We start from the raw sequence: 54,731 nt of genomic DNA, 5'->3' as shown, positions 1-54,731 counted from the left end.
TGGCGACGAGTTCGCCGTCTTTGTTCCGAACCTTGCCAATGCCGATGCGCTGGCCGGTCTTTCGGAACGCCTCGTGAAACGGTTCCGCAGCCCGTTTGCCGTGGGCAGGCATATCGTCAATGCACGTCTGAGCGTGGGTGCTGCCCTTGCGCCGCATGCAGGGTCGGATCGCCTCAGCCTGTTGCAGGCCGTGGACGAAGCGCTGTACGAGGCGAAGGCATCCGGCCGCGACAGGTTCGTCCTCAGGTCCTCCTGACGGCTCGCAAAGGAAACGTCCTGCGCCGCACTATCGGCGGCTTGCCTTTCTGATCCCCTGTTCCCGCATCTTCTTTTCGACCTGCCGCAAGGCGATCGACAGGCCGATCGTCAGGATCAGGTAGATATAGGCGACGATCGAATAGGTCTCGAAAAACCGGAACGAGCCGGACGCATAGATCTTGCCGGCCTGGCTGATATCGGCGACGCCGAGAACCGAGACGAGGGAACTGTCCTTCACCATGGCAACGAAGTCGTTCGAGAGCGGCGGGAAGATCACCCGTATCGCTTGCGGAAAGATGACGAGGCGAAAGCGCTGACCCCGCGTCAACCCGAGCGCCATGGCCGCTTCGACCTGGCCGCGATCGATGGACTGGAAACCGGCGCGAAAGATCTCGGCGATAAAGGCCGAATAGCCGATCGTCAGCGCAATGATCGCACGCCACATCAAAGAGAGATCACGGACCTGCATCGGCTCGAGAAAGCCGCCGTCGACCAGCGGCGCGATCAGGACATTGTAAAAACCGACGATCGCCGGTGCGCCGGCAAAGGCAATGTAGAATAAAAGCACCAGGATCGGGATGCCGCGCACGACTTCCACATAGAAGCGCGCCGCTTGCCGGAGGGCCAGGCGATCGGAAAGGCCCGCAAGGGCGATGGCCAGCCCCAGAGCGGTGGCAAGCACGAAGGCCGTGACCGTCACGAACACCGTCACCCAGATGCCGCGCGAGACGGTGGCGAAAACCTGGGCATAGAGATCGTTGACGACGATCACGGCTGCGAGCGCGAGGCCTATGACGACGACGGCTGCGAGCCACCACGGACGATCACCATCGCCGCCCGATGTCGGCAGGGTCTGAAAGGTCATCAGGTTTCGACCCTGTCCGCGGTGCCTGCCATCCTGATGGTCACTGGCCCATCTTGTAGTCGAGGAACCACTTTTTGTTCAGGGCATCCAGCGTGCCGTCGGCTTTCAGCGCGGCGATCGCGGCGTTGACGGGGGCGGCCAGATCCGATCCCTTCTTGAAGATGAAGCCGAAATCTTCGGCTCCGAGCGGGCCGCCGATCACCTTCAACCCGCCGTTCGACGCGTCGACATAGCCCTTGGCCGCGACGCTGTCGGTCAGCACGAGATCGACGTCTCCACCTTTCAGAGCCTGCACGGTTGCGCCAAAGGTTTCGAACAGCTTGATGCGTGGGTTCTGCTCGTTGCCGTCGAGGATGCTGTAGACTGACGTGTAGAAGGGCGATGTGCCTGGCTGGGCGCCGATCAGTGCGCCGTCTACGGCCGCAAAGGCCTTTTCATCGGCAAAGCGGGTTTCGTCGCCCCGCACCAGCATGAACTGTTCCGAGCGCAGGTAGGGATCGGAGAAATCGACCTGCGCCTTGCGCTCATCCTTGATGGTGATGCCGGTCATGCCGATGTCGTACTGGCCATCGGACACGGCCTGAATCATCGCGTCCCAGCTGACATTCTGGTACTCGACCTTGAAGTTCAGCCGCTTGGCGATCTCATTCATCGCATCATACTCCCAGCCGATCGCCTGGCCCGTCTTCGGATCGACGAACTGCAGGGGCGGGTAGGCGTTTTCGGTGACGACGACCACGGAACGGGCCTTCAGGTCCGGCAGGTTTTGCGCAAAAGCAGTGACCGGTGCCAGGCTTGCAACTGCGAGGGCGGCAATGACAAAACGTCTTTTCAGCATGGGGCGATCCTCAAGAGAAATATCTCAGCCAAATCTCACCAATTTCTGCGGGAAGACAAGCACAACCATTCCCTCAGACGAAGATCGCCGGGTTTGCCTTTGCAGACGCAACTGCGGTGGGGTCGATATCAATGCCCGAGGACAATCGCAGGCAATAAAAAAGGCGGCCAACCGGCCGCCTTTTCGCATCCCATGAAGGGAAATCTTATTCAGCAGATGCTGCTTCTGCAGCCTTTGCTTCTTCCGCAGCCTTCGCTTCAGCGGCTTCTGCTGCTGCCTTGTCGGCGGCGAGAGCCTGTGCTGCTGCGATCTTTTCAGCTTCGATGCGTGCCTTTTCTTCGACAACTGCAGCGCGCTCGGCTTCGTTCAGCTTGCGTGCACGCGTGCCGGTGTTCTCGACGATACGAGCCGACTTGCCGCGACGATCGCGCAGGTAGTACAGCTTGGCGCGACGGACGCGACCGCGGCGAACGATTTCGACGCCTTCGACGAGCGGCGAGTAGACCGGGAATACGCGCTCGACGCCTTCGCCGTAGGAGATCTTGCGAACGGTGAAGCTTTCGTTGATGCCACCGCCGGAACGGGCGATGCAAACGCCTTCATAGGCCTGTACGCGGGTACGGGTGCCTTCCGTCACGCGGACGTTGACGCGGACGGTGTCGCCCGGGGAAAATTCTGGAAGCGAGCGCTTGGCTTCGATCTTGGCGACCTGTTCGGCCTCAAGCTGCTGGATGATGTTCATGTGTCAAACCTCAGGTTTTTCTGAAACAGCCAGAGCGCTCTTAGGATCCGTTGGTCAAAGCCTCTGGATCTGCCTTGCGGCAGAGCGTTTCGCCATTCTTTGTTGCTGGCAGACGGGACAGTTTTCCCATTTCCGTTCGCGCCATTACACGAAAGGCATGCGCTTGTCATCGGGCATGCCGCAATTTTGTGGCGATCGGTGGCGTTTTCGCCGCTTGCTGCCTCTCTATAGCAGGTCTAAAGGCTGACCGAAAAGAATTCGGGAGGATTCATGTCGATCACCATGGTGGTGCTGTTGGCCGCTGCCGGCTTTTTCTCGGGCGCCGCCAACGCGATTGCCGGCGGCGGGACGTTTCTCGTCTTCGGCGCCTTGACGCTTGCCGGCGTGCCGCCGATCTCGGCCAATGCAACATCGTCGATCGTGCAGTTTCCGGGCTATGTCACCTCGACGCTTGCCTATCGCCGCGAGATTGCCAGCCACTGGCGAAGTGCTTTGGCGCTCGCAATCGTCTCCGTCATCGGCTCGATTTTGGGAGCGCTGATCCTGCTGGCGCTCGACAATGACGCGTTTCGCCAGGTCGTGCCGTGGCTCCTGGGCGCCGCGACCGCCGTGTTTGCGGCAGGCCCATGGCTTAAGCCGAAAGCCTCGTCCGAGCGCCCTGCCAACTCGCCGCTTTCGGTCATCGGTCAGTTCCTGACATCGATCTATGGTGGGTTCTTCGGGGCCGGAATGGGGATCATGATGCTGGCGGTGCTGGGTATGACGACCGGCGGCAGCTATCACCATCTCAACGCGCTGAAGAACATGCTGGCGGCGCTGATTGCCGGCGTCGCGATCGTCGTCTTTGTCGGCGGCGGCGTGATTGCCTGGCCGGAAACGATCATCATGATGCCGGCCGGCGCGCTTGGCGGCTATTGCGGCGTGTGGCTCGCACGGCGCGTTCCGCAGGCAGTGCTGCGCTGGTGCGTGGTGGCGGTCGGCGCAGGCCTCACCGTCTACTATTTCGTCACCGGCTAGCTCTCGTTCAGCAGGTCCGGGCGGCGTTCCCGAGTAAGCCGCAGCGACTGTTCGAGCCGCCATTTCTTGATCGCGGCATGGTTGCCGGAGGTCAGAATAGCGGGGATTTCCCGGTCTTCGAAGACCTGTGGGCGGGTATAATGCGGATGTTCGAGCAGGCCGTGCTCGAAGCTTTCGTGGGTGCCGGACAGGGCATTGCCCATCACGCCCGGCAGAATGCGCACGACGCTATCGAGCAGGGTCAGGGCTGCCGGCTCGCCGCCCGAAAGGATATAGTCGCCGATCGACACTTCCTCGAGCTGGCGTGCATCGATCACCCGCTGGTCGACGCCTTCGAAACGTCCGCAGACGATCACCACGCCCTCGCCATCGCCAAGCTCGCGAACGCGCTTCTGGCTGAGCGGCTTTCCGCGCGGGCTCATCAGCAGGCGGGGGCGGCTGTCATCTGCGAGGGAATCGATCGCCTTGCCGAGAATATCCGCCCGCAGCACCATGCCGGCGCCGCCGCCGGCCGGCGTGTCGTCCACGGTGCGGTGCTTGTCCTCGGCGAAATCACGGATCTGCATCGCCTCAAGCGACCACTGCCCGCGTTCCATCGCTTTTCCGGAGAGGGAAAAGCCGAGATGGCCGGGAAACATTTCCGGATAGAGGGTGAGCACCGTGGCGCGAAACGGCATCGCGGTCACTTGTCCTTACGCGGAAAATTCGAGTTCGCGCCGTCTTCGTCCGGGTTTTCGATGAGGCCTGCGGCTTCGGGATCAATCAGGATCTTGCCGCCTTCGAGATCGATCTCCAGAACGGCTGCCTCGGTAAACGGAATGAGCGACGGACGACGGCCGGGGCCTTTCAGCTCCAGAAGGTCGCCCGCGCCGAAATCGAACACGGCGCTGACCGTGCCAAAGCTCTTGCCGTCCTTGTCGACCGCTTCCAGGCCCTCTAGGTCGGCGTAGTAGAATTCGTCGTCGTCCAGTTCCTCGTCCGGCAGGTTGTCACGGTCGACGAACAGCTCGATGCCGTTCAGCGCTTCTGCATCCTCGCGGCTGTTGATGCCGCGGAAGCGGACGATGACGACTGTTTTCGCTTCGCGGATATCGAGGATCTCGAAGACGCGGCCGTCGGCGGTGTAAAGGTTGCCGTAGTCGCCGAGCGCCGTCGGGTCCTCGGTAAAGGATTTCACCCGCACCTCGCCCCGCAGGCCCTGGGCAGCGCCGATCGTTGCCATCAGAACTGGGTTTTCGAGCTTGGTCATGCGGGAAGGCTCCGGTTTCTTCGCGCCCATTTAAGCGCAACACAGTGAAATGAAAACAGTCTCGGCGGAATGAAAACAGCAAAACGGGCGGTGCGTTGCCGCACCACCCGTCGAAGCAAAAGAAGCAGATCTTATTCCGCGGCAGCAGCTGCCTTGGCGTCTTCGATCTTCTTTGCGCGCTCGGCAGTGCGTTCCTGAGCCTTCTTGCCCGGCTTCGCCTTTTCCGGGTTGCTCTTGGCATCGCGCTGGCCAACGCCGGCTTCTGCCAGGAAGCGCAGAACGCGGTCGGTCGGCTGTGCGCCGTTGTCGAGCCAATGCTGAACGCGCTCTACGTTGACTTCAACGCGCTTTGCGTCGTCCTTGGCAAGCATCGGGTTCCACGAACCGACCTTTTCCAGGAAGCGGCCGTCACGCGGCGAACGGGCGTCAGCAACGACGATCGTGTAGTAAGGACGCTTCTTCGAGCCACCACGGGCAAGACGGATCTTCAAGGGCATTGTATTCACTCCTAGGTTTGTCTGGGCCGCCGTCCCGGCGGGCCGTGTCGTTATTGTTTAAGCAGTTTCCTTACCGCCGTGTTCGGCGGCGATGGCTTCATGATGCCGGATGACTTCCTTGATGACGAAGTTCAGGAACTTCTCGGCGAAATCCGGATCCAGATGAGCGTCGTCCGCCAGACGGCGAAGGCGTTCGATCTGGTATTCCTCGCGCGCCGGGTCTGCCGGCGGCAAATCGTATTGGGCTTTGAGGACGCCCACTTCCTTGGTGCAGCGAAAGCGTTCCGCCAGCATATGCACCAGTGCCGCATCGATATTGTCGATCGACTGGCGGTAGCTCGAAAGCTTTGCGTTGATTTCAGGGTCAACCATCGTGTGCTCCCCTCACTTCTTCTTGCCAGGCAGGCCGGGCAGACCCGGGAAACCGCCGAGGCCGGGGAGCTTTCCTCCGCCGAGGCCCGGCATTCCGCCACCGAGACCCGGCATCGAGCCAGGCTTCATGCCGGCAGCTTCGGCCTGCTTCTGCAGGGCTTCCAGCTGCTTGGGATCGAGCTTCGAAAGATCGGGCATGCCGCCCATTCCACCCATGCCGCCACCCATGCCACCAAGACCCATCTTGCCGGCAAGGCCGCCCATCATCTGCTTCATCATGCCGCCCTTGCCCTTGCCGCCCATCATTTTCATCATGTCGGCCATCTGGCGGTGCATTTTCAGCAGCTTGTTGATTTCGGACGCGTCCGTGCCGGAGCCGGCTGCGATGCGTTTCTTGCGGGAGTGCTTCAGCATATCCGGGTTGGCGCGTTCGGCCTTCGTCATCGAGCCGATGATGGCGATCTGGCGGTCGAACATCTTGTCGCTCATGCCGGATGCGGCAAGCTTGTCCTTCATGCCGGCCATGCCGGGCATCATTCCCATGATGCCGCCCATGCCGCCGAGCGATTTCATCTGGCGCAGCTGGTCGGCAAGGTCGTTCAGGTCGAACTTGCCCGACTGCATCTTCTTGGCCATCGCCGCGGCTTTTTCCGCGTCGATGTTTTCGGCTGCCTTTTCGACCAGGCTGACGATGTCGCCCATGCCGAGAATACGGTCGGCGATGCGGCGGGGATGGAACTCTTCGAGTTCGTTCATCCGTTCGCCGACACCGATCAGCTTGATCGGCTTTCCGGTGACAGCGCGCATCGAAAGCGCTGCACCGCCGCGGCCATCGCCATCCATGCGGGTCAGAACGAGGCCGGTAATGCCGACGCGTTCGTCGAAATTGCGCGCCAGGTTGACGGCGTCCTGGCCGGTCAGGCTGTCGGCCACCAGCAGGATTTCATGCGGGTTGGACTTCCGCTTGATTTCCGCCATTTCGGCCATCAGCGGTTCGTCGATATGCGTGCGGCCGGCGGTGTCGAGGATGACGACGTCATGGCCGCCGAGCTTGGCCGCCTGGACGGCGCGCGCGGCGATATCGGTCGGCGACTGGCCGGCAATGACCGGCAGCGTATCGACGCCGGTCTGGGCGCCAAGCTGGCGCAACTGTTCCTGAGCTGCCGGACGTCGCGTATCGAGCGACGCCATCAGCACCTTTTTCTTTTCGCGGTCGGTTAACCGCTTGGCGATCTTGCCTGTGGTCGTGGTTTTACCTGAACCCTGCAGACCGACCATCATGATGACAACAGGGGCCGCGGCATGCAGGCTGATGCCGACGCCCTCGGTCCCGAGCATTTCGACCAGCTCGTCATGGACGATCTTGACGACCATCTGGCCGGGCTTGATCGATTTTAGAACCTCGGCGCCGACGGCCTTTTCACGAACCTTGTCGGTAAAGGCGCGCACCACTTCCAGCGCCACGTCGGCTTCCAGAAGCGCACGGCGAACCTCGCGCAGGGCGGCGGATACGTCCGCTTCGCTCAATGCGCCACGGCCGGTCAGTCCATTCAGAATGGAGCCAAGACGGTCCTGGAGGTTTTCGAACATCGTGTATTCCTTCTTCGTTTCCGGGTGCCCAAAAACGTCGGTTCTTTCGCCGGCAAATACAAGGCACCAAGGAGTACGCAAAGCCAAATAGCACCCGAGGGCGCCACGCGCTGTCGGGTGTTGACCTCCGGGTTTCCGAATAGTTCGGCTCCCGGTCGGCGGCTCCAAGTTCTCGGACTTGTCAGCAGATTGGCGGGCTTAAACAGGAACTGGGGGTGGAAGTCAAGGCGCGCCGGGGTTTTGCCGCGGGCGAGGGCGTCCGCTGACGAGATGCCGGAGATCTGATGTTGCCGCAAGCTTCCGCCCGTGCACGAATTGCCGTATTCTATAGGGGATATATGCGAACCTAGATAGAGGTGGCCTTGATGGCGCAGCTCTTGCAAACCCTGGTGATCGAACAGACCTCATGAAACGTCGCAATTTTCTCAAATGGTCCGGGATCGGCGCAGTGGTGGCCCTTGCCGGCGGGTTGACCGCACGAGGTGCCATGGCAGCCAACAGCTATTATTCCGGGCCGGTGTCCGATCACTTCGACGGAACGCATTTCTTCAATCCCGGCGGAGAGGAGCCGCGCGGAACTCTCGATCTCCTGCGCTGGAAGTTCGGCAACGGCAATATTCCCTGGCCGGACACGTTTGCCAGCCCGTTTCCGCAGGCCATGCCGGAGACGCGCGTGACCGGCAATCGTCTTGTCGTCACCATGGTCGGCCATGCGTCGCTGCTGATCCAGGTTGCGGGTGTGAATATCCTGACCGATCCGGTCTGGTCGGAGCGTGCAAGCCCTGTTTCCTTCGCGGGGCCGAAGCGGGTCAATCCGCCGGGTATCCGCATCGGTGATCTGCCGCCGATCGATATCGTGCTCGTTACCCACAATCACTACGACCACATGGATCTCGAGACGCTGTGGGTGCTTGAGGGCCGCGACAAGCCGCATTTCATCACACCGCTCGGCAATGATGCGATCATCCGCTCCAAGGTGCCGGATGCGAAGATCACGGTCATGGACTGGGGCGGCAGCGAGACTGTCGCGCCCGGCGTCGTGTTTCACTGCGAGCCCTGCCATCACTGGTCGGCGCGGGGGCTCGGCGACAGGCGCAAGGCATTGTGGGCGGCCTTCGTGTTTGAAACGCCGGCCGGCAAGGTCTATCATGTGGGCGATACCGGCTTTCACGAGGGCGTCAACTATCGCGCCGCGGGCCGCAAGCATGGTCCGTTCCGCCTCGCGAACCTGCCGTTCGGCGCCTATGAGCCGCGCTGGTTCATGAAGGCGCAGCATCAGGATCCGCAGGAAGCCGTCGAAGGGATGCAGCTTTGTGGCGCCTCCTTCGTGGCCGGGCATCACTGGGGCACGGTCAAGCTGACGGACGAGGGCATCGACCAGCCGGTCGAGGCGCTGTTTGCGGCGCTCGACAGTCGTGGTATTGCGCGTGAACGATTCCGGCCGATGCGGGCAGGTGAGGTTTTCGACGTTCCGGCGTGACGGAGCTTGACGAGCCGCTCCACAGTTTGCTTGATGCGGAAACATGAGTAGTTGGGGCAAGATATGCAGATCGAACTGGACCGCCTGACGGACGCTACCCGCATCCAGCGCCTCAAGGCGCAGACAGCGGGTACGCATGATACGCTCGACAAGCGGATCATGCGGGCGGAGCCATTCGCCAATCGCGAGCGCTATGCCTTGTTTCTCGACGTGCAGCATCGGTTCCACGCCGATGTCGCGCCGCTCTACGCGGCCGCCGAACTCAACCGGCTGCTGCCCGGCCTTGCCGAGCGTTGCCGGTTGGAAGCGCTTCGCCACGACATCGCGGATCTCGGCGGCGTGCCGGAACAGCTGGGATCAACGACCGGCCCCCTGAACCCTGCGACCGCGCTCGGCTGGCTCTATGTCGCCGAAGGCTCCAATCTCGGTGCAGCCTTCCTGCGCAAGGAAGCGGCCAAGCTCGGGTTGTCGGACGATTTCGGCGCGCGGCATCTGGCCGGCCACACGGACGGCCGCGGCCTGCACTGGCGCAACTTCGTTTCGGCCTATAACGAGCTTCTGCTGACCGAGGCAGAGGAACTCGAGGCAGCAGAAGGCGCCAGGGCGGCGTTCCGCCGGGTGCATGCGCTGGTCGACCAGATCTTCGGATGACAGGATCGGAGAATGGCGCTCGCCGCACAAGTTGCGCGCGCTACTGGCAATTCGTGGCGATTTCCGCCATATACGGCCGATGACCGGTAATTTACCGCACGGGTTGGCAATCATGGCAGAACAGGTCGAATTTGCGCGCATGAACGGGCTTGGCAACAAGATCCTGGTCATCGACATGCGCGGTCGCGCCGACAAGGTCACGCCGGAAGCAGCCGTTGCGCTCAACGCTGATGCTGCGACCCAGTTCGACCAGATCATGGCGATCCACGATCCGAAGATAGCGGGTACCGACGCGTTTATCGACATCCTGAACTGCGACGGCAGCAAGGCCCAGGCCTGCGGCAATGGCACGCGCTGCGTTGTGCAAGCCTTGAGCTCCGAGACCGGCCGCAAGGTTTTCACCTTCCAGACGGTTGCCGGCATCCTCAATGCCCGTGAGCACGAGGATGGCACGATCTCGGTCGATATGGGCAAGCCGGCCTTTGCCTGGGACAAGATCCCGTTGTCTGAAGAATTCTACGATACCAGCCGGATCGAGCTGCAGATCGGCCCGATCGATGCGCCGATCCTGCATTCGCCGTCTGCAATGGCGATCGGCAATCCGCATGCGATCTTCTGGGTTGATCGCGACCCGATGGATTTCGATCTGGAACGGTTCGGACCGCTTCTCGAAAACCATCCGATCTTTCCGGAAAAGGCAAATATCACGCTGGCGCAGGTGACATCGGAAACGTCGCTGCGCACCCGGACATGGGAACGCGGCGCGGGGCTGACGCTTGCGTGCGGCTCCGCCGCCTGTGCCGCGGGTGTTTCGGCGGCGCGCACCGGCCGCACGGGTCGCACCGTGACCATCGACGTTGCCTCGGCGCCCACCCGGCAGCCGCTCGTCATCGAGTGGCGTGAAGACGATCACGTGGTGATGACCGGCCCTGCGGAATGGGAATGGTCCGGCAAGGTCGATCCGGTCAGCGGTGAATTTTTGCGCGACGAGGAATTGGGACAGGGCGCTCACCAAGGGGCGCAGGTCCATTGAGTGGCGTCGAGGTCATCACCTTTGGCTGTCGGCTGAACACCTACGAATCGGAAGTGATGCGGGCGGAGGCCGAAAAGGCCGGGCTCAACAATGCCGTGCTGGTGAATACCTGTGCTGTGACCTCGGAAGCGGTGCGCCAGGCCCGCCAGACGATCCGTCGCGTGCGTCGTGACAATCCGCATGCCCGGATCGTTGTGACGGGTTGCGCCGCCCAGACCGAGAAGCAGACGTTTGCCGACATGCCCGAAGTGGACATGGTGCTCGGCAACGAGGAAAAGCTGAAGAGCCAATCCTATCGCGCGCTGCCGGATTTCGGCGTGTCGTCGGAAGAAAAGCTGCGCGTCAACGACATCATGAGCATCAAGGCGACGGCGCCGCAGATGATCCGTCATATCGACGGTCACGTGAGGGCCTTCATCCAGGTCCAGAACGGCTGCGATCACCGCTGCACCTTCTGCATCATTCCATACGGTCGCGGCAATTCCCGTTCGGTGCCGATGGGCGCGGTCGTCGAACAGGCGCGCAGGCTAACCGAAAGCGGGTATCGCGAGATCGTGCTGACCGGCGTCGATGCCACCAGCTACGGCGGCGACCTTCCCGGCCAGCCGACCCTCGGGCTTCTTGCGAAGACGCTTCTGAGGCAGGTGCCTGATATCCTGCGGCTGCGGTTGTCTTCGATCGACAGTATCGAGGCGGACAATCACCTCTGGGATCTGATCGCCGACGAGCCGCGCTTCATGCCGCATCTGCACCTCTCGCTGCAGCATGGCGACGACATGATCCTCAAGCGGATGAAACGCCGCCACAGTCGCCGCGAAGCCTTCGCCTTTATCGAACAGGCCCGCCGGCTGCGGCCCGAGATCGCATTCGGCGCCGACATGATCGCCGGATTTCCGACCGAGACGGAAGAGATGTTTGAAAATTCGGCGACGCTTGCGCGAGACGCCGGCATTTCCTTCCTGCATGTTTTCCCCTATAGCCCGCGTCCCGGAACGCCGGCCGCGCGGATGCCGCAGCTCGACCGGGCACTGGTCAAGGAGCGCGCAGCACGGCTTCGCGCAACGGGTGAGGCGTTGCATAAAGCCCATCTCGACCGCATGGTGGGGACCGAACAGATCGTCATCGTTGAAAACAACGGCCTGGCGCATACCGAAAACTTTTCGCTGGTCGCCGTGCCGGGGCTGGTTCCCCGGAACGTCCAGCGCATTATGATAACTGGCCATAACGGCAAACATCTCGACATGCGGGTCATGGCCGCTCCCGCCACAGAGCGGGCGGCCTGACCGGAACGGATTTCTTATGGCACTGAGTTTCATCAAACGCGTCTTCACCTTCGGCGACGTCCCCCCCGAACAGCAGGTCGAAGATCGTGCTCCGGCACCGATCAGCGAAGCGGATGCCGTTCAGGCGGAGCTTGAACCCAAGACGCGCTCGGAAGACCTGCCCGTTGCAGCTGTCGATCCGGTTGCCGCGATCGAGATCGAGACCGCCGGCGGTCCGGTGTCGGATGCGCCGGCCGACATGGCTGACGTCGACGAGCCGGTTTCCGAGGCTGCCACCGAGAACGACGCTGCCATTCTCCCGGGTGTCGAGGAAACCTCCGAACTCGGCATCGTGCCGTTGTCCTTGCTCGAAGCCGAAGCGGCGGCAGACGTCACGTCCGCCCCGATCGAGGCGCCGGTTCTGCCCAGGGGCTTTTCCACCGCCAGTGCGGCACCGGAGACGGTCACCATCGTGCCGCCTGCCAAACTCACCTGGTTCCAGCGTCTGCGCGAAGGCCTGTCGCGGACCTCGTCGCAGCTGACCGGCCAGATCGCGGCGCTGTTTACCAAGCGCAAGCTGGACGACCAGACGCTCGAGGATCTCGAGGATCTGTTGATCCAGGCCGATCTCGGCGTCGAGACCGCAATGCGGATCACCGGCACGCTGTCTTCCGAACGCTACGGCAAGGACGTGACCGGCGAGGATGTGTCGCGCATCATGTCGGCGGAGATCACCAAGGTGCTGACGCCGGTCGCCAAGCCGTTGCAGCTCGATCTCAGCCACAAGCCGCATGTCATTCTCGTCGTCGGCGTCAACGGCACCGGCAAGACGACGACGATCGGCAAGCTTGCGGCGAAACTTTCGGGCTCCGGGCTGAAGGTGATGCTGGCCGCCGGGGATACGTTCCGTGCCGCTGCCATCGAGCAGCTGAAGATCTGGGCCGATCGGACGGGATCGCAGTTTATCGGCACCAAGCTCGGCGCCGATGCGGCAGGCCTTGCCTATGACGCTTTCGAGCAGGCGCGCGCCAACAAGTCGGATGTGCTGATCATCGACACCGCAGGCCGGTTGCAGAACAAGACCGAGTTGATGGCGGAACTCGAAAAGATCGTGCGGGTGCTGAACAAGCTCGATCCGGACGCGCCGCATACGGTGCTGCAGACGCTCGATGCGACGACCGGCCAGAACGCGATGAACCAGGTCGAGATCTTCCGCAATATCGCCGGCGTCAGCGGTCTGATCATGACCAAGCTCGACGGCACTGCGCGCGGCGGTATCCTTGTCGCGATCGCCGCCAAGCACAAGCTGCCGGTCTATTTCGTCGGTGTCGGCGAAGGGGTCGACGATCTTGAGCCTTTCGAGGCCAAGGATTTCGCCGAAGCGATCGCCGGGCTGGCGCCCGCGCCCCATTGATGACACACAGAAACGAATTTGCTCCAGGCAATTACTGGCTTTAAAGTTGGACCCCATGCAGACGATTGAAAGCGACACCAAGCCGACCAAGGAAGAAAAGCAGCATCCGGGCCTGAAAATGGCGCTGGAGCTCGGGCCGCTCCTGGTGTTCTTCTTCGGCAACCTGCGCGGCGAATGGCTGGTGCAGAAATTCCCGGCGCTTTCGGCCGTCGGCGGCCCGCTTCTGGTGGCAACCGCGCTGTTCATGGTCGCCACGGTGATCTCGCTGGTGATCTCCAAGATCGTCTTCAAGCATCTGCCGGTCATGCCCTTCGTGTCGGGCGTGGTCGTCATGGTGTTCGGGTCGCTGTCGATCTGGCTGCAGGACGAAACCTTCATCAAGATGAAGCCGACCATCGTCAACACGCTGTTCGGCGTGGTGCTGCTCGGCGGGCTTTTCTTCGGCAAGTCGCTGCTCGGCTATGTCTTCAATGCCGCCTTCAGCCTGAATGAAGAGGGCTGGAGAAAGCTCACCCTGCGCTGGGGGATCTTCTTCCTGTTTCTCGCCGTGCTCAACGAAGTGGTCTGGCGCAATTTCTCCGACGAGGCCTGGGTCAACTTCAAGGTCTGGGGCACGATGCCGATCACCATCCTGTTCACCCTCTCGCAGATGCCGCTGATCATGCGCCACTCCGTCGAAGAGCCGAAATCAGGTTCCGAGGTGTGACTGCCGGGGTGCTGCCCTCAAGCGGTTCATCCGGACGACGCTGGCTTCTCGCAGCACTGGTCCTGTTTGTGGCGCAGATCGCCATTCTCTACGCGATGGGCCGCGTTCCGATCTGCGAATGCGGCTATATCAAACTGTTCGAGCCCGAGGTGAATTCGTCGGGCAATTCGCAGCATCTGGGCGACTGGTATGTGCCGTCCCACATCATCCATGGTTTTCTGTTCTACGGGCTCGGATGGCTGATCCTGCGCCGTGCGTCGGTGCCGGCCCGGTTCTCGCTCGCTGTCCTCATCGAGGCCGCGTGGGAGATCGCCGAGAATTCGCCTGTTATCATCGACCGCTACCGGACCGCGACGATGGCGCTTGGCTATTCGGGCGACAGCATCATCAACTCGGCGATGGACACGGTGTTCATGGCGCTCGGCTTCCTTTTTGCCGCGCGTGCGCCCGTCTGGCTCACGGTGTGCATCGCCCTGTTCTTCGAACTCTTCACCGGCTGGCTGATCCGCGACAACCTGACACTGAATGTGCTGATGCTGGTCTGGCCGGTGGATGCCATCAAGGTTTGGCAAAACGCGCTGTGAGGCGTTGAGCAAGGTCTGGAATCAGCAAGCGGCGGCTCAGCCTTTTCCCGCTGCCGCTTTCGCGATTGCCGGTAGCAGATCCTGGGTGACGCTGCGGGTGTCGAAGGGGCCGACCTTCTTGTAGAGGATCGTGCCATCGGGGCCGACCAGATAGCTTTCCGGAATGCCGTAGACGCCCCAGTCGATCGCGGACTTGCCGTTCGGATCGATGCCGATCGCCTTGTAGGGGTTGCCGAGTTCGCCGAGGAAGCGCAGCGCGTTGTCGTTGCGGTCCTTGTAGTTGATGCCGACGATGGTGAGCCTGTTGTCTTCTGCCAGTTGCTTCAGGATCGGATGTTCCTGCCGGCAGGGGACACACCAGGACGCGAAAACATTGACCAGCGTCAGCTTGCCTGAAATGGCAGAGGAGGTCAGCGCTTGCGTCCGGGACCCTTCGAGAGGCGGCAGCGCCAGGGATGGTGCTTTCTTGCCGATCAGGGCTGACGGAATGGCGGAGATGTCGCGTCCGTTGACATCCTGATCGTAGAGCATCTTGCCGGCGACTGCGGCAAAGCCTGCGAAGGCAAGCAGCGGGATCAGCGCGAAGGCGTAACGGGTGAGACTGCGGCGCTTCGGCGGGATGTCCTGCGAGGATGAGGGTTCGGCGCTCATGCCTTGCCACCTTCCGGCGCCTTGGCCGGCGCCGTTGCCGAGCGGCGGCGGATGCCGGCTGCTTCGAGCTGCGCAAGTTCCCGGCGGCGGGCGCGGCCATCGAGCCAGACCCAGGCGATCAGACAGAGCGAGATGAGGCCGGCAATTCCATAGGACATGGCGATATAGAATGTGTGGCTCATGTCAGGTGCTCTTCTCAGTCGTCAGGCCTGGCTTGTCGCCGGCCATTCTTGCTGCCATCCGGCGCTGCGCGGAGACGCGGCGGCGCCAGATCTCGTTGCGCATGGCGGCGATGTGCAGCGTGAAGAACAGCATCGTGAAGGCCAGTGCCATCACAAGCAGCGGCCGCAGGAACGATGCGTCGATGCTCGATCCGCCCATGCGAATGACGCTTGCCGGCTGATGCAGCGTGTTCCACCAGTCGACCGAGAACTTGATGATCGGAATGTTGACGAAGCCGACGAGGATGAGGATGGCGCAAAGGCGGGCGGCTTTGCCCGGATCATTCATGGCGCGGTTGAGCGCGATCAGGCCGAGATACATCAGGAACAGCACGAAGACGGAAGTGAGGCGGGCATCCCAGACCCACCATGTTCCCCACATCGGCTTGCCCCAGAGAGAGCCGGTGGCAAGCGCGATCAGCGTGAAGGCGGCGCCGAGCGGGGCGGCGGTCTTGTGTGCAACGTCTGCCAGCGGATGGCGCCAGACCAGCGTGCCGATCGCCGAAAGCGCCATCACCGTGTAGCACATCATCGAAAGCCATGCCGCGGGCACATGCACATACATGATGCGAACCGTCAGCCCCTGCTGATAGTCGCCTTCGCCGGCAAAGCTCAGATAGAGGCCTGCTGCAAATAGAATCGCGGTCACCGCCGACAGCCAAGGCAGGAGGCGCGACGCCAGGCCGAGAAACCGGGTCGGGTTGGCGAGATCGCTGAGTTTGGTGATGGCAAGGCTTTCGGACATCTGGGTTTTCTATTTCAGGACGAGAAGAGGTTCCATCTAATCAATCGTCGGCGTTTCGCAAAGCGAGTGCCGCGCCAAGCGGTCCAAGCACTGCAAAAAACATCGTGATTGCCACCAGTATCAGAAAAGGTGGCAGGAATGGAGCGGGATCCTCCACCGCCGCATAGGAGGCGCTGACCCCGAAGATCAGCACCGGCACGGCAAGCGGAAGGACGAGGATCGAGACAAGCAGCCCGCCGCGCGGCAGCGTGACCGCAACCGCTGCACCGACGGCGCCGATGAAGGTGAGGGCCGGCGTGCCGACCAGAAGCGTCAGCATGGTGGCGCCGATCGCCACTTCGTCCATGTTCATGAACAGGCCAAGCAGCGGCGAAGCGATGACCAGCGGCAGGCCGTTGCCGATCCAGTGCGCCAGGCATTTGACGAGCACGGTCAGAACAAGCGGATGCTCCTGCATTAGGATCAGGTCCAGCGACCCATCCTCGCGGTCGGTCTGGAACATCCGGTCGAGGCCGAGCAGGGCGGAGAGAAGCGCTCCGATCCAGACGATCGCCGGACCGATTCGCGACAGGAGGTTGAGATCGGGACCGACGCCGAAGGGAATGACGGCGACAACCGTGATGAAGAACAGGACGCCGATCAACGCGCCACCGCCGGCACGGACGGAAAGCTTCAGGTCGCGCAGAAGGAGAGCGGTCATCACCAGACCTCCTCGGCGATACCGGTAAAGCCGGCCATCTTCAGTTCCTGCGCGTTCTCCAGTCCGAGCGACTGATGCGTTGCGGCGATCAGCATGCCGCCATTTCGCAGATGTGATTCGATGAGCCCGGTGAACACACGTTCGGCACTGACATCGAGGGCTGCGGTCGGTTCGTCGAGGATCCAGACCGGCCGGAAGGAGACGAGAAGCTTAGCAAATGCCATGCGGCGCTGCTGGCCGGCGGAAAGATATCCGAAGGGCAGATGGGTGATGTCGGAAAGCCCGACCGCATCGGCCGCATCGTCGACCGAGAGACAGTTGCCGTGCGGGGACTGGCCGAGAAACTGCTGCCAGAATGTCAGGTTCTCATGCACCGAAAGCTCGGTTTTCATGGCATTGCGGTGGCCGAGGTAGTGACAGGCTTCGGCTGCCCGCATGCCCTTGTCGGCCGTGTCCGCCTGCCAGATGACGGTGCCGCTTTCGGGGCGCAGGAGGCCTGCCACGACGCGCAGGAGCGTGGATTTGCCCGATCCGTTTTTCCCCGTCAGAACAAGGCTTTCGCCGCCAGACAGTGCGAAGGAGACGCCCTGGAAGATCAGATCTTCGCCGCGCCGGGCGCTCAGATTTTCGGCAATCAGCCGCATGTGGTCTATGCCTTTTCGGGCCGGATTAAGCCTTCGATCACATCGCTGCCAAAAAATGTTTGGCGACCTGCGTCAAAGTGTCTGGAACGCTTCTTAGAAATTATCTATAAGCATCGCAACACGCCAGCGGCCGGCGTGATTTTCATCTAGCGCCGAACTTGAGGATCATCAAAAGTCCTTTCGTGCGGACAGCGGAAATGGTCGTACCCGCATCCTGATGTGCATGAAGTGCATAGGCGTCCGCACGCGCGTGTTGGCTCTTACATCAGCGGGGTTTATCCGTGGCTAAATCTGTCGACAGTTTCAATTGTCGCTCCGTCCTTACCGTAGGCGGTAAGGACTATGTCTATTACAGCCTTCCGAAAGCCGAGCAGAATGGTCTGCCGGACGTTTCCAAGCTGCCCTTCTCGATGAAGGTTCTGCTTGAAAACCTGTTGCGCTTCGAAGACGGAAAGTCCGTTACCAAGGACCAGATCCTGTCGGTTGCCGAATGGCTCAACAACAAGGGTCTGGCCGAGGCTGAGATCGCTTATCGTCCAGCCCGCGTGCTGATGCAGGACTTCACCGGCGTTCCGGCAGTCGTCGATCTCGCAGCCATGCGCGACGGCATCAAGGCACTCGGCGGCGATCCTGAAAAGATCAACCCGCTGGTTCCGGTCGATCTCGTCATCGACCACTCGGTCATCGTCGACGAATTCGGCACGCCGACTGCTTTTGCCCGCAACGTCGAGCTCGAATACGAGCGCAACGGCGAGCGTTACCGCTTCCTCAAGTGGGGCCAGCAGGCGTTCAAGAATTTCCGCGTTGTTCCGCCCGGCACCGGCATCTGCCACCAGGTGAACTTCGAATATCTCGGCCAGACGGTCTGGACCAGTGAAGAGGACGGCGAAACCGTCGCTTATCCGGACACCTGCGTCGGCACCGATTCGCATACGACCATGATCAATGGTCTCGGCGTTCTCGGTTGGGGCGTCGGCGGTATTGAAGCGGAAGCCTCGATGCTCGGCCAGCCGGTCTCGATGCTTCTGCCTGAAGTCATCGGCTTCAAGCTGACCGGCAAGCTCAAGGAAGGCGTTACCGCGACCGACCTCGTGCTGACAGTCGTGCAGATGCTGCGCAAGAAGGGCGTGGTTTCCAAGTTCGTCGAATTCTTCGGCCCGGGCATGGACAACATGCCGGTCGCAGACCGCGCGACGATCGGTAACATGGGTCCGGAATACGGAGCGACTTGCGGCTTCTTCCCGGTCGATGCCGAAACCGTCAGCTACCTCCACATGTCCGGCCGCACCAAGGAGCGCATCGCGCTCGTCGAAGCCTATTCGAAGGCTCAGGGCATGTGGCGCGACACCGACGGTGCCGAGCTGGTCTTCACCGACACGCTGGAACTCGACCTCAACGACGTCGTGCCGTCGATGGCCGGCCCGAAGCGTCCGGAAGGTCGCATCTCGCTCGAGAACATCGCCTCCGGTTTCGCTGGCTCGATGGACACCGACTACAAGAAGCCGGGCCAGCTTGAAAACCGCTACCCGGTTGAAGGCACGGATTACGATCTCGGTCATGGCGATGTGGCGATTGCCGCCATCACGTCCTGCACCAACACATCCAACCCGTCGGTGCTGATCGCGGCTGGCCTTCTCGCCCGCAACGCAGTCGCCAAGGGTCTGACGTCCAAGCCGTGGGTAAAGACGTCGCTTGCACCGGGATCGCAGGTTGTTGGCGAATATCTCGCCAAGTCCGGCCTGCAGGATTCGCTCGATGCGATCGGCTTTAACCTCGTCGGCTTCGGCTGCACGACCTGCATCGGCAATTCCGGTCCTCTGCCCGCGCCGATTTCCAAGACGATCAACGACAAGGGCCTGATTGCTGCCGGCGTTCTCTCCGGCAACCGCAACTTCGAAGGCCGTATCTCGCCTGACGTCCAGGCCAACTACCTGGCTTCACCGCCGCTCGTCGTCGCTTATGCGCTGGCCGGCTCGGTGCGCAAGGACCTGACCACGGAACCGCTCGGCATCGGCAGCGATGGCCAGCCGGTATTCCTCAAGGACGTCTGGCCGACCTCGAAGGAAGTCCAGGAGTTCATCCAGAAATACGTCACCCGCGAACTGTTCGAGAGCAAGTATGCGGACGTGTTCAAGGGCGACGAGAACTGGCAGGCAGTCCAGATCCCTGATGGCGACACCTATGCATGGGACGACAAGTCGACCTATGTGCAGAACCCGCCGTATTTCGTCGGCATGGGCAAGACGGGAACCGGTCTCAAGAACATCCACGGCGCACGCGTGCTGGGTCTGTTCGGCGACAAGATCACCACCGACCACATCTCGCCGGCCGGTTCGATCAAGGCTGCTTCGCCAGCCGGTGCCTACCTTTCGGAAAACGGCGTCGCCGTTGCCGACTTCAACCAGTACGGCACGCGTCGCGGCAATCATGAAGTCATGATGCGCGGCACGTTCGCCAACATCCGCATCCGCAACCACATGCTCGGCCCGAACGGCAAGGAAGGTGGCTACACCATCCACTATCCGTCCAAGGAAGAGATGTCGATTTACGATGCGGCCATGAAGTACAAGGATGAAGGCACGCCGCTGGTCATCTTCGCCGGCGTCGAATACGGCAATGGTTCCTCGCGTGACTGGGCTGCAAAGGGCACCAACCTGCTCGGCGTCAAGGCCGTCATCGCGCAGTCGTTCGAGCGTATCCACCGCTCCAACCTGGTCGGCATGGGCGTCGTTCCCTTCGTCTTCGAAGAGGGCGTGACCTGGGCTTCGCTCGACCTCAAGGGTGACGAGACGGTCGAGATCGTCGGTCTCGAAGGCGATATCAAGCCGCGCGAATGGAAGATCGCAAAGATCACCTATGGCGACGGTTCGGTGAAGGAAATCAACATCCTCTGCCGCATCGATACGCTGGACGAGGTGATCTACATGAACAACGGCGGCATTCTGCAGACCGTTCTTCGCGATCTGGTCGCTTAATAAAAAATCCTCCACCCGCCGGTCAGACCGGCGGGTGGAAATTCTTTGACGGCGATCGGCTCACCCGCCTGGATGTGCTTTTCGCAAGACTTCGTCAGCCCAAACTCCTGGGCTGGAGAACCGGTTTTCCGACCCTGCATGTGCCGGGTCGCTCAATTCCCCTGACCAGCACGGGGATGCGGTGGTGAGCATTTCGCCTTGGCCACCGACGTTAAGGTCTTCATTCCTTGTCCCTCATCATTTTCATCGGCATGGCCGTTACGGTTTTCCTGACGTCGCTTCTGTCTGGGATTTTCGGCATGGCGGGCGGGCTGATCCTCTTGTGGGTGCTGCTGTTTCTCTATCCGGTCGGCACCGCCATCGCGATCCAGGGCGTCATCCAGATGGTCTCCAACGGATCCCGTGCCTGGTTCTCCCGCACCTATATCGACTGGAAGATCCTCTCGATCCTGTGCTCTGGTGTGGCGGTTTCGGCCCTCATCCTGTTTCTGACGAGCTATACGCCAAGCCTGATCGTGGTCCTGATCGGTGTCGGCCTGATGCCTGTTCTTGTCTGGATACCGGTCAACAGGCTGCAGCTCGATGCATCCCGTCCCTCGCATGCGTTTCTGGCTGGACTGCTGTCCGGCGGCATGACGATCAGCGTCGGCGTGGCAGGTCCGACGGTCGATATCTTCTTCATTCGCACCGAGATGGACCGGCGCAAGGTCATCGCCACCAAGGCGTCGATACAGACGATCTCGCATCTGGCAAAGATCGCCTTCTACTGGGATGCCGCTTCGAACCTTCCGACCGTCGACATGGTGGCGGTGCTGATCGCCGCGCCGATCGCCATCCTGGGCGCACGGGCGGGCAACGGTATCCTGCAAAAGATGACGGACGCCAATTTTCGGAGCTGGACCCGTTGGGTCGTGACCGGCGTCGGCGCGGTCTACCTGACCCAGGGATTGCTGAGCTTTTTCTAACAGGCGGAACGGGCCGGACACGCGATCGCAGAGAGCGATCACATGTCGGATCCTCACCCGTTCGTGACTTCCTCTTGAACCGGTGCCGCGGTTACTTATCCGGCGTCCCACCGTTATGGCCTTGATTGCCCCTCGCAATCGTGGATAACAAACAACCTATCAAAGGGTTTGCCATTCATGCTGCTTCGTTTTCGCTCCATGGTCCTCGTTGCCGGTCTGCTGATAGCAGGCTCGGCTTCGGCAGGGGAATCGAAGGCCCCGAAGGGCGTCGTGGAACTGTTCACCTCGCAGGGCTGTGCCTCCTGTCCGCCTGCGGACACCACGTTCAGCCAGCTTGTGGCCCAGGGCGACGTCGTGGCGCTGTCCTATCACGTCGACTACTGGAACTATCTCGGCTGGACCGATACGCTTGCCTCCAAAGAGAATACCGAGCGTCAGTACGGCTATGCCAAGACGATGGGCCGCAGCGGCGTGTACACGCCGCAGGCCATCATCAACGGTCGCGACCATGTCAAAGGTACGGACCTGGTCGGCATCAACTCCAAGGTCGATGGTATGCGCAGCAAGGGAGAGGGGCTGGTTGTTCCCGTCTCGGCTGCCATGCACGGAGACGAGATCGAGATCGAGATCGGCGCCGGCAATGCACAGATACCGGCCGAGGCCGAAGTCGTCGTCGCCTACTTCACGAAGAAGCAGCAGGTCGAGGTGACGAAGGGCGAAAACAGCGGCAAGAACATGGATTACTGGCATAGCGTCTACGACGTGCAGTCCGTTGGCATGTGGAACGGCCAGACCATGTCGCTGAAGCTGCCAGGCAAGCTGATGGGCAAGTCCAAGAAGGACGGTTGCGCAATCCTGCTTCAGGCATCGGGCCCGAATGGCGAGCCGGCCGAGATCATCGGCGCAACAATCCTGATGGCCGGGCGCAAGAAGCTGGACGACTGACAGGGCATACCAACACCGCTCACCAGCAAGCTGGTCGCGGAGCGCCGCGCGCTCATTCTTTTCGACGGGAAGTTTGTTGGCGGCCCGGTCCAAATCCACTGGGGGGCTGGGGGTAAGGGTCAGCGAACCGAACCGGGCCAAATGGCGCTAAAGAACGCGCCAAACCAACATCTGCAATCTCGCTTGCAATTCGGGCGCTGTTTTGACCGAAATACGGCTTTCTCAGAAAACATCGCGGCAGCCGGTAACCTGGTATGGCAGCGTTGCAATTTCTAAAATGTCGGGGCACACTGTCACTGCTTTGACATCTATGATTGGGAGTCTTGATGACCGATCAGCCTGAATTTCCGAGGGGCCACCGGCCTCACGATGCTGCCGTCGTCGTCAATCTCAGCGAATACCGACAGAGCCTCGATCCTGCGCCCGTGACATTTCACCGTCGAGAGCTCGACTCCATCCTGTGGATCTATGGTCGGATGGTGGGCGAGGGAGAGTGGAAGGATTACGCGATCGACCACCTGAAGGACAAGGCCGTCTTTTCGATCTTCAAGCGATCGGGCGAGCTGCCGCTGTTCAGGATCGAGAAGAACCCCAAGCTTGCCAACAAGCAGGGTGCCTATTCCGTCATCAACACGAACGGCGTGATCCTGAAGCGTGGTCACGAGCTGCCACAGGTGTTGAAAGTGTTCGACAAGGCGCTGAAGCTCATCGACTGAACTGGTTCACTCGGTGAACAGCGAACCGGGATAGACCGTCGGGTCAGGCGGTGTATCCTTAGCCTCTCCGAGTGCGATCTGCATCAGGACCGTGTCCAGCCACTGACCGTGCTTGAAGCCGGTGCCTTTCAGCGTACCGGTCATTTCGAAGCCTAGGCTCTTGTGGACCGCGACGGATGCGGGGCTTGCGCCACCGATCACGGCCACCATCTGGCGAAAGCCGAGCGCTGTACAGCGGCTGAGCAGTTCCTGCAGCAGTGCCTTCCCGGCACCCTTTCCACGCGCCCCCGCAGAGAGATAGATCGAATCCTCTACCAGCCAGCGATAGGCTGGCCGCGTGCGGAAGGCGGATGCATAGGCATAGCCGATGAGGACGCCGGCGTCGTCGATGGCGGCGATGTAAGGATAGCCCTTCTCGCGGATGGCGTGGAAGCGCGCGGTCATCTCTTTCAGATCAGGCGGGGTGATCTCGTAGCTTGCGGTGCCGTTCAGCACACTGTCCCGGTAGATGGCCGTGATGGCGGGCAGGTCGTCGGTTGTGACGTCGCGAAGGTGCTGGGGCATGGCAGGACTTGGGGCTTGAAGTGAGGCAGAAAGCCTATGACGCAGCCTCCCGGCGGGCAACAAAAAAGGCGACCTTGCGGCCGCCTTCTTGTGTGTCGTCTGGTCTGTCGTCCACTCCGTGGATCAGTTGTTACGGTTGCCCATGAACTGAAGCAGGAAGGTGAACAGGTTGATGAAGTCGAGGTAGAGCGTCAGCGCGCCCATGATCGCCTTGCGGCCCATGACCGTCGCATCATCCGCGTCGTAGTACATTTCCTTGATCTTCTGCGTGTCGTAGGCGGTAAGGCCTGCGAAGATCAGCACGCCGATAGCGGAGATTGCGAAGCCGAGTGCCGAAGACGCCAGGAAGATGTTGACGATCGAGGCGATGATCAGGCCGAACAGGCCCATGATCAGGAACGAGCCCATTGCCGACAGGCTTCTCTTCGTCGTGTAGCCGTAGAGCGACAGAGCGCCGAACGAAGCTGCGGTCACGAAGAACGTCTGCACGATGCTCTGGCCGGTAAAGACCAGGAAGATCGACGACAGCGAAAGACCCATCAGGGCAGCGTAGCCCCAGAAGGTTGCCTGGGCGGCGCTCACGCTCATCTTGTTGATCCTGAAGCTTAGGAAGAACACGACGGCGAGCGGCGACAGCATCACGACCCAGCGCAGCGGGCTTGCAAACAGCAGCTGGCCGAAGGGGGTCAGCTGGCCATCGGCGACGGCCATCTGCCAGGTCGCGAATGCCGCGATGCCGGTGATTGCCAGGCCGAGTGCCATCAGGTTGTAGACCTTGAGCATATAGGCGCGCAGGCCTTCATCGATCATCGCACCGGACTGCGCACCCGTCTGGGCGGCTCGGTTTTGATAGTTGTTGAAGTCAGCCATAGTATCCTCTTCAAGCTCCGGAATTTGTCACGGTGTCGGGCCCTAACGGTCAGACCCAGGCGCCGCTGCGGAGCCCAGCAAGCCTACCATCAAATATGAGGCGATAACCACGCCTATACAAGGGGGAAGAGACGCAATGGATCCCAAAGCTCCCGATCACAATTCCCGGAGGACCGGCGCCGCCTTCTGGCCGAGCACCCGCCACGTGCCGATAAGCCCGATGCCGACGGTCAGCACCAGCGAGGCCACAACCGTGATGATCGCCACATCTGGCAGGAAGGTCGAGGGAAGGCGCATGATGCGCGACACGATGAACCAGGCGGATACGCCGCCGGCCAGAAGCGCAAACACGGCGGTGGCGAAGCCGAGGATCATGTATTCGTAGCTAAAGGCACGGATGAGCATCGATCTCGTTCCGCCGAGCGTCTTCAGGATCACCGCATCATGGGTGCGGGCGCGGTTTCCGGCCGCAAGGGCGCCGGCCAGCACCAGGACTGAAGAGATCAGCGCCACGGCGGCCGCTGCCCGGATCGCCGTGGCCAGCTGGCCGATCAACTGATCGACGATATCGATCGCATCCTTGACCCTTACACTCGTGATGGTCGGATAGGCATTGCTGACGGAGCGCAGGATTGTCGCTTCCTGCTGCGCCGTTGCCGATGGATCGGTGAGGGTCGCAAGCCAGGCATGCGGCGCGCCGCGGAACGTGTTGGGCGAGAAGACCATGACGAAGTTGATGGACAGCGATTCCCATTCGACGTTGCGGAAACTGGAGATCTTGGCGGTGATGTTGCGACCGAGCACGTTGACGGTGACCGTATCACCGAGTTTCAGTCCGAGTTCGCCTGCCTCCTCCGCCGAAAACGAAACGAGAGGCTCGCCGTCATAGTCGGCCGGCCACCATTCACCTTGCGTGAGGGTCGAGCTTTCCGGCTTGTTCTTAGCGTAAGTGATGCCGCGATCGCCGCGCAGGACCCAACGGCCCTTCGCCGGAACATTCATCTGACTGACATCCTGACCGTTGAAGGCGAGTATGCGACCCCGCAGCATCGGCACCTCGAACAGCTTGGCGCCGGGTGCCTGCTCCTGCAGCAGCTTGCGGAAACCATCGACTTCGGCGCTCTGGACATCGACGAAGAAGAAGTTCGGCGCGTTGCGGGCGATGTTGCCGGTCAGCTGGTTGCGCATGTTGCCGTCGATCAGCGCCAGCGTCACCAGGAGTGCCAGACCGAGGCCGAGCGAGAGCACGACCGAGGGCGTCAGGGCGCCGGGACGGTGGATATTGCCGAGTGCCAGCCTCAAGGCCGGCGAACTGACGCGCGGGGCACGACGGGCAAGCCACGCAATGAGCGCCGCCACAAGCCGCAGCAGCACGAACGCGCAGGCGACCGCGCCGAGGAAGACCGAGGCGACGAAGTGATTTTCGGACGAGAAGATCGCAAGGATTGCGAGAGCGGCGAGTGCTGCGCCTGCGGCTGCCAGATACGGCCAGGATGGAAGCCGGCCCGTGTCGAAACTCTGTTCTCTGAACAAAGCTGTGGCAGGGACCTCGCGCGCATGTCCAAGCGGCAGAATGGCGAAGGCAAAGGTGATCAGCAGACCGAACAGGGCGGCAAGCCCAAGCGCCGACGGATAGATGTTGATGCCATCCGGTACCGGAAGCACGCCTTCGAGAAAGCGCAGTGCCACGATGGGCGAAACGGCGCCGATGACGAGGCCGGCCAGAATGCCGATCACTGCCAGAACCATGATCTGGAACAGGTAGATCAGCGTGACAACAGTTGCGGGTGCGCCGAGGCATTTGAACGTGGCGATCGTGGTGCGTTTGGCATCGAGGAAGGCCCGCACGGCGTTCGCCACGCCGACACCGCCGACGATCAGTGCGGTGAGGCCGACCAGCGTCAGAAATTGCGAGAAGCGCTCGACGTTTTCGGTAAGCGAGGGGGCTGCGCGGTCGCTGCTTCGGATCGACCAGCCGGCGGCCGGGAATTCGCTGTTGGCGCGATCGGCCAACCCGGTTCGGCTGGCAGGATCACGCAGCTTGATCTTGTAGGCGTGTTCGACAAGGCTGCCGTTTGCCATCAAACCCGACGCCTGCAGCGCTTCCCGGCTGACCATCAGGCGGGGCGCAAAGCCGAAGCCATCGGACACCGCGTCCGGTTCCGAGGCGATCGTGCCGCGCAGGATGAGTCTGATATTGCCGAGCAACAGTTCGTCGCCGGTTTTGATGCCGAGGCGCTCGAGCAGAAGCGGTGCGGCGAGCGCCCCGAAGGTCTCTCCCTGTTTGGCGACGAGTTCCTGCAGGGGCGCGGCCGGCTCGGCCTTAAACTCGCCGTAGAGCGGATAGGCGCCGTCGACGGCCTTGACCTCGACCAGCGCCTGTTCGGATCCATCCGGCTTGCGGGCCATGGAGCGCAGGCCGGTCGAGACGGACATTTCGCCGAGCCCGCTCAGAAAGGCGCGTTCCTGCTCGGTCGCTTCGCGGTTGTTTAGCTCAAACCGAATATCGCCGGCAAGCAGTTGCTGGCCCTGGCCGGCAATGGCTTCGGTAATGGCGCGCGAAACGGAATTGACGGCGGCAATCGAGCCGGTGCCAAGCGCGATGCAGGCGAGAAAGATGTAGAAGCCGCTAAGGCCGCCGCGCATTTCCCGCAATGCCAGGCGCAGTGCAATTTTCAGCCGGGGGACCGCGACCATCATACGGATGCGACCTGAACGGTCGGAGCGCCTGCTCCGTCGTCGATGATTTCGCCGGAGCGGACGCGGATCTGGCGTGAGCAGCGGGCAGCGAGCGAAATGTCATGGGTGACGAGGATCATCGTCATGCCGCGCTCGGCCTGCTTGGAAAACAGAAGGTCGGCGATCTGGCGCCCGGTCTCGGTATCGAGATTGCCGGTCGGTTCGTCCGCGATCAGCACGGCGGGCGAGGGGGCAAGCGCGCGGGCGATCGCCACGCGCTGCTGCTCGCCGCCGGAGAGCTGGCCGGGATAATGGTGCAGGCGTTCACCCAGGCCAACGGCTGTCAGCTCGCGGCGGGCGATCTCGAACGGATCCTTCGCATTTGCAAGCTCCAGCGGGACCGCGACGTTTTCGAGCGCGGTCATGTTGGCGATGAGGTGAAACGACTGGAAGACGATACCGATATTGCGGCCGCGGAAATCCGCCAGCGCATCTTCGGAAAGGTTGTGAAGCGCCTGGCCGTTAATGACGATCTCGCCGCTGTCGAGACGCTCGAGGCCGGCCAGCACCATCAGCAGTGTCGATTTGCCCGAACCCGAGGGACCGACGATGCCGACCGCTTCTCCTGTGTCGACGTCAAGATCCATGCTCTTCAAAACGTGAACGGATGCCGCCGCGCTGCCGAGGGTGAGATCGGCTTTTCGCAGCGTGATGATGGTTTTAGTCAATGCAGACCGTCCTATATAGGCTTCAAGAGCAATTCATGCCGCGCTGCGGTTAAGCCCAAATCTAGGAGACCGATCGTGCGTTTTAAAGCAAGACCGCTTCAATTCCTCGTCATGATACTGGCAGCACTGACCGCAGCCCCGGTTTTCGCCCAGGACAAGACCCTCCAGATCGTCGGCTTTGGAGACAGTCTGATGGCCGGCTACCAGCTGGCGCCGGCAGAATCCTACACCGCCCAGCTCGAGGCAGCGCTGAAGGCGAAGGGCCTCAATGTGGCGATCAACAATGCCGGCGTGTCCGGCGATACCAGTTCCGGCGGGCTTGGACGCATCGACTGGTCGGTTCCAGATGGCACTGATGGCGTGATCCTTGAGCTTGGCGCCAATGATGCGCTGCGCGGCATCGCACCCGAGCAGACGGAAAAGAACCTCGATGCGATGATCACGCGGCTGAAGGCGCGCAACATTGCGATCTATCTGGTTGGCATCATGGCGCCGCCGAACATGGGCAGCGACTATGCGCAGAAGTTCAACCCGATCTACGAAAGGCTCGCCAAGAAACACGCGCTGCCGCTCTATCCGTTCTTCCTCGATGGCGTGACCACTGTTGCCGGAATGCAGCTCGAAGACGGCATGCATCCAAACGCAAAGGGTGTCGCGGCCATGGTCGAAAAGAGCCTTCCTTCGGTCGAAGCCTTCCTTGGGGACATCGGTAGTCAGCAAAAATAATATCTTGCGCGGAAGCGAGTTGCATGTTCCGCTGTTAGCATCTGCAAAAGATTCGAGGAGGTCCCTATGCCGAGACTTTTCATCGCCCTCGAAGTTCCACGCAATGTCGCGATGAGCCTGTCGCTGCTCCGTGGCGGCATCCCCGGCGCACGGTGGATCGATGTGGAGAACTATCACATCACCCTTCGCTTCATCGGCGACATCGACGGACGGACCGCAGACGAGATCGTCGACCGGCTGGACCGGATCGACCGTCCGGAATTCCGGCTAAAGCTGACAGGTATCGGTTCGTTCGGGTCCAAGAAGCCGCATTCGATCTTTGCCGGTGTCTCCCCGTCGCCCGAACTTCACGCGCTGCAGGGGGAAACCGAGCGGATCTGCCAGCGTCTCGGACTGGCGCCGGATCCGCGGAAATTCACGCCGCATGTCACTCTGGCACGTCTCAAACACTGCCGACTCGATGAAGTCGTACATTACCTTTCAGGGCGCGGGAATTTTCACACCGCGCCCTTTGTCGTTCCGCGTTTCGTGCTGATGTCTTCCAAGGAATCCTGCGGTGGCGGGCCCTACCTGACGGAGGAAATCTTCCCGCTGCGCGAGCTCAGCTACGGCTATGCCCAGGACGAGATGGAAACAGCCGAGCACCGTTTCTAGTCTCTGGCGAAGGTATGCTGATGGCTTATGAGGTGCTGGACAGAGAAGCGATCGAGCGCGAGATCGCCACTCTCGATGGCTGGACGATGGGCCCTGATGGCGACGCGATCACGAGGAGCTTTGTCTTTGCGTCGTTTCGCCAAGCCTTCGGGTTCATGGCGGAATGCGCGTTGGCGGCTGAAAAACTCGACCATCATCCGGACTGGTCCAACAGCTATTCGCGTGTCGAGGTGCAACTCACCACCCATGCGAAGAAGGGGCTGACAGATCGTGATTTCAAGCTGGCGCGAGCCATGGACGAGGCATTTCGCGCACGGATCGTCACGCCCCGGAATTGAACTTCACACCGGCATTCCCATATGCTGATGCATTGAAGCGAGCATCTGGAGTGACGGAATGAGCGTGGATGACGTCAAGATCGGCGAGATCCTTCTGCCCGGCGACGAAAAAACGCAGGATCGCCGGGAAAAGCAGGTGCGTGCCAGGTTCTGGCCGACGATGCGGCGAGCCGCGCGGCAAATTCCATTCAGCCGCGATCTGGTCGCCGCCTATTACTGCGCCGTGGACCGAAAAACACCCTTGCGCGTTCGCGGGACCTTGCTGGCAGCGCTCGCCTATTTCATTCTCCCCATCGACATCGTCCCGGATTTCTTTGCGGTCGTCGGGTTCAGCGATGATATCGCGGTTCTTGCTGCGGCCCTGCGCATGATCCAGGGCCATATCAACGACGGACATTACGACGCAGCAGACAGCGCGTTTGCCGATCACCCCGATATTGCAGCCGGAATGAAGACGAGCGGCTGATCCGGCCGCCCCGCCGCTTCAGTTCGGTGACGTCTCTTCCAGTGCTCGCCGCAGGCGCTCGAACGCCAGCCTGATGCGCGACTTTACGGTGCCCAGCGGAAGCCCGGTCGAAGCGGCGATTTCGGAATGGGACTGACCCAGGAAAAAGGCGGCCCGCACCAGCTTCATTTGCTCGTCCGGAATCTGAGAAAGGGCATCACGGACCCGCTCGTCGCGCTCCTTGCTTTCAAACAGGGTGTCGACGCCCGGTACCTCCGCCAAGGCAAGAAATGTCTCCTGGCCGTCAAACTTGCGGTTTCGGGCGCGGCGCTTGGCATCGATGTGGCGGTTTCGTGCGACCCGGAACAGCCAGGTCGACAGGCTTGATCTTGCGGGATCATAGAGGCTGGCACGATGCCAAAGGATGGTCATGACATCCTGGACGAGTTCTTCTGCCTCGTCCGAATTCATGCCGCGCTTCATCAGCCAGGATTTCAGGCGTGGCGCGAAATGATCAAAAAGCGCAGTGAACGCGTCTTGATCACGCGTTGCAGCCACTGCCCTGACCAGGCGGGCGAAGCGGTCTCTCTCGTCCCCTAGCATCTAACCGGCAGTAGGCTTTCTTTGTGAGTAGGCGTCAGCTTTGCGACTATCCTACCGTATCGGTAGAAAAACGGGTAGCGGTTTTAAGCAGGATTTATACGTAGTTTCAAAGTGCTGCGACCTGCGTCATCGGACGGACAAACTCTTGCCCAAATCGTTGTTGAGTGATGCGCCCAGAAAACTCGACGTCTGGAACGGGCATCATTAAACGCAACCCTGCGCCGCATTCGACCGCATCCCGGTTCACTACATATTCAGCATCCAACCGATAGTGTTGACTCTTTGGTAACCGGAATGAAGTCAAAATGGGACCCGACCGTTGGGACGCCGCATATGACGCCCAGACATGACGCCGAGAAGGCATGTCCGTACTGGCCCGGCTCGGGCCCTTGAAATTACGAAAATTGGCAGGAGATCATGGCCGCTAGAACCGTCGCAATCGCATTGGCGCTTACTCTCGCCGGAATTGGCGCAGGACTTGGCGCCGGCACGGGTACCGCTTCCGCCCAGACGCCGAACCGCATCCAGCAGTTCAAGGCGTGGGGTGCGTATTCCTACAAGCAGGGCGCGGCTACGGTCTGCTACGTCTTGTCCGTCCCGACGACCAAGGAGCCAGCAAGCGTCGATCACGGCGATATCTTCTTCATCGTGTCGCAGCGCCCGGGCCAGAACATCTCCTACGAACCGCAGGCGATGATGGGCTACACGATGCAGACCAATTCCAAGGTCACCGTGACGATCGACAACAAGAACTTCACGATGTTCACCAAGGACAAGGCCGCCTGGGTCGAGAACGCCGCCGAAGAACCGGCTCTCGTTGCTGCGATGCGCACCGGTCAGAAGATGAGCGTCAGCGCCGTATCCGGTCGCGGCACCAAGACGTCCTACGCCTATTCGCTGCAGGGCATTTCAGCGGCTCTGAAGCAGGTTGAATCCTGCAAGTAAGCAGAGATTGCCACCACCGCATTGGAAGGCCGGTCATCGACCGGCCTTTTGCGTTTGACGAAGAATAGTGACGTGGCGTCGTTTTGATGATAAAGCGCCCGTCAAGATTAGTCCTGCGCGACCGTTCCTCGGAAAGTCGCTTACCCGGGACGCCATGATTTCACAGAAAGACATGCCACGGCGATGCGCGAAACCTGCGCTGGGCGAAGGCATGTTATTCGAACGGGATATGAAGAAATGTCGGTCTCCGAGGCCTTTGCGCCTGTCGCCATCAAGAAGCCGCTCGTCGCCAATCCGGACCTCTATAGCGAAAAACCGTCGCTGATCGGCCTGTCGCGCGAGGATATGGGCGCGGCGCTGCGAGAAAAGGGCATACCGGAAAAGCAGGCGCGGATGCGGGTCAGCCAGCTCTGGCACTGGCTCTACATTCGCGGCGTGTCGGATTTCGACGCGATGACGAATGTCGCCAAGGACATGCGCGAAATGCTGAAGACGCATTTCACGATTGCGCGTCCCGAAGTGGTGGAAGAGCAGATCTCCAATGACGGCACGCGCAAGTGGCTGCTGCGCTTTCCGCCGCGCGGTGCCGGCCGTCCGGTCGAGGTCGAAACGGTCTATATTCCCGAAGAGGGCCGCGGCACGCTGTGCATATCCAGCCAGGTCGGCTGTTCGCTCACCTGTTCCTTCTGCCATACCGGCACCCAGCGCCTCGTGCGCAACCTGACGGCCGAGGAAATCCTTGGCCAGCTGCTTCTGGCGCGCGACCGGCTGGGGGATTTCCCCGGTGCCGACACGCCGCCCGGCGCTTTCGTGCCGACTGGCGACCGCAAGGTCACGAATGTCGTCATGATGGGCATGGGCGAGCCGCTCTACAATTTCGAAAGCGTCAAGACGGCGCTGCTGATCGCGACAGACGGCGACGGGCTTTCGCTGTCGAAGCGTCGTGTCACGCTGTCGACGTCGGGCGTCGTGCCGGAAATCTATCGCACAGGCACGGAGATCGGCGTGATGCTGGCGATCTCGCTGCATGCGGTCCGCGACGAGCTGCGCGACATGCTGGTGCCGATCAACAAGAAGTATCCGCTGAAGGAACTGCTGGAAGCCTGCCGCCAGTATCCGAGCCTGTCCAACGCCCGTCGCATCACATTCGAATATGTGATGCTGAAGGACGTCAACGACAGCCTCGAGGATGCCAAGCTGCTGACCCAGATGCTGAAGGGCATTCCGGCGAAGATCAATCTCATCCCGTTCAACCCGTGGCCCGGTACCAATTACCAGTGCTCGGATTGGGAGACGATCACCAAGTTTGCCGACTTCATCAACCAGGCAGGCTATGCCTCGCCGATCCGCACGCCACGCGGCCGCGACATTCTCGCCGCCTGTGGCCAGCTGAAGTCGGAATCGGAGCGCATGCGCAAGACCGATCGCCTCGCCTTCGAAGCGATGATGATCGCCGGCCATGGCGAAGACGACTGACGCCGGGAGGGCTTCGATTGCTGGCTGAACCGGCTCGAAGCCTGGAAACCTCTCATTAGTCCTTTCGTTTCTGACACCGAGCGCTCGAGGGGCGGCAAAAATGCCGCCTGGCGCGGCGCAAATGCGCTTGATTCCGTTGTAGGGGTCATATGCAGGCTGCAATAATCTGATATCGATGTGGCTCATCCAGGTGCAACCGGAAGATGCCTCCATGTTTCAGCATCCCATTAGGAAGTCTGCATTTTATGTCTCACTAACAGGCGGAACGACAGTGGCGGCCTTAATTGCCACAACCGCCGAAGCGCATGTGAAATGGTTCGCACCCTACATCGTGGGTGCGCCTCTCCAGCCGGTCGAAACTGTTCTGCGCGATATTTGGTTTTGGGTAGCGATCGTACTCGTTCTCGTTTGTTTCGCCGCAGCCCGGGCGATCGAAACTAGCCGTTTTGGACCGTTGATCTTCGAAGCGCTTGATCGCTTTACCTCGCCGCTCTGGGCGAGGATCGACGATTATGTCCGCGTCGTCATTGCCTCGTTCTTCGTCGCGATCTTTGCCACGGGTGGCGTTTACCTGACGCCGGACCTGAAGACGCCTGCCGAATCGGTGTCCTGGCTGCAGTTGCTGATCGCTGCCCTGATCTTCTCGCGGCGGACCATGCCTTTCGCCGGCCTTGGAATTGTTGCCCTATGGCTGCTCGCGGCGCGGGACTACGATCTCTTCCACTTGTTCGACTATTTGGCGCTCGGGCTCGGCGTTGCCGCCTACCTGATCATCGAGCCGATGAAAGACGACTGGCGTGTCCACCGTTTTGAAGTGCTGCGCTGGGGGCTAGCTATCGCGCTGATGTGGTCGAGCCTCGAAAAATTTGCCTATCCCGAATGGTTCTATCCGCTGGTGGTGGAAAAGCCCTTTCTCACGATGGGCATGCCCCGCGATGTCTTTATTCCCATGGCCGGTATCGCCGAATTCACCATGGGCTTCGGTCTTCTCTGGACCGCGCTTATCCGCCGCCTTTCGGCCATCGCAATGATCGTCATCTTCACCTCGGCCGTCTTGCCGTTCGGGCGTATAGATCTGATCGGCCACGGGTTGATCACCGCCATCCTGGTGGCGGTTGCCTGCGACCAGAACCGGGCAGACGGGCTGCTGCCCGGACTGAAACAAAAGCTTTCGGCCATCCCTGCCGGGCTGGCTGTCGCCATCGTGGTTTTCTTGAGTGGCTATTGGGGCCTGCATCTCGCCTTCTATGGTGCCGGAGGCTTTTCCGGGCCGGTGGCGGCCGAAAAGACCACCCATTCCCACAGCGTCGAATACCCGCATGGCCCGCAGTCCGAGATCGGAATTGGTGCCCCGCCCACCCGCGGCCAGGGGGAGTAACAGAAGAGTCGTCCTTCGACGCGAAGCGAAGGTAGTTTGAAACGAAGGGGCGACCTTATCTCGACTGCGTCATGAAGATCTTCACGGCGAAGACCGAGAACACGCTGGCGAAGGTGTAGTCGAGGCCGCGCAGGACTTTCGGATTTCTTTGCAGCCAGTTCGCAAGCCGATCGGCGGCAAGCACGACGATCAGGTTCACCGGCATGCCGATGGCGATGAAGAAGATCCCGAAGAAGACCAGCTTGCCCGTCACATGCGGATCTGTCGCCGTCACGAACTGCGGAAGAAAGGTCATGAAGAAGATGATCACCTTCGGATTGAGGATATTCACCCAGAAGCCGATCGAGATATTTGCGAGCGGGCTTGCCGTTGCGCGCTCCACGGTTTCGACGGAGAAGCTGGAGCCGAAGCGGATCGCCTGGATCGCCAGCCACAGCAGATAGGCGGCGCCGCCTGTTTTCAGGATGAAGAAGGCGGTGGGCGACGCGGTAATCAGCGCCGAGATGCCGAAGGCGACCAGAAGCGTGTGGCAGACGACGCCGAGACTGGTGCCGAGCACCACGAACAGTGCCGATCTGCGCCCCTGCGCAAGCGCCCGGCTGATCGACAGCGTCATATCAGGCCCAGGCGTCAGAGCCAGAAGCAAGCCGGCTGCGGTGAAGGCCAGAAGCGATGCAAGGCTTGGCAGGAATTCCATTAAGTGTCCTCGAAAGCCGGATGACGGTTGTCGCTTTTTATCCGGCTTTCGAAGTCCTGCCAAACCTGTTGATCAACTGCCGCTGATGAATTTTTTTGATGCATCCGTGAAGTCCGGATGCCAGCGCGACAGAGGCGGACGGTTTTCGATGATGTCGCCGATTGCCCATGCCATGCGCCGTTCGTCCGTCTTGCGGTCGACGTCGTTGTCCGGGCAGAGAATGTAGAAATCACCGCGTTCGAGACTTTCCAGCATGAACTGCACTGTCTGTTCGGACGTCCAGGCGGCATCGGGCTTTTCGGTTCGGTCCCCCTTTGTCAGGCCGGTATAGACGAAGCCCGGAATGAGAAGGTGGGCACTGACCTTGCATTCGGGCATATTGCGCAATTCGTGCTGCAGGGCTTCGGTGAAGGCCTTCACGCCGGCCTTGGAGACATTGTAGGCGGGATCGCCGGGCGGCGTGGTGATGCCCTGTTTCGACCCGGTGTTGATGATGAGGCCAGGTTCGCCATGGGCGATCATGCGGGGGCCGAATGTCCTGCTGCCATTGACGACACCCATCAGGTTGACGGCGAGAACGTTCTCCCAGTTGACCTGCGGGCCGAACAGGCTGCTGCCGGGCTGGATGCCGGCATTGTTCATCAGCACGTGAACCCGGCCGAAGCGCTGCAGAACGGCGCGTTCCAGAGCTTCGATCTCCGTCGGTTTCGAGACGTCGGTGCCGATTGCCACGACATCGGCCTCGCCATCGTCGGCAAGGGCGGCAACCTCGCGACACGCCTCTGAAAGCCGGTCGCCCTCGAAATCCGCCAGGACGACGCACATGCCGAGTTTCGCAAATTCCTTGGCAGCGGCAAGACCGATACCGGAGGCGGCGCCGGTGACGACGGCGACATTGTCTTTCTTCAGAGCAGGGTGAGTGATGGACATGGAAAGTCTCCTCTTTGACGCTTCTGCTGAAAGGCTTGAAGTGATCAAACGCTCGGGTGTTCAAAGGCTCGGCGCGATATGGTATCCTCCACGGGATCCGTCAACATGACGCGAGATCGAACCGGAGCCGGCATGATGGGCGAACTTAGATCTATCAGAGTTGACGAAAAACTGGCCGCCTTTGTTGAAAAGCAGGTCGAGGACGGACGTTATGGCTCCGCCAGCGAAGTGATCGAGGACGCGCTGCGCCTGCTGCAGGAAAGCGACGCCGCCTCGCTGGAGGCCATCCGCGCGGCGATCCAAGAAGGCGAAGACTCTGGTGAGCCGCAGCCGTTCGATTTCGATGAATTCATAGAGCAGAAGCGGGCGCGGCGCCTGCAGCCATGAAGGCGCTGGTTTTTGCGCCGAACGCCGTCGCCGATATCGATGGGATTTACGATCATACGGAAGAATTTTGGGGGTTCGAACAGGCTGAGGACTATACGTTCAGCCTGAGGCAGGCGTGCCGGATCCTCGCTGCGGGCGAACGACGGGGCCGGCATGTGCGCGGGATCAAGACCGGGTATCTGGCGCTGACCTATCGGTCTCACTTCATCATCTATCGCGAGACGAAAACCCAGGTCGTGATCATCCGCATCCTCCATCAACGCATGAACCTATCGCGCCATCTCTGACGCGGTCGCTTCCGGGTTTTTCTTGCGCGGCTTTTGAAACTCGCTAAAAGTGCGCCATCCCAGACACGACGGTTGATCCAACCGCCGCCACCCGCAGACGGACAATTCGACATGGCACTTCCGAAAGACGTAAAAAAGGTCGTTCTCGCCTATTCCGGCGGTCTCGACACCTCGATCATCCTGAAATGGCTGCAGACCGAACTCAATGCTGAAGTGGTGACCTTCACCGCCGATCTCGGTCAGGGCGAAGAGCTGGAACCGGCGCGCAAGAAGGCCGAGATGCTCGGGATCAAGGAGATCTATATCGAGGACGTCCGCGAGGAATTCGTCCGCGACTTCGTCTTCCCGATGTTCCGTGCCAATGCCGTCTATGAAGGCGTCTACCTGCTCGGCACATCGATTGCCCGGCCGCTGATCTCCAAGCATCTGATCGAGATCGCCCGCAAGACCGGTGCCGATGCGATCGCACATGGCGCGACCGGCAAGGGCAACGACCAGGTCCGCTTCGAGCTGTCAGCCTATGCGCTCAACCCGGATATCAAGGTCATCGCGCCCTGGCGCGACTGGGCGTTCAAGAGCCGCACAGACCTTCTGACGTTTGCCGAACAGAACCAGATCCCGGTTGCCAAGGACAAGAAGGGCGAAGCGCCGTTCTCGGTCGATGCCAACCTGCTGCACTCGTCTTCCGAGGGTAAGGTTCTGGAGGACCCGGCGGTCGAGGCTCCCGAATACGTGCATATGCGCACGATTTCGCCGGAAGCTGCGCCGGATCAGGCGACAACCATCAAGGTCGGCTTCCGCAAGGGCGATGCCTGCTCGATCAATGGCGTCGAGATGTCTCCGGCAACCCTGCTCGCTGCGCTCAACACCTACGGTCGCGACAACGGTATCGGCCGTCTCGATCTGGTCGAGAACCGGTTCGTCGGCATGAAGTCGCGTGGCATCTACGAGACCCCCGGCGGCACGATCCTGCTCACCGCTCACCGCGCCATCGAATCGATCACGCTCGACCGGGGTGCAGCTCACCTCAAGGACGAGCTGATGCCGAAATATGCCGAGCTCATCTATTACGGCTTCTGGTATTCGCCGGAGCGCGAGATGCTGCAGGCGATGATCGACAAGAGCCAGGAGCATGTGGAAGGTGAAGTGACGCTGAAGCTTTACAAGGGCAACGTCATGGTCATCGGCCGCGAGAGTGCGAAGTCGCTCTATTCCGACCAGCTGGTCACGTTCGAGGACGATCAGGGCGCCTACGACCAGAAGGATGCGGCCGGCTTTATCAAGCTCAATGCCCTGCGCCTGCGCACGCTCGCCAAGCGCAACCAGCTCCGCTAAGCGCTTTTGCACCGATCGATATTGAAGCCCGCTTCCGGAAACGGAGGCGGGCTTTTTTTATTGCCGACGGCTGATGATCCGGTAGGCGATGTAACTGCCGACGGCGACATATTCCATGGCGGGAATGATGGTGCCGATCGCCGTTAAAGGGTCGCCGAAGACAGCGGCGAGTAGGCCGCCGACAAAGCCGCCGCCCATCTGGATGAAACCCATCAGTGCGGAAGCGGAGCCTGCCGTCTTTGGGAAGGGCGCAAGGCCGACCGTCACCGTGTAGGGTGAGATGAAGGCCATGCCGAAGGTGGAGACGCCGACCGGCAGCATGATCGACAGGAAGGACGGCGGCAGCAGGTGGACGGAAAGCGCCATCATCGTGCCGCCGATACCGCTGAACATGAGCCCAATCACCACCGTGGTCGGCCCGCTGATGCGTCCGGACACAAGCCGCAGTGCAATCGACCCGCTGAGAAAAGCGCCGGTCTGGACCAGCATGCCGAGGCCGAACTGTGTCGGGGTCAGCCCCACGTCACCGATCAGCACGAAGGGAAGCATCGTGCCCTGGGCATAGAGCGCACCGATCGCGCCGCCGAGGACAAGCGAAGGAAGCAGAAAGCGCAGGTCCTTCAGAAGCGAAATATAGGTCGCGACAAGGGTGGAGGGTCTGAGCCGGCTGCGGTCGGGAACCGTTGTTTCCTTGAGGAACAGAAGGCAGCTTGCAAGCAAGATGACGCCGAAGATAACCATCAGCACGAAGACGGATTTCCAGCCGAATACTGACAGCGACAGGCCGCCGATCGTGGGGCCGATCGCCGGACCCACCGCCAGCATGATGCCGATCATGTTCATGATGCGGGTGGCTTCGAAACCGACGAACTGGTCGCGAACCGCGGCACGGGCAACCGTCATGCCGACGGAAGCGCCGACCCCCTGCACCAGCCGCCCAGCCAGGATCCAGTCGACCGAGGGTGCAAAGACCGCCATCAGCGAGCCGACGAGATAGATCAGCAGGAACGCAATGCTGGCGGACCGGCGGCCGAATGCGTCTGAGGCCGGTCCTGCCAGAAGCTGCGCGACGGCAAAGCCGCCGAAGTAAAGCGTCAGACTGAGCTTGATTGCGGCTTCCGACGTGCCGAAGGCCTTCACGAGTTCCGGCATCGCCGGCGTGTAGATTGCCATCGAGACAGGGCCGATCGCCGTCAGCAGGGCGCCGAGCAGCGTGGTTCGCAGAGCTGTCATCCGCTCGGGCGGTGTCACTAAGGAAGCTGCCTGCGTATCAGCCTTCATCAGTTTCGGCCTGAGACGAATTGAAGCTCTGCAGGTTGCCGTTGAAATGTTTCATGGCTTGCCCGAGGAGGTTTGCGGTTTGGGCATCGAACCCTTCGGTGGCGCAGGTGATGATGGCGCGCAGTTCCTGCTGGATTGACGCCAGCATGTCGGCAGAGGTCGGCGTCAGCATGATGCGCTTTGCCCGTCGGTCGGCGCAGCATTGCTGCCGCTCAATGAGGCCAAGCGACTGAAGCCTGTCGAGATAGGCGCAGAGCGTCATCGGTTCGACGCCCATGCGCGACGCGATGTCGAGCTGGCGGCTGCCATCGACTTGGGCGATATGGATCAGTGCTCGTGCTTCGCCGGCGGTAAGGCCGAGGCCCGCCTGGGCGATGCGCCGCTCGAAAGCCGTGCGCAGAAGCCTCGCGGCATCGGCGATCAGGAAGCCGAGGGTTTCACCCTGGGCGACCAAGCCTGGCGTTTCCGGGCGATGTTCGTTCGCGAGCTTCATAAGGCAGCCTTACTATCTTTCCCCGACGACGCAAATCGAAATGCCTGGAAACCGTGTGCCGGGCGATTTCGCAACGATGTGCGTTCCAAAAATCTGCATCAGCGGATGAAGCTCTTGCCGTGCCTGCCTATATATGGTCGCTCTACGCAATTAGACGGTATCGAAGCAGCACAGTGAAGGACGACCCAATGGCAACTTTCTCAGCGAATTCCGCGCTTGTCGACTGGAACGGGCATCATGGCATGCCGCGCTTCGATCAGGTCAAGGACGAGGATTTCGCGCCGGCCTTCGATGCCACCATCGCCTTGCACGAGGCGGAAATCGCTGAGATCGCGGGAAATTCCGCTGAGCCCACATTCGAAAACACGATCGTTGCACTGGAAATCGCCGGTGACGAGCTGTCGCGCGTTTCCTCGATCTTCTGGGGCAAGGCGGGCGCGCATACCAACGATACGATCCAGGCGCTGGAGCGCGAAATCGCACCCAAGATGTCGCGCCACTATTCGAAGATCGGCACCAATGCGGAACTGTTCGCACGCATCGATGCGCTCTGGCAGAAGCGGGACGACCTTGATCTGACCGTCGAGCAGCAGCGCGTTCTCGAGCGTCACTGGAAGGGGTTCGTCAAATCCGGTGCCAATCTGCCTGAGGACCAGCAGAAGCGGCTGTCATCGATCAACGAGACGCTTGCCGGTCTCGGCGCGAGCTTTGGCCAGAATGTTCTCGGCGACGAAAAAGGCTGGTCGTTGAAACTGACCGAAGAAGCCGATCTTGAGGGTCTGCCGGTTTTTGTGAAAGAAGCGATGGCGGAAGCTGCCAAGGAGCGCGGCGAGGGCTCAGGCTATCTCGTCACGCTGTCGCGCTCGATCATCGAACCGTTCCTGACCTTCTCGACCCGACGGGATCTGCGCGAGCAGGCATTCAAGGCCTGGGTAGCGCGCGGTGAGAATGGCGGCGAGCGGGACAATGTCGCGATCGTGCGCGAAACGCTGGCGCTGAGGGCCGAAAAGGCCAAGCTGCTCGGCTATGAGAATTACGCCGCGTTGAAGCTCGACAACACGATGGCAAAGACACCGAAGGCGGTGAACGGTCTGCTCGGCCAGGTCTGGCAGAAGGCCCGCACCAAGGCGCTGGAGGAAGAGGCAAGCCTGTCTGGCCTGATCTCGGAAGCAGGCGGCAATCATCCCGTCATGCCCTGGGACTGGCGCCACTATGCCGAAAAGCTGCGGGAGCGGACATTCTCCTTCTCGGAGAGTGAACTGAAGCCCTATCTCCAGATCGAGAAGATCATCGAGGCGTCCTTCGATGTGGCCGAGCGGCTGTTCGGCATCAAGGCTGTCGAGGTGAAGGGTTTGCCGGTCTATCATCCTGACGTCCGGGTATTCGAAATCCATGACGAGGAAGGCAATCTGAAAGCGCTTTTCCTAGGCGATTATTTTGCCCGCTCCTCGAAGCGCTCCGGCGCCTGGATGAGTTCGTTCCAGTCGCAGCACAAGCTGACGCTGAAGAACGGCATGCAAGGTGAGCTGCCGATCATCTACAATGTCTGCAATTTCGCAAAGCCTGCCGAAGGCAAGCCGGCGCTTCTGTCGCTCGACGATGCGCGCACGTTGTTTCATGAATTCGGCCATGCGCTGCACGGCATGCTGTCCAACGTGACCTATCCCTCGGTTTCGGGCACTGGCGTCTCGCGCGATTTCGTGGAGTTGCCGTCGCAGCTTTACGAACACTGGCTGACGGTGCCGGAAATCTTCGAGAAATATGCCGTCCACTACAAGACCGGCGAGCCGATGCCGAAGGCGTTGCTCGACAAGGTTCTTGCCGCGCAGACCTTCAACGCCGGTTTCTCGACGGTGGAATTCACCTCGTCGGCGCTGGTGGATATGGCTTTCCACACCCAGGAAAGCGCGGTCGATGATCCGATGGCGGTGCAGGCCAAGGTGCTGGCCGAGCTCGACATGCCGGCCTCGATCGTCATGCGCCACGCCACGCCGCACTTCCAGCACGTGTTTGCCGGTGACGGATACTCGGCCGGCTACTATTCCTACATGTGGTCGGAAGTCCTTGATGCGGATGCATTTGCCGCGTTCGAGGAGGTCGGCAATGCTTTCGATCCGGTGACGGCGCGCAAGCTCAAGAACAATATCTACTCGGTCGGCGGCTCGATCGATCCGGAGGAAGCCTATGCAGCCTTCCGCGGCAAGCTGCCGGATCCGACCGCCATGCTGAAGAAGCGTGGGCTCTCCATCATGGCCGAGCTTTCGGGCGGAGACGGCTGACAAAAGCCATCCACGCGGAAAGATGAAGAGCGGGCGTTGATCGCAGATCGCGCTCGCCCCCTTTCGCATTTGCGAAAAACAGGGTATGAGCGCGCCAACGAAATAGGCGCGGTCCGTCGATCTGCGCCCCGAAACATCCGAGATCTAAAAATGGCTATGCGGAATATCGCGATTATCGCGCACGTCGACCACGGCAAAACGACCCTTGTCGATGAACTCCTGAAGCAGTCCGGCTCGTTCCGCGACAATCAGCGCACCGTCGAGCGCATGATGGACTCGAACGACCTCGAAAAAGAACGCGGCATCACCATTCTCGCCAAGGCAACTTCGGTCGAGTGGAAGGGTGTTCGCATCAACATCGTCGACACCCCCGGCCACGCCGACTTCGGTGGCGAAGTCGAACGCATCCTGTCGATGGTGGATGGCGCCATCGTTCTGGTCGATAGCTCGGAAGGCCCGATGCCGCAGACCAAGTTCGTGGTCGGTAAGGCGCTGAAGGTCGGTCTTCGCCCGATCGTCGCGATCAACAAGATCGACCGTCCGGACGGTCGCCACGAAGAAGTCATCAACGAAGTCTTCGACCTGTTCGCGAACCTCGACGCCACCGACGAGCAGCTCGACTTCCCGATCCTCTACGGTTCGGGTCGCGATGGCTGGATGAACGTTAACCCAGAAGGTCCGAAGGATGAAGGTCTTGCACCACTGCTCGATCTGGTCCTGAAGCACGTTCCGGAGCCGAATGTCGGCGAAGGCCCGTTCCGCATGATCGGTACGCTTCTCGAAGCCAACCCCTTCCTCGGTCGTCTCATCACGGGCCGCATCGCATCCGGCTCGATCAAGCCGAACCAGGCCGTCAAGGTTCTGTCGCAGGACGGCAAGACCGTCGAAACCGGCCGTATCTCCAAGATCCTCGCATTCCGCGGCATCGAGCGTCAGCCGATCGAAGAAGCCCATGCAGGTGACATCGTCGCGATCGCTGGCCTTTCCAAGGGTACGGTTGCCGACACGTTCTGCGATCCTGCGGTCACCGAAGCGATGACAGCGCAGCCGATCGATCCGCCGACCGTTACCATGTCCTTCCTCGTCAACGACAGCCCGCTTGCCGGCACCGAAGGCGACAAGGTTACCAGCCGCGTCATTCGTGACCGTCTGTTCAAGGAAGCCGAAGGCAACGTTGCGCTGAAGATCGAAGAGTCTGACGGCAAGGATTCGTTCTTCGTGTCCGGCCGCGGCGAATTGCAGCTTGCCGTTCTGATCGAGACCATGCGTCGCGAAGGCTTCGAGCTTGCCGTTTCGCGTCCGCGCGTCGTCATGCACAAGGACGAAGCAACCGGCCAGACGCTGGAGCCGATCGAAGAAGTCGTGATCGACGTCGACGAAGAGCATTCCGGTATCGTCGTGCAGAAGATGTCCGAGCGCAAGGCCGAGATGGTCGAGCTTCGTCCGTCCGGCGGCAGCCGCGTTCGCCTGGTATTCTACGCGCCGACCCGCGGCCTGATCGGCTACCAGTCGGAACTTCTGACCGACACGCGCGGCACGGCGATCATGAACCGCCTGTTCCACGACTATCAGCCTTACAAGGGTGCGATCGTCGGTCGCGTCAACGGTGTTCTCCTGTCGAACCAGTCCGGTGAAGCCGTCGCCTACGCGATGTTCAACCTGGAAGATCGTGGCCCGATGATCATCGAGCCAGGCGAAAAGGTCTATGCCGGCATGATCATCGGCATCCATACCCGCGACAACGACCTTGAAGTCAACGTTCTTAAGGGCAAGCAGCTGACCAACATCCGCTCGGCCGGCAAGGACGAAGCTGTTCGCCTGACGCCGCCGATCCGCATGACGCTCGACCGCGCGCTGTCCTGGATCCAGGACGACGAACTGATGGAAGTCACGCCGAAGTCGATCCGCCTGCGCAAGATCTACCTCGACGCGAACGACCGCAAGCGCTTCGACAAGTCGAAGGCCGCTCTCTAACAGCGCGCCTCCCAAGACCATCCAAGACCCCGGCAGAAATGCCGGGGTTTTTTTGTGGCTTGGTCTGGGCCATGCTTGTGGCGAAGGTAAAAAATGCGTTAACCTCCTTGCCATCGTCCACATGAGAAGCTTGTGGGCAATCCACTTTACCCGGGTCTCGGGAATGGCGGAGAGCCCATGGCAGGACCTAGAATCGCGTTATGAAAACGTTATCGATCGATGTCAGGCGTGCGGAGCCGCAAGACGCCCCGGCTATCTCCGAGGTGCACCGCCAGGCATGGTCGCAAGCCTATGCCGGCCTCATTCCGCACAAGCCGCTGATCCAGATGCTGGAGCGCCGCGGCGAGGGGTGGTGGCGCAAGGCCGTCCGCGGGCCGGCGACGCTTCTGGTTCTGGATATCGGTGGCGTTATCGCGGGTTATGCGACGATCGGCCTCAACCGCGCCCGTGCGCTTCCCTATGACGGCGAGATCTACGAGATCTACCTGCGCCCGGAATATCAGGGCGTCGGCCTTGGCCGCCGCCTGTTCGGCGAAAGCCGCAGGCTGCTGAAATCGCTTGGCTGCAAGGGCTTGGTCGTCTGGTGCCTGGAAGACAGCGAGCATGCCGTCCGCTTTCTGCGATCCCATGGCGGGGCGGATCTTGCAGAGGGCATGGAGGACTTCGACGGAAAGTCCCTGAAGAAGATTGGTTTCGTCTGGCACTGACTTCGGGGCGGAAAGGTGCGCCACGACTTAACCTTGGCGGCAAACCTGTGTTGCCTTGCCAGCCAATTCCCGCTATCGACGGTTCACAAGTTCGTAAACCTCATCGGGGAAGACTATGCGCATCGATGCAATTTCTGTTGGCAAGAATCCGCCTGAAGACGTCAACGTAATCGTTGAAGTACCTGTCGGCGGCCAGCCCATCAAGTACGAGATGGACAAGGAAGCCGGCGCGCTGATCGTCGACCGTTTCCTGTACACACCGATGACCTATCCGGGCAATTACGGCTTCGTGCCGCATACGCTGTCCGAGGATGGTGATCCGATCGACGTTCTGATCTGCAACACCCGCCCGCTGGTTCCCGGTTGCGTCATCAATGTCCGCCCGATCGGCGTGATGGTGATGGAAGACGACGGCGGCAAGGACGAGAAGATCATTGCCGTGCCGGTTCCGAAGCTGACCCAGCGCTACGACAAGATCAAGAACTACACCGATATGCCAGAAATCACGCTGAAGCAGATCGAGCACTTCTTCACGCATTACAAGGATCTGGAGCCCGGCAAGTGGGTGAAGATCGAAGGCTGGAAGGACGTTGATGTCGCCAAGAAAATGATCGTCGCGGCGATCGAACGCTTCAACGCTCAGAAATAATCTTTACCGCTGATCGCTTCCAAAATCCTCCGGTTCGTCTCGAGCCGGGGGATTTTTTGTTTCAGCTCGTAAGCCCAAAACAAAAACGGCCCGCGCGGGAAATTTCCCACCGCGGGCCGACCGTGTCCGTGCTGAAAGTCTTTGGCTTCAGCCTGCGAGAGCAGGATAGATCGAGGTCCACATCAGCGAGCGAATGAAGAAGATGATCAGAAGCACGATGATGGGCGAAATGTCGATACCACCGAGGTTCGGCATGACCCGGCGGATCGGCGCGAGGACAGGCTCGGTGACATTGAAGAGAAACCGGCCGATTGCATCGACGAACTGGTTGCTCGAATTGATCACGTTGAAGGCGAACAGCCAGGAAAAGATGGCGCTGGCGATCAAGATCCAGGTGTAAAGGTTCAAGGCCAAGTCAATGGTCTGAAACAGGGCGAGCATTCACGTCTCCATTTCTTTGTTGACAGACATGTAGACATTGGCGAACTAACGGGCAAGTGCCGTCTATGGCCCGCGTCGCAGGATGTTTAACGGCGGCGTGTGCATATCGTGGGTTTCCGGCTTCGCTGAAAGTACAGGTTCCATGTCCATACCCACATCGGGTGATCGCTTCGCCGCCTTTCGTCACGCAGCTTATACGCGTTTCTTTCTCAGCCGGTTCTTCGCAGCCTTCGCGATCCAGATTGTCAGCGTCTCCGTCGGCTGGCAGATGTATGACGAGACGCGCAATCCGCTCTATCTCGGTCTGATCGGGCTTTTCCAGTTTCTGCCGTCGCTGCTTTTGATCCTGGTGACGGGTTCGGTCGCCGATCGCTACAACCGACGCATGATCATGGCGATCTGCATGGTCGTCGGCGGACTGTGTTCGGCGGCGCTTTTGGCGCTCACCATCACCGACTCATTCACGCCGTGGCTGGTGTTTTCGATCCTTGTCGTCTTCGGCATCGAGCGCGCCTTCATGGGGCCGGCGGTGCAGTCGTTGGGACCCAACCTCGTGCCGGAAGAAGACCTTCCCAACGCGATCGCCTGGAATTCCTCCTCCTGGCAGACGGCATCGATCCTCGGGCCGGTGTTCGGCGGGCTTCTCTATGGCGCGAGTTCGATCGCGGCCTATTCGGTCGCCTGTTTTCTCATGACGGTTGCCGCCATCCTCGTCTTCCTCATTCCGAAGCCCGCGCAGCGCACGCCGTCCTCCAAAGTCAGCTGGAACGAGATGCTGGCCGGTTTCCGCTTCATCGCCGGCGAGAAGATCGTGCTCGGTGCGATCTCGCTCGATCTGTTTGCGGTGCTGCTTGGTGGCGCGGTGGCGCTGATGCCGATCTTTGCCCGCGACGTCCTTGAGCTTGGCCCCTGGGGCCTCGGCCTGCTGCGTGCTGCGCCCGGTATCGGCGCGATCGGCGTTGCGGTCTGGCTTGCCATCCATCCGATCCGCCACCATGCTGGCACGGCGATGTTCATCGGCGTAGCGCTGTTCGGGTTGGGCACGCTGATCTTCGGCCTGTCGGCCACTCCGTGGATCTCGATTGCGGCCTTGATGCTGATGGGTGCGGCCGACATGATCTCCGTCTATGTGCGTGAGACGCTGATCGCGCTCTGGACGCCTGATGAGGTGCGCGGCCGGGTGAATGCCGTCAACATGGTGTTTGTCGGCGCATCGAACGAGCTGGGCGAGTTCCGGGCCGGAACCATGGCGCACGCGATCGGCGCGGTCCCTGCCGTCGTCATCGGCGGCATCGGCACACTGGCGGTCGCCGTCATCTGGTCGATCGGCTTTCCGAAGCTGCGCAAGATCGATAATCTGGAAGCACCGCAGCGCTGAGTTATCCGTTGCCCTGGGCGGGGTAGGCAGGTGCCGCCGGTCGGTTCGCATCGGCGGCGGGCCGATCGAAGACGATGTCGAGGAAGGTCCACAGCCAGTCCTTCAACGCGTGGTCGAAGATCATCCGTCCTTCCAAGTGCTGGTTTCCCTGCTGCGCATTCGGCATACCGAAGCGTTCGGCACCGTGCACCACCCAGCGGTGCATCATGGCGCGGGTCAGTTCCGCATGGAACTGCACGCCCCAGGCATTCTCGCCGTAGCGGATCGCCTGATGCGGATAGGCGTCGCCTTCTGCCAGAAGCTTCGCGCCACGCGGCACGTCGAAGCCTTCGCGGTGGAAGTGGTAGACCATTTTCGGCCAGTGCATGAGAAGCCGGCCGTGTTCGGTGGCGCGCAGCGGATACCAGCCGATCTCGGTCACTTCGCCCTTCAGCGGCCCGACGCGGCCGCCGAGATTGCGCACAAGCATCTGGGCGCCGAGGCAGATCCCAAGATACGGCTTGTTCTCCTTCAGCGGCACGTCGATCCAGTCGATTTCCGTCTTGATGAACGGGTCCGGGTCGTTGGCGCTCATCGGACCACCGAAGACGACGGCGCCTGCGTGGCCGGACATCGTATCCGGCAATTGATCGCCGAGCGCTGGCCTGCGGATATCCAGCGCAAAGCCCTTGTCGACGAGCATCTGGCCGACGCGACCAGTGGACGAGGTTTCCTGATGCAGGATCGCGAGGATGGGGAGTTTGGAGGATGGGCGGGAAGGGGTTCTCATGACGTCACGTCCTGGAGCGTTCCTCTAGACCTTTTCTTCCTCTTCCCCTGCGACCGGATGAGCCGAGGTGCGCGCGGCCGCCTCCTGCCGCTGCAGAACCCGATCACGGGCAGAGACGCCCAAGAGATCGGCGATCCGCCAGATCACATGATCCTCGATCTCGCTGCGCTGCCCGTCCGCATAGACGATATCCCAGAGAATGCCGAGAAGCTCGATCCGGTCCTCTTCGTCAACCAGATGCTTTCTGAGATCCGAGGTGAACCGGTAATAGTCGACGGCTTCGCTTCCAGCCTGCCGGCCCGCCTCGATCAGCGACTGCAACCCTTCCGGGCTCAGATCGTAACGATCGCGCATCAGATCGCGGAATTTCTGCTGCTCTTCCTCGGACATGTTGCCATCGGCTTCCATGACCTGGAAACAGAGCGCCACGAAGGCTACGCGCGGGTCGTCGGGCGCAAATTCATCCGTATGGTGCGGGGCTGTCAGCGTGTGGAGGAAGGCCTGGATGCGATCGAGCATATGTAATCTAGGCCTTCTCCGGTTTTTCTAATAAAGCCTCAGCCTCGTGGGAGACTTCTCGGCACTTGCGTCCTTGACACCGGGATCATCGGGCGGACGACCGAAAAAGGGAACGGGCTCGTCCTGCTTTTCTGCCTTCGGAGGCTGCTCCGCTGTCACATTCGTGGCCGTAGGTGTTTTTGCTGCAACAGCTAAGTCTTCCTGAGGCACTACAACGGGCTGCATGTCGGCAGCAACCTGATTGGTGCTCTCGTTTTCCGGTGTTTCGACAGTCGGCGTGACGTCTTCGCGAACCGTGATTGCCGGAAGCGTTGCGATCGCCTCGTCTGCGGCCAGGGTGCCGTCTTCCACGGGTCCTTCGATCTGGCCGAACGGGACTTTCCATTCGAAGGCATCAAGACGTCCTGTGACCGGCGAGAGCGGCAACCATTTGTCCGAAACGATACCGTCGGCAACCCAGGCAGGATCACGGCCAGCACGCAGTGCCTGCGCCATCCAGTGACGGACGCGGCCCTGATCGCCGGTTTCCGCTTCCTCGATATCGGCCAGCAGGAGATAGGCGGCCTCACGCGACTGCATGCGGGCTGCAGCTTCCGCCTTGGCGCGCGCCTTGGGGAACTGCTGGGCATCGAGAGCTGCCTGAGCGACGACCAGCAGCGATTCGATGTTGTTGGGACGCAGCGCTTCGAGCTTTTCGGCACGCTTCAGACGGTCAAGCGTGCTATCGCCGCTGCGGGCGCGGACATAGGTGCGGCCGACATCGGGATGCGGCTCGATCTTCCAGGCGCTTTCGAGGATGCTTGCTGCCTTGCGGATATTGTCTTCGCGCAGATAGGCCTTGGCTGCAATGATCGCGGCGGGCACAAGGCCCTTGGCGAGCTTGAGAGCGGCCTTTGCATCTTCGCGGGCACCGTTCGGGTCGCCTTCCAACCGTTCGCCTGCCTTGGCGGTCAAAAGAATGGCTTTTAAGCGCTCGGCTTCACCGCGTTCCAGCACGCTTGCCGCCCGCTGTTGATCGAGTAGCTGGATGGCCTCGTCCCAACGACCGGACTGGCTGCGCGATTCGAGTGTCGCCTGGGCTGCCCAGGGCAGGTAGGGCGCATGTTCGACGGCTTTTTCGGCATACTGACGAGCAGCTTCGTTGGCGCCGAGACGGCGTGCTTCCATGTAGAGGCCGCGCAGACCGAGTTCGCGGGTTTCCGGGTCTTCGGCCATCTGTTCGAACTTGGCCCGTGCGTCCGCATGGCGGCCTTCGATCAGAGCGGCCTGGGCTTCCAGAAGGTGAATGAGCGGTTCCTGATCGGCGCTGAGCAGGCCGCGCGTGCGGATGCTCATCTTGCGGGCAAGAACGGCATTGCCGGCACCGGCTGCGATCAGGCCGGTCGAGAGCGCCTGATAGCCGCGGTCACGCTTGCGGGTACGGAAATAGCGACGTACCGAGAGCGGCGATGTCCAGATGACGCCGATGACCCACCAGACGATCATGACAGCCGCAATCAGCGCAACGACCATCGTGGCGGCCACCATGATGCTGGTCTCGATCAGATGGTCCTGCCAGGTGATGGAAATCAGCCCGGGGCGATCCGCAATCCAGGAAAAGCCCCAGCCGAGGCCCAGAACCACGAGAAGAAAAATGAAGAGCCTGATGATCATCCGTTTCTTTCTTCTTCAGCCTTAAGAGCCTGATTTCGTGCCAGCAAGCGCGCGCGAAAGAGTTCCGCTCACGAGATTTTCAACCTGTACCCGCGCATCCAGCTTGCGCTTGAAGTCGGTAGACGCAGATTTCGCGGCGTCCGGCAGCGTATCCCACTGCTGGGCGGCAGCCTGCAGGTCGCCGTTGCGCAACCGGTCCTCGATGCGCGATACGATCGCGTCGACCGTGTCACCCTCGACATCGCCGACGCGGCGAACCTTGACCACCGACATGGCGGAGGACAGAAGCCGGCCGGCAATGCCCTGGTCGGGATCTGCAGGCACAGACGCCTGGATGATCGCATCCGCGACGGCGGGAAACTCGCTCTGCAGCTGTTCACGCGACGGCGCGCCGTCTGCGGCGAATGTCTTGAGCTCGGCGATCGCGGGATCGTCGCCGGCAATGTTCGTATAGGCCTGAAGCTCTGCCTCGAACGAGCCGCCACGATCGATGGCGGCCTTCAATCCGGCAGCAGCGACGGCGCGGGCAACCTGCTGTTCCGGGCCGCGATCGTTGATCTGGGCCTCGGCCGCTTCCAGCCGACGGGAAAGCTCGGCCGTCTGCGTGGCTGCCGCAGCCTTGGTATCTGCCAGCTGCTGCTGGAGGGCATTCAAGCTTTCTTCGGTCGGACCGCCGGAATTCTGCGCGACAGAACTTTCCAGCGCCTGAACGCGGCTTGCGAGTTCCGTATCGGGAGACGCCGGCTGGCTGCGCAGCGTCTGGATATCCTGGCGAAGAGCTTCGATTTCGTCCGACAGTTCGGTCGAGCCGGATGCCGCCGGAGACGATGACGGAAGATAACCGGCATACTGCATGCTGCCCGCCAGCAGAAGCGCTACGATGCCGCCGAAAATGCCGGCAGCAATCAGCGTGGACGCCGAGGTCCCACCGGAGCGGGTGGCTGGCGGCGTTGCTGCGGCCTTTTCGAAAGTTTCGTGCTTGCGGGACGGTTCGTCAAAACCTGGCGTGGGCGAAGGGTTAAATTGTTCGGCCGTCGAAGTTTCGGCGTCACGAGCCGTGTCTGTCGCTACCGGCTCATTTGGCTCCGTCACAACCGGCTCGTCTGGCCTGTGGGAGCTATCCGGCTCGCCGATCACGTGGGACGTGTCGGTCTCTTCAGGCACGGTCGATGTCACCGGCTCGCCGGCCAGCGGGATGGCATCCGTCGTCTCAGAAGCTTCGACTTTTTCCGAAGCGGTTTCCGGGATGTCGCTGTCATTGCTGCGCACGGGCTCGGCCACCACGCCAGCGCCATCGGCCGTCAGGTCGATCGTGACCGGTTCTTTCTCCGCCATCGATCGGCGGGGTGGTTTTTCCGTTACCATCTCGACCTCTTTTCGCATCTGCTCAGGGAAAGTAGTTGGTGGGGCAGGGTAAGGAAAGGGGAGCGAGAGAATTTGGCTTGGCACTATGGTGAAAGAAACGCGAAAAGTGCGTCTTCGTCGGGTGTTTCAGCGACGAAGATAGCAGGATGAAATTTTTCAGGCACCGCGGTAGCGACGTTTTTGCTGAGGCAGATGACCTGCAAATGTTCGATCGAGGCTGCAAACGGCTGCACGAGTTCGAAGAACAGCGCGGCGTTGTGGCGCGAATAGAGAAGGACTGCGTCGGCCGCCGGGCGGGTCAGAAGCGGTTCGATGATCTCGGTCCGGTAGCCGACCTTGACCATCCGGTAGATCTCGATCGTTTTGCAGGCGATGTCGCGGGCGTGTAACCCGTCCTCCAAATCCGGCGAACGCGGATTGCCGGCAAGATAGAGGAGACTGGATGTTTCGCCAGCATCCTGGGCGATCCTCTCCACCAGATCATGCCCGGTGCCATCGCCGCAGCGGATATCGGTAAAGCCGAGGGTGCGTGCTGCCTCGCCGGTCGCTTCGCCGACGGCGTATATCTGCGTGGACAGGCGATGCCGGAGTTCGTGTCCAAGTTCGCCAAGCACGCGAACGGCTTCGGCGCTGGTCACGACAAGTGCGGAATGGGGTTCGGACAGCGCTTCTCGGGCGATCTCCAGGTGATGCTCGGCGCGGGTGAGCGGCAGGAAGACCGGCTGATGGCCGAGGGTTTCGAGCCGTGCTGCGGTTCGCCGGGCGGAATGGTCAGGGCGGGTAACGATGACCCGCATGGCGTCAGACCCAGCCTTCGAAGAAGCCCGGTCCGGCAGCGGCGCGGACGGTTTCTCCGGCCTGGCGACCAAGCGTTTCCGCATCTGCCCGTCGGCCGCTGATGTCCACCGCATGTTCGCTCGATCCGTCCGGCGTCAGGATCAGGCCTGAAAATTTCAGATGATCACCGTCGCAGATCGCGTAGCCGCCAATCGGTGTCCGGCATGAGCCATCGAGGGCTGCCAGAAACGCGCGCTCGCAACTGACCGCGTCAAAGGTGGGACAGTCGTTGACGGCTTTCAGCAGGTCATCGATGGCCGTGTCGCCGATGCGGCTCTCGAGGCAGATCGCGCCCTGTGCAGGCGCTGGCGGAAAATCGACGGGGTCGAGCAGTTCGGTCGCAACTTCCTCGCGGGCCAGCCGCTTCAGCCCGGCATACGCCAAAAGCGTCGCGTCCACATGGCCTTCATTGAGCTTGCGAAGGCGCGTGCCGACCGATCCGCGAAAAATCGCGACCTGGATATCGGGACGAAGACGGCGCACCAGCGCCTGACGCCTCAGAGATGCGGTTCCGACCGTCGCGCCGTCGGGCAGAGCTTTGAGGCTCGGCGCCGTGCGGCCGATGACGGCATCGCGGATATCCTCGCGGGGCAAGTAGGCGGAGATGTAAAGGTCTTCCGGAAGCTTGGTCGGCATGTCCTTGGAGGAATGCACCGCGAAGTCGAGATCTCCCGAGGAGAGCTTTTCTTCGAGCTCCAGCGTGAACATGCCCTTGCCGCCGATCTCGCTCAGGGCCCGGTCGGTGATGCGGTCGCCGGTCGTGGACAGGACGACAATTTCGAACATTTCCTCCGGAAGGTCATGGGCTGCCATCAACCGTGCACGGGTTTCGGCCGCCTGGGCGAGCGCCAGCGGGCTGCCCCGCGTTCCTATCCGGAAAGGTTTTGTTTGCATCCGCGTCATTCCATTGTTACCGGAAGCCCTCGTAAACCTGTTTTCCTCTTCAATCAACGATAGGTCATGGCGGCATTTCTTCGCATCCTCGGCATTGAAACAAGCTGCGACGAAACCGCGGCCGCAATCGTCGTGCGCCACGAGGACGGTCGCGGCGAGATTCTCTCTGATGTCGTGTTCTCGCAGCTCGACGAGCACAGTGCCTATGGCGGCGTCGTGCCCGAGATTGCGGCGCGAGCCCATGTGGAGGCGCTGGACGGTCTGATCGAGGAAGCCCTGTCGCGAGCTGGCGTCTCGCTGGATGAGATCGACGCGGTGGCGGCGACCTCCGGTCCCGGCCTGATCGGCGGATTGATCGTCGGGCTGATGACGGCGAAGGCGATTGCACGCGCCACCGGCAAGCCGCTGATGGCGATCAACCATCTCGAGGGACATGCGCTGACGGCGCGGCTGACGGACGGATTGTCGTTCCCTTATCTTATGCTGCTGGTCTCCGGCGGGCATACGCAGCTGGTTCTGGTGCGTGGCGTCGGCGATTATGAGCGCTGGGGCACCACGATCGACGACGCTCTGGGCGAAGCCTTCGACAAGACGGCAAAGCTGCTCGGCCTGCCATACCCGGGCGGTCCCGCCGTCGAGAAGGCGGCGCTGACGGGCGATCCCGATCGTTTTCAATTGCCGCGGCCGCTGGTCGGCGAAGCCCGGCTGGACTTCTCGTTCTCCGGTCTCAAGACCGCCGTGCGTCAGGCTGCGACCGAGATCGCGCCGCTGTCCGAGCAGGATATCGCCGATATCTGCGCCTCGTTCCAGAAGGCGATCTCGCGAACGCTGCGCGACCGGACCGGGCGTGGACTTGCGCGGTTTGCCAAGGAATTCGGCCATCTGGATGTCGGTCCTGCGCTGGTGGTTGCCGGCGGCGTTGCCGCCAACCAGGAGATACGCCGAACGCTGCAGGCGCTCTGCATCGAACACGGATTTCGCTTTATCGCGCCGCCGATGAAGCTGTGCACCGACAATGCAGCGATGATTGCCTGGGCAGGGCTTGAACGGCTGGCCGAAGACATGCCGTTCGACGGCATGGATGTCGCGCCGCGCTCGCGCTGGCCGCTGGATGCCAATGCGCAGACGCTGCTTGGCTCCGGCAAACGGGGTGCCAAGGCATGAACGGGGCAGAGATGCCGCAAGAACGGATCGTCGTGATCGGGGCCGGGGCCTTCGGTACGGCACTCGCAGCCGTCATCGCGCTCGAAGGTCGTCACCCGGTAACGCTGATCGGCCGCAATACCGGCCTGATGGCCGATCTCAGAAACGACCGTGTGCATGACGCGGC

General features: G+C 61.2%; 59 protein-coding genes (2 of these 59 running past the window's edge). 30 read left to right on the top strand and 29 right to left on the bottom strand.

Annotated elements, in window-relative coordinates:
• On the top strand, positions 1-256 hold the final stretch of the coding sequence (locus tag ACQY1K_RS15855) for a sensor domain-containing diguanylate cyclase (protein ID WP_430257831.1). Its footprint begins 773 nt before the window's first position; only the last 256 of its 1,029 coding nucleotides appear in the window; its start codon lies off the left edge, out of view; the stop codon is at positions 254-256.
• A 30-nt stretch (positions 257-286) separates the two neighbouring features.
• On the opposite strand, the gene ACQY1K_RS15850 is transcribed toward ACQY1K_RS15855, so the two are convergent.
• From ACQY1K_RS15850 to rplS, 3 genes are all read right to left on the bottom strand, one after another.
• Entirely contained in the window at positions 287-1,123 is an 837-nt protein-coding gene (locus ACQY1K_RS15850) for an amino acid ABC transporter permease (RefSeq protein WP_430257830.1), read from the bottom strand.
• Positions 1,124-1,163: 40 nt separating this feature from the next.
• Complete coding sequence (locus tag ACQY1K_RS15845; RefSeq protein ID WP_062581607.1) at positions 1,164-1,961, bottom strand: transporter substrate-binding domain-containing protein; 798 nt, start codon at positions 1,959-1,961, stop codon at positions 1,164-1,166.
• A 205-nt stretch (positions 1,962-2,166) separates the two neighbouring features.
• A complete protein-coding gene (rplS, locus tag ACQY1K_RS15840; RefSeq protein WP_062462300.1) occupies positions 2,167-2,703 on the bottom strand; it encodes a 50S ribosomal protein L19 in 537 nt (178 codons plus the stop codon).
• Between the two features lie 270 nt (positions 2,704-2,973).
• On the opposite strand from rplS, the gene ACQY1K_RS15835 reads away from it, so the two are divergent.
• Positions 2,974-3,720, top strand: a complete 747-nt coding sequence (locus ACQY1K_RS15835) for a sulfite exporter TauE/SafE family protein (RefSeq protein WP_062462303.1) — start codon at positions 2,974-2,976, stop codon at positions 3,718-3,720.
• Here ACQY1K_RS15835 and trmD read toward each other — a convergent pair.
• The 5 genes from trmD to ffh form a co-directional block, all read right to left on the bottom strand.
• Positions 3,717-4,397, bottom strand: coding sequence for a tRNA (guanosine(37)-N1)-methyltransferase TrmD (gene trmD, locus ACQY1K_RS15830; protein WP_430257828.1), 681 nt, complete (start codon positions 4,395-4,397; stop codon positions 3,717-3,719). The two genes, ACQY1K_RS15835 and trmD, sit on opposite strands and share 4 nt — an antisense overlap.
• 5 nt (positions 4,398-4,402) lie before the next feature.
• Positions 4,403-4,969 carry a ribosome maturation factor RimM gene (gene rimM / locus ACQY1K_RS15825; RefSeq protein ID WP_092660924.1) on the bottom strand — a complete coding sequence of 189 codons (567 nt, stop codon included), beginning with the start codon at positions 4,967-4,969 and terminating at the stop codon, positions 4,403-4,405.
• 131 nt (positions 4,970-5,100) lie between these two features.
• A complete protein-coding gene (gene rpsP, locus ACQY1K_RS15820) occupies positions 5,101-5,466 on the bottom strand; it encodes a 30S ribosomal protein S16 (protein WP_062462306.1) in 366 nt (121 codons plus the stop codon).
• Between the two features lie 57 nt (positions 5,467-5,523).
• Entirely contained in the window at positions 5,524-5,838 is a 315-nt protein-coding gene (locus ACQY1K_RS15815) for a chorismate mutase (RefSeq protein WP_430257827.1), read from the bottom strand.
• A 12-nt stretch (positions 5,839-5,850) separates the two neighbouring features.
• A complete protein-coding gene (gene ffh / locus ACQY1K_RS15810) occupies positions 5,851-7,428 on the bottom strand; it encodes a signal recognition particle protein (protein WP_192085670.1) in 1,578 nt (525 codons plus the stop codon).
• 406 nt (positions 7,429-7,834) lie between these two features.
• Between ffh and ACQY1K_RS15805 the strand changes: the two genes are divergently transcribed.
• From ACQY1K_RS15805 to ACQY1K_RS15775, 7 genes are all read left to right on the top strand, one after another.
• Complete coding sequence (locus ACQY1K_RS15805; protein WP_430257826.1) at positions 7,835-8,908, top strand: MBL fold metallo-hydrolase; 1,074 nt, start codon at positions 7,835-7,837, stop codon at positions 8,906-8,908.
• A gap of 63 nt (positions 8,909-8,971) precedes the next feature.
• Positions 8,972-9,559 carry a biliverdin-producing heme oxygenase gene (locus tag ACQY1K_RS15800; RefSeq protein WP_092659269.1) on the top strand — a complete coding sequence of 196 codons (588 nt, stop codon included), beginning with the start codon at positions 8,972-8,974 and terminating at the stop codon, positions 9,557-9,559.
• A 112-nt stretch (positions 9,560-9,671) separates the two neighbouring features.
• The gene (gene dapF, locus ACQY1K_RS15795) at positions 9,672-10,592 is read left to right on the top strand and encodes a diaminopimelate epimerase (RefSeq protein WP_113111882.1); all 921 of its coding nucleotides are present in this window, start codon (positions 9,672-9,674) and stop codon (positions 10,590-10,592) included.
• On the top strand, positions 10,589-11,875 hold the full coding sequence (mtaB, locus tag ACQY1K_RS15790) for a tRNA (N(6)-L-threonylcarbamoyladenosine(37)-C(2))-methylthiotransferase MtaB (RefSeq protein WP_430257825.1): 1,287 nt from the start codon (positions 10,589-10,591) through the stop codon (positions 11,873-11,875). Before dapF ends, mtaB begins: the two co-directional genes overlap by 4 nt.
• Before the next feature lie 16 nt (positions 11,876-11,891).
• Positions 11,892-13,268, top strand: coding sequence for a signal recognition particle-docking protein FtsY (gene ftsY / locus ACQY1K_RS15785; RefSeq protein ID WP_092659275.1), 1,377 nt, complete (start codon positions 11,892-11,894; stop codon positions 13,266-13,268).
• A 55-nt stretch (positions 13,269-13,323) separates the two neighbouring features.
• A complete protein-coding gene (locus ACQY1K_RS15780) occupies positions 13,324-13,974 on the top strand; it encodes a septation protein A (RefSeq protein ID WP_062462334.1) in 651 nt (216 codons plus the stop codon).
• Between the two features lie 8 nt (positions 13,975-13,982).
• Entirely contained in the window at positions 13,983-14,558 is a 576-nt protein-coding gene (locus ACQY1K_RS15775) for a DUF2585 domain-containing protein (RefSeq protein ID WP_430259043.1), read from the top strand.
• 36 nt (positions 14,559-14,594) lie between these two features.
• On the opposite strand, the gene ACQY1K_RS15770 is transcribed toward ACQY1K_RS15775, so the two are convergent.
• From ACQY1K_RS15770 to ccmA, 5 genes are read right to left on the bottom strand one after another with little or no spacing between them, the layout of a single operon-like run.
• The gene (locus ACQY1K_RS15770) at positions 14,595-15,209 is read right to left on the bottom strand and encodes a DsbE family thiol:disulfide interchange protein (protein ID WP_430257824.1); all 615 of its coding nucleotides are present in this window, start codon (positions 15,207-15,209) and stop codon (positions 14,595-14,597) included.
• Complete coding sequence (gene ccmD / locus ACQY1K_RS15765; RefSeq protein ID WP_174197157.1) at positions 15,206-15,391, bottom strand: heme exporter protein CcmD; 186 nt, start codon at positions 15,389-15,391, stop codon at positions 15,206-15,208. Before ccmD ends, ACQY1K_RS15770 begins: the two co-directional genes overlap by 4 nt.
• Position 15,392: 1 nt before the next feature.
• Positions 15,393-16,175: a heme ABC transporter permease gene (locus ACQY1K_RS15760; RefSeq protein WP_430257823.1), complete on the bottom strand. Its 783-nt coding sequence runs from the start codon at positions 16,173-16,175 to the stop codon at positions 15,393-15,395.
• Positions 16,176-16,215: 40 nt separating this feature from the next.
• The gene (gene ccmB, locus ACQY1K_RS15755; protein WP_430257821.1) at positions 16,216-16,875 is read right to left on the bottom strand and encodes a heme exporter protein CcmB; all 660 of its coding nucleotides are present in this window, start codon (positions 16,873-16,875) and stop codon (positions 16,216-16,218) included.
• Positions 16,875-17,519 (bottom strand): heme ABC exporter ATP-binding protein CcmA, encoded by a 645-nt coding sequence (gene ccmA / locus ACQY1K_RS15750; protein WP_430257820.1) that lies wholly within the window; start codon positions 17,517-17,519, stop codon positions 16,875-16,877. The genes ccmB and ccmA overlap by 1 nt, the downstream gene beginning before the upstream one ends.
• Before the next feature lie 281 nt (positions 17,520-17,800).
• Here ccmA and acnA point away from each other — a divergent pair, with 281 nt between their 5' ends.
• The 4 genes from acnA (at position 17,801) to ACQY1K_RS15730 (ending at position 23,120) form a co-directional block, all read left to right on the top strand.
• Positions 17,801-20,494 (top strand): aconitate hydratase AcnA, encoded by a 2,694-nt coding sequence (gene acnA / locus ACQY1K_RS15745; protein WP_062462356.1) that lies wholly within the window; start codon positions 17,801-17,803, stop codon positions 20,492-20,494.
• 227 nt (positions 20,495-20,721) lie between these two features.
• Positions 20,722-21,459 carry a TSUP family transporter gene (locus ACQY1K_RS15740; protein ID WP_430257819.1) on the top strand — a complete coding sequence of 246 codons (738 nt, stop codon included), beginning with the start codon at positions 20,722-20,724 and terminating at the stop codon, positions 21,457-21,459.
• 177 nt (positions 21,460-21,636) lie between these two features.
• A complete protein-coding gene (locus tag ACQY1K_RS15735; protein ID WP_062462362.1) occupies positions 21,637-22,404 on the top strand; it encodes a DUF1223 domain-containing protein in 768 nt (255 codons plus the stop codon).
• Between the two features lie 326 nt (positions 22,405-22,730).
• Positions 22,731-23,120: a DUF2794 domain-containing protein gene (locus tag ACQY1K_RS15730; protein ID WP_062462366.1), complete on the top strand. Its 390-nt coding sequence runs from the start codon at positions 22,731-22,733 to the stop codon at positions 23,118-23,120.
• Between the two features lie 6 nt (positions 23,121-23,126).
• Here ACQY1K_RS15730 and ACQY1K_RS15725 read toward each other — a convergent pair whose 3' ends face one another.
• From ACQY1K_RS15725 to ACQY1K_RS15710, 4 genes are all read right to left on the bottom strand, one after another.
• A complete protein-coding gene (locus ACQY1K_RS15725) occupies positions 23,127-23,684 on the bottom strand; it encodes an N-acetyltransferase family protein (protein WP_430257818.1) in 558 nt (185 codons plus the stop codon).
• Positions 23,685-23,807: 123 nt separating this feature from the next.
• Positions 23,808-24,554, bottom strand: a complete 747-nt coding sequence (locus ACQY1K_RS15720; RefSeq protein ID WP_062581634.1) for a Bax inhibitor-1/YccA family protein — start codon at positions 24,552-24,554, stop codon at positions 23,808-23,810.
• Positions 24,555-24,710: 156 nt separating this feature from the next.
• On the bottom strand, positions 24,711-27,254 hold the full coding sequence (locus ACQY1K_RS15715) for an ABC transporter permease (RefSeq protein ID WP_430257817.1): 2,544 nt from the start codon (positions 27,252-27,254) through the stop codon (positions 24,711-24,713).
• Positions 27,251-27,961 (bottom strand): ABC transporter ATP-binding protein, encoded by a 711-nt coding sequence (locus tag ACQY1K_RS15710; protein WP_430257816.1) that lies wholly within the window; start codon positions 27,959-27,961, stop codon positions 27,251-27,253. Before ACQY1K_RS15710 ends, ACQY1K_RS15715 begins: the two co-directional genes overlap by 4 nt.
• A 75-nt stretch (positions 27,962-28,036) precedes the next feature.
• On the opposite strand from ACQY1K_RS15710, the gene ACQY1K_RS15705 reads away from it, so the two are divergent.
• The 4 genes from ACQY1K_RS15705 to ACQY1K_RS15690 all read left to right on the top strand — a co-directional run bounded on the left by ACQY1K_RS15705 (position 28,037) and on the right by ACQY1K_RS15690 (position 30,145).
• On the top strand, positions 28,037-28,687 hold the full coding sequence (locus ACQY1K_RS15705) for an arylesterase (RefSeq protein WP_430257815.1): 651 nt from the start codon (positions 28,037-28,039) through the stop codon (positions 28,685-28,687).
• A 66-nt stretch (positions 28,688-28,753) separates the two neighbouring features.
• Complete coding sequence (gene thpR / locus ACQY1K_RS15700) at positions 28,754-29,341, top strand: RNA 2',3'-cyclic phosphodiesterase (protein ID WP_430257814.1); 588 nt, start codon at positions 28,754-28,756, stop codon at positions 29,339-29,341.
• Positions 29,342-29,361: 20 nt separating this feature from the next.
• Positions 29,362-29,679 (top strand): 4a-hydroxytetrahydrobiopterin dehydratase, encoded by a 318-nt coding sequence (locus ACQY1K_RS15695; RefSeq protein WP_092660928.1) that lies wholly within the window; start codon positions 29,362-29,364, stop codon positions 29,677-29,679.
• Positions 29,680-29,743: 64 nt separating this feature from the next.
• The gene (locus ACQY1K_RS15690; protein ID WP_430259041.1) at positions 29,744-30,145 is read left to right on the top strand and encodes a YkvA family protein; all 402 of its coding nucleotides are present in this window, start codon (positions 29,744-29,746) and stop codon (positions 30,143-30,145) included.
• Between the two features lie 18 nt (positions 30,146-30,163).
• Here the strand turns inward: ACQY1K_RS15690 and ACQY1K_RS15685 are convergent, their stop codons facing one another.
• The gene (locus ACQY1K_RS15685; protein ID WP_062462388.1) at positions 30,164-30,727 is read right to left on the bottom strand and encodes a sigma-70 family RNA polymerase sigma factor; all 564 of its coding nucleotides are present in this window, start codon (positions 30,725-30,727) and stop codon (positions 30,164-30,166) included.
• A gap of 417 nt (positions 30,728-31,144) precedes the next feature.
• On the opposite strand from ACQY1K_RS15685, the gene ACQY1K_RS15680 reads away from it, so the two are divergent.
• The 3 genes from ACQY1K_RS15680 (at position 31,145) to ACQY1K_RS15670 (ending at position 34,526) form a co-directional block, all read left to right on the top strand.
• A complete protein-coding gene (locus tag ACQY1K_RS15680; RefSeq protein WP_062462391.1) occupies positions 31,145-31,672 on the top strand; it encodes an invasion associated locus B family protein in 528 nt (175 codons plus the stop codon).
• 237 nt (positions 31,673-31,909) lie between these two features.
• The gene (gene rlmN, locus ACQY1K_RS15675; RefSeq protein ID WP_113111720.1) at positions 31,910-33,148 is read left to right on the top strand and encodes a 23S rRNA (adenine(2503)-C(2))-methyltransferase RlmN; all 1,239 of its coding nucleotides are present in this window, start codon (positions 31,910-31,912) and stop codon (positions 33,146-33,148) included.
• 271 nt (positions 33,149-33,419) lie between these two features.
• Entirely contained in the window at positions 33,420-34,526 is a 1,107-nt protein-coding gene (locus tag ACQY1K_RS15670; RefSeq protein WP_430257813.1) for a hypothetical protein, read from the top strand.
• A 55-nt stretch (positions 34,527-34,581) separates the two neighbouring features.
• Here the strand turns inward: ACQY1K_RS15670 and ACQY1K_RS15665 are convergent, their stop codons facing one another.
• The gene (locus ACQY1K_RS15665; RefSeq protein WP_430257812.1) at positions 34,582-35,223 is read right to left on the bottom strand and encodes a LysE family translocator; all 642 of its coding nucleotides are present in this window, start codon (positions 35,221-35,223) and stop codon (positions 34,582-34,584) included.
• A 72-nt stretch (positions 35,224-35,295) separates the two neighbouring features.
• Positions 35,296-36,153, bottom strand: coding sequence for an SDR family NAD(P)-dependent oxidoreductase (locus tag ACQY1K_RS15660; protein ID WP_430257810.1), 858 nt, complete (start codon positions 36,151-36,153; stop codon positions 35,296-35,298).
• Positions 36,154-36,285: 132 nt separating this feature from the next.
• On the opposite strand from ACQY1K_RS15660, the gene ACQY1K_RS15655 reads away from it, so the two are divergent.
• The 3 genes from ACQY1K_RS15655 (at position 36,286) to ACQY1K_RS15645 (ending at position 38,162) form a co-directional block, all read left to right on the top strand.
• Positions 36,286-36,540, top strand: coding sequence for a type II toxin-antitoxin system ParD family antitoxin (locus tag ACQY1K_RS15655; protein ID WP_062462644.1), 255 nt, complete (start codon positions 36,286-36,288; stop codon positions 36,538-36,540).
• Positions 36,537-36,827, top strand: a complete 291-nt coding sequence (locus ACQY1K_RS15650; protein ID WP_062462402.1) for a type II toxin-antitoxin system RelE/ParE family toxin — start codon at positions 36,537-36,539, stop codon at positions 36,825-36,827. The genes ACQY1K_RS15655 and ACQY1K_RS15650 overlap by 4 nt, the downstream gene beginning before the upstream one ends.
• Before the next feature lie 111 nt (positions 36,828-36,938).
• Complete coding sequence (locus ACQY1K_RS15645; RefSeq protein WP_062581647.1) at positions 36,939-38,162, top strand: argininosuccinate synthase; 1,224 nt, start codon at positions 36,939-36,941, stop codon at positions 38,160-38,162.
• A gap of 57 nt (positions 38,163-38,219) precedes the next feature.
• Here ACQY1K_RS15645 and ACQY1K_RS15640 read toward each other — a convergent pair whose 3' ends face one another.
• Together ACQY1K_RS15640 and ACQY1K_RS15635 are read right to left on the bottom strand one after the other, a co-directional pair.
• The gene (locus ACQY1K_RS15640; protein WP_430259039.1) at positions 38,220-39,395 is read right to left on the bottom strand and encodes a multidrug effflux MFS transporter; all 1,176 of its coding nucleotides are present in this window, start codon (positions 39,393-39,395) and stop codon (positions 38,220-38,222) included.
• 37 nt (positions 39,396-39,432) lie between these two features.
• Positions 39,433-39,936 (bottom strand): MarR family winged helix-turn-helix transcriptional regulator, encoded by a 504-nt coding sequence (locus tag ACQY1K_RS15635; protein ID WP_430257809.1) that lies wholly within the window; start codon positions 39,934-39,936, stop codon positions 39,433-39,435.
• Positions 39,937-40,124: 188 nt separating this feature from the next.
• Between ACQY1K_RS15635 and ACQY1K_RS15630 the strand changes: the two genes are divergently transcribed.
• The 4 genes from ACQY1K_RS15630 (at position 40,125) to ppa (ending at position 45,545) form a co-directional block, all read left to right on the top strand.
• Positions 40,125-42,215, top strand: a complete 2,091-nt coding sequence (locus ACQY1K_RS15630) for a M3 family metallopeptidase (protein ID WP_430257808.1) — start codon at positions 40,125-40,127, stop codon at positions 42,213-42,215.
• A 150-nt stretch (positions 42,216-42,365) separates the two neighbouring features.
• Positions 42,366-44,189 (top strand): translational GTPase TypA, encoded by a 1,824-nt coding sequence (gene typA / locus ACQY1K_RS15625; protein WP_062581654.1) that lies wholly within the window; start codon positions 42,366-42,368, stop codon positions 44,187-44,189.
• A gap of 200 nt (positions 44,190-44,389) precedes the next feature.
• A complete protein-coding gene (locus ACQY1K_RS15620) occupies positions 44,390-44,896 on the top strand; it encodes a GNAT family N-acetyltransferase (protein WP_062462422.1) in 507 nt (168 codons plus the stop codon).
• Positions 44,897-45,011: 115 nt separating this feature from the next.
• Complete coding sequence (ppa, locus tag ACQY1K_RS15615) at positions 45,012-45,545, top strand: inorganic diphosphatase (protein WP_062462425.1); 534 nt, start codon at positions 45,012-45,014, stop codon at positions 45,543-45,545.
• A gap of 147 nt (positions 45,546-45,692) precedes the next feature.
• Here ppa and ACQY1K_RS15610 read toward each other — a convergent pair whose 3' ends face one another.
• Positions 45,693-45,986 (bottom strand): YggT family protein, encoded by a 294-nt coding sequence (locus ACQY1K_RS15610; RefSeq protein ID WP_062462428.1) that lies wholly within the window; start codon positions 45,984-45,986, stop codon positions 45,693-45,695.
• 142 nt (positions 45,987-46,128) lie between these two features.
• On the opposite strand from ACQY1K_RS15610, the gene ACQY1K_RS15605 reads away from it, so the two are divergent.
• Positions 46,129-47,364, top strand: a complete 1,236-nt coding sequence (locus ACQY1K_RS15605) for an MFS transporter (RefSeq protein WP_174197148.1) — start codon at positions 46,129-46,131, stop codon at positions 47,362-47,364.
• 1 nt (position 47,365) lies between these two features.
• Here ACQY1K_RS15605 and ACQY1K_RS15600 read toward each other — a convergent pair whose 3' ends face one another.
• The 6 genes from ACQY1K_RS15600 to hemC all read right to left on the bottom strand — a co-directional run bounded on the left by ACQY1K_RS15600 (position 47,366) and on the right by hemC (position 53,401).
• Entirely contained in the window at positions 47,366-48,133 is a 768-nt protein-coding gene (locus tag ACQY1K_RS15600) for a glutamine amidotransferase (RefSeq protein WP_430257806.1), read from the bottom strand.
• A gap of 24 nt (positions 48,134-48,157) precedes the next feature.
• Positions 48,158-48,652 carry a TerB family tellurite resistance protein gene (locus tag ACQY1K_RS15595; RefSeq protein ID WP_062462449.1) on the bottom strand — a complete coding sequence of 165 codons (495 nt, stop codon included), beginning with the start codon at positions 48,650-48,652 and terminating at the stop codon, positions 48,158-48,160.
• A gap of 27 nt (positions 48,653-48,679) precedes the next feature.
• Positions 48,680-50,305 (bottom strand): heme biosynthesis protein HemY, encoded by a 1,626-nt coding sequence (locus tag ACQY1K_RS15590; protein ID WP_430257805.1) that lies wholly within the window; start codon positions 50,303-50,305, stop codon positions 48,680-48,682.
• Positions 50,306-50,326: 21 nt separating this feature from the next.
• Positions 50,327-51,670, bottom strand: a complete 1,344-nt coding sequence (locus tag ACQY1K_RS15585; protein WP_430257804.1) for a COG4223 family protein — start codon at positions 51,668-51,670, stop codon at positions 50,327-50,329.
• An 83-nt stretch (positions 51,671-51,753) separates the two neighbouring features.
• Positions 51,754-52,467: a uroporphyrinogen-III synthase gene (locus ACQY1K_RS15580; protein ID WP_430257803.1), complete on the bottom strand. Its 714-nt coding sequence runs from the start codon at positions 52,465-52,467 to the stop codon at positions 51,754-51,756.
• Positions 52,468-52,471: 4 nt separating this feature from the next.
• The gene (gene hemC, locus ACQY1K_RS15575) at positions 52,472-53,401 is read right to left on the bottom strand and encodes a hydroxymethylbilane synthase (protein ID WP_430257802.1); all 930 of its coding nucleotides are present in this window, start codon (positions 53,399-53,401) and stop codon (positions 52,472-52,474) included.
• Positions 53,402-53,467: 66 nt separating this feature from the next.
• Between hemC and tsaD the strand changes: the two genes are divergently transcribed.
• Together tsaD and ACQY1K_RS15565 are read left to right on the top strand one after the other, a co-directional pair.
• Entirely contained in the window at positions 53,468-54,565 is a 1,098-nt protein-coding gene (gene tsaD, locus ACQY1K_RS15570) for a tRNA (adenosine(37)-N6)-threonylcarbamoyltransferase complex transferase subunit TsaD (RefSeq protein WP_430257801.1), read from the top strand.
• A protein-coding gene (locus tag ACQY1K_RS15565) for an NAD(P)H-dependent glycerol-3-phosphate dehydrogenase (RefSeq protein WP_371816207.1) crosses the window boundary here: on the top strand, positions 54,562-54,731 show its 5' portion. It continues 832 nt past the right edge of the window; only the first 170 of its 1,002 coding nucleotides appear in the window; it begins with the start codon at positions 54,562-54,564; its stop codon lies beyond the right edge, outside the window. The genes tsaD and ACQY1K_RS15565 overlap by 4 nt, the downstream gene beginning before the upstream one ends.

Source organism: Neorhizobium sp. IRS_2294, assembly GCF_050500145.1.
GTDB classification, from domain to species: Bacteria; Pseudomonadota; Alphaproteobacteria; order Rhizobiales; family Rhizobiaceae; genus Neorhizobium; species Neorhizobium soli.
Note: the sequence above shows the minus strand (reverse complement) of the source record. Positions and strands in the feature narration are given on the sequence as shown.

Excerpts from the sequence above, each read along its gene's own strand:
- ACQY1K_RS15680 (WP_062462391.1), top strand. The coding sequence starts at position 31,145 with ATGGCCGCTAGAACCGTCGCAATCGCATTGGCGCTTACTCTCGCCGGA.
- ACQY1K_RS15645 (WP_062581647.1), top strand. The coding sequence starts at position 36,939 with ATGGCACTTCCGAAAGACGTAAAAAAGGTCGTTCTCGCCTATTCCGGC.
- ACQY1K_RS15760 (WP_430257823.1), bottom strand. The coding sequence starts at position 16,175 with ATGTCCGAAAGCCTTGCCATCACCAAACTCAGCGATCTCGCCAACCCG.
- ACQY1K_RS15635 (WP_430257809.1), bottom strand. The coding sequence starts at position 39,936 with ATGAAGCTCGCGAACGAACATCGCCCGGAAACGCCAGGCTTGGTCGCC.
- dapF (WP_113111882.1), top strand. The coding sequence starts at position 9,672 with ATGGCAGAACAGGTCGAATTTGCGCGCATGAACGGGCTTGGCAACAAG.
- ACQY1K_RS15805 (WP_430257826.1), top strand. The coding sequence starts at position 7,835 with ATGAAACGTCGCAATTTTCTCAAATGGTCCGGGATCGGCGCAGTGGTG.
- ACQY1K_RS15835 (WP_062462303.1), top strand. The coding sequence starts at position 2,974 with ATGTCGATCACCATGGTGGTGCTGTTGGCCGCTGCCGGCTTTTTCTCG.
- ACQY1K_RS15850 (WP_430257830.1), bottom strand. The coding sequence starts at position 1,123 with ATGACCTTTCAGACCCTGCCGACATCGGGCGGCGATGGTGATCGTCCG.
- thpR (WP_430257814.1), top strand. The coding sequence starts at position 28,754 with ATGCCGAGACTTTTCATCGCCCTCGAAGTTCCACGCAATGTCGCGATG.
- ACQY1K_RS15715 (WP_430257817.1), bottom strand. The coding sequence starts at position 27,254 with ATGATGGTCGCGGTCCCCCGGCTGAAAATTGCACTGCGCCTGGCATTG.
- ACQY1K_RS15590 (WP_430257805.1), bottom strand. The coding sequence starts at position 50,305 with ATGATCATCAGGCTCTTCATTTTTCTTCTCGTGGTTCTGGGCCTCGGC.
- ACQY1K_RS15695 (WP_092660928.1), top strand. The coding sequence starts at position 29,362 with ATGGCTTATGAGGTGCTGGACAGAGAAGCGATCGAGCGCGAGATCGCC.
- ACQY1K_RS15815 (WP_430257827.1), bottom strand. The coding sequence starts at position 5,838 with ATGGTTGACCCTGAAATCAACGCAAAGCTTTCGAGCTACCGCCAGTCG.
- ACQY1K_RS15730 (WP_062462366.1), top strand. The coding sequence starts at position 22,731 with ATGACCGATCAGCCTGAATTTCCGAGGGGCCACCGGCCTCACGATGCT.
- ccmA (WP_430257820.1), bottom strand. The coding sequence starts at position 17,519 with ATGCGGCTGATTGCCGAAAATCTGAGCGCCCGGCGCGGCGAAGATCTG.
- ccmD (WP_174197157.1), bottom strand. The coding sequence starts at position 15,391 with ATGAGCCACACATTCTATATCGCCATGTCCTATGGAATTGCCGGCCTC.
- ACQY1K_RS15630 (WP_430257808.1), top strand. The coding sequence starts at position 40,125 with ATGGCAACTTTCTCAGCGAATTCCGCGCTTGTCGACTGGAACGGGCAT.
- ppa (WP_062462425.1), top strand. The coding sequence starts at position 45,012 with ATGCGCATCGATGCAATTTCTGTTGGCAAGAATCCGCCTGAAGACGTC.
- ACQY1K_RS15655 (WP_062462644.1), top strand. The coding sequence starts at position 36,286 with ATGATGGGCGAACTTAGATCTATCAGAGTTGACGAAAAACTGGCCGCC.
- trmD (WP_430257828.1), bottom strand. The coding sequence starts at position 4,397 with ATGCCGTTTCGCGCCACGGTGCTCACCCTCTATCCGGAAATGTTTCCC.
- ACQY1K_RS15620 (WP_062462422.1), top strand. The coding sequence starts at position 44,390 with ATGAAAACGTTATCGATCGATGTCAGGCGTGCGGAGCCGCAAGACGCC.
- rplS (WP_062462300.1), bottom strand. The coding sequence starts at position 2,703 with ATGAACATCATCCAGCAGCTTGAGGCCGAACAGGTCGCCAAGATCGAA.
- ACQY1K_RS15720 (WP_062581634.1), bottom strand. The coding sequence starts at position 24,554 with ATGGCTGACTTCAACAACTATCAAAACCGAGCCGCCCAGACGGGTGCG.
- ACQY1K_RS15580 (WP_430257803.1), bottom strand. The coding sequence starts at position 52,467 with ATGCGGGTCATCGTTACCCGCCCTGACCATTCCGCCCGGCGAACCGCA.
- ACQY1K_RS15770 (WP_430257824.1), bottom strand. The coding sequence starts at position 15,209 with ATGAGCGCCGAACCCTCATCCTCGCAGGACATCCCGCCGAAGCGCCGC.
- ccmB (WP_430257821.1), bottom strand. The coding sequence starts at position 16,875 with ATGACCGCTCTCCTTCTGCGCGACCTGAAGCTTTCCGTCCGTGCCGGC.
- ACQY1K_RS15610 (WP_062462428.1), bottom strand. The coding sequence starts at position 45,986 with ATGCTCGCCCTGTTTCAGACCATTGACTTGGCCTTGAACCTTTACACC.
- ACQY1K_RS15725 (WP_430257818.1), bottom strand. The coding sequence starts at position 23,684 with ATGCCCCAGCACCTTCGCGACGTCACAACCGACGACCTGCCCGCCATC.
- typA (WP_062581654.1), top strand. The coding sequence starts at position 42,366 with ATGGCTATGCGGAATATCGCGATTATCGCGCACGTCGACCACGGCAAA.
- ACQY1K_RS15665 (WP_430257812.1), bottom strand. The coding sequence starts at position 35,223 with ATGGAATTCCTGCCAAGCCTTGCATCGCTTCTGGCCTTCACCGCAGCC.
- ACQY1K_RS15845 (WP_062581607.1), bottom strand. The coding sequence starts at position 1,961 with ATGCTGAAAAGACGTTTTGTCATTGCCGCCCTCGCAGTTGCAAGCCTG.
- hemC (WP_430257802.1), bottom strand. The coding sequence starts at position 53,401 with ATGCAAACAAAACCTTTCCGGATAGGAACGCGGGGCAGCCCGCTGGCG.
- rlmN (WP_113111720.1), top strand. The coding sequence starts at position 31,910 with ATGTCGGTCTCCGAGGCCTTTGCGCCTGTCGCCATCAAGAAGCCGCTC.
- ACQY1K_RS15595 (WP_062462449.1), bottom strand. The coding sequence starts at position 48,652 with ATGCTCGATCGCATCCAGGCCTTCCTCCACACGCTGACAGCCCCGCAC.
- tsaD (WP_430257801.1), top strand. The coding sequence starts at position 53,468 with ATGGCGGCATTTCTTCGCATCCTCGGCATTGAAACAAGCTGCGACGAA.
- ACQY1K_RS15685 (WP_062462388.1), bottom strand. The coding sequence starts at position 30,727 with ATGCTAGGGGACGAGAGAGACCGCTTCGCCCGCCTGGTCAGGGCAGTG.
- ACQY1K_RS15660 (WP_430257810.1), bottom strand. The coding sequence starts at position 36,153 with ATGTCCATCACTCACCCTGCTCTGAAGAAAGACAATGTCGCCGTCGTC.
- ACQY1K_RS15735 (WP_062462362.1), top strand. The coding sequence starts at position 21,637 with ATGCTGCTTCGTTTTCGCTCCATGGTCCTCGTTGCCGGTCTGCTGATA.
- ACQY1K_RS15650 (WP_062462402.1), top strand. The coding sequence starts at position 36,537 with ATGAAGGCGCTGGTTTTTGCGCCGAACGCCGTCGCCGATATCGATGGG.
- ACQY1K_RS15800 (WP_092659269.1), top strand. The coding sequence starts at position 8,972 with ATGCAGATCGAACTGGACCGCCTGACGGACGCTACCCGCATCCAGCGC.
- ACQY1K_RS15585 (WP_430257804.1), bottom strand. The coding sequence starts at position 51,670 with ATGGTAACGGAAAAACCACCCCGCCGATCGATGGCGGAGAAAGAACCG.
- rimM (WP_092660924.1), bottom strand. The coding sequence starts at position 4,969 with ATGACCAAGCTCGAAAACCCAGTTCTGATGGCAACGATCGGCGCTGCC.
- ACQY1K_RS15605 (WP_174197148.1), top strand. The coding sequence starts at position 46,129 with ATGTCCATACCCACATCGGGTGATCGCTTCGCCGCCTTTCGTCACGCA.
- ffh (WP_192085670.1), bottom strand. The coding sequence starts at position 7,428 with ATGTTCGAAAACCTCCAGGACCGTCTTGGCTCCATTCTGAATGGACTG.
- ftsY (WP_092659275.1), top strand. The coding sequence starts at position 11,892 with ATGGCACTGAGTTTCATCAAACGCGTCTTCACCTTCGGCGACGTCCCC.
- ACQY1K_RS15640 (WP_430259039.1), bottom strand. The coding sequence starts at position 39,395 with ATGACAGCTCTGCGAACCACGCTGCTCGGCGCCCTGCTGACGGCGATC.
- rpsP (WP_062462306.1), bottom strand. The coding sequence starts at position 5,466 with ATGCCCTTGAAGATCCGTCTTGCCCGTGGTGGCTCGAAGAAGCGTCCT.
- ACQY1K_RS15780 (WP_062462334.1), top strand. The coding sequence starts at position 13,324 with ATGCAGACGATTGAAAGCGACACCAAGCCGACCAAGGAAGAAAAGCAG.
- ACQY1K_RS15600 (WP_430257806.1), bottom strand. The coding sequence starts at position 48,133 with ATGAGAACCCCTTCCCGCCCATCCTCCAAACTCCCCATCCTCGCGATC.